This window comes from Cellvibrio sp. ATLC23, assembly GCF_057196725.1.
In genome coordinates, this window is the sequence record NZ_JBXUOS010000001.1 from 1 (window position 1) to 57,671 (window position 57,671).

General features: G+C 47.2%; 52 protein-coding genes, 1 pseudogene and 1 riboswitch. Of the genes and pseudogenes, 28 read left to right on the forward strand and 25 right to left on the reverse strand.

Annotated features, from left to right (window positions below; genetic code table 11):
- The first annotated feature begins 326 nt into the window (after positions 1–326).
- Positions 327–1,310, forward strand: coding sequence for an integron integrase (locus AC2CG4_RS00005; RefSeq protein WP_484484301.1), 984 nt, complete (start codon positions 327–329; stop codon positions 1,308–1,310).
- Between the two features lie 73 nt (positions 1,311–1,383).
- On the forward strand, positions 1,384–2,658 hold the full coding sequence (gene waaA / locus AC2CG4_RS00010) for a lipid IV(A) 3-deoxy-D-manno-octulosonic acid transferase (protein WP_484484302.1): 1,275 nt from the start codon (positions 1,384–1,386) through the stop codon (positions 2,656–2,658).
- Between the two features lie 76 nt (positions 2,659–2,734).
- Here waaA and AC2CG4_RS00015 read toward each other — a convergent pair whose 3' ends face one another.
- Together AC2CG4_RS00015 and AC2CG4_RS00020 are read right to left on the reverse strand one after the other, a co-directional pair.
- Positions 2,735–3,688 (reverse strand): pectate lyase, encoded by a 954-nt coding sequence (locus tag AC2CG4_RS00015; RefSeq protein ID WP_484484303.1) that lies wholly within the window; start codon positions 3,686–3,688, stop codon positions 2,735–2,737.
- Positions 3,689–4,015: 327 nt separating this feature from the next.
- A complete protein-coding gene (locus AC2CG4_RS00020) occupies positions 4,016–5,380 on the reverse strand; it encodes a TolC family outer membrane protein (RefSeq protein WP_484484304.1) in 1,365 nt (454 codons plus the stop codon).
- Between the two features lie 637 nt (positions 5,381–6,017).
- Between AC2CG4_RS00020 and nhaD the strand changes: the two genes are divergently transcribed.
- The 12 genes from nhaD to radA all read left to right on the forward strand — a co-directional run bounded on the left by nhaD (position 6,018) and on the right by radA (position 21,648).
- Positions 6,018–7,271 carry a sodium:proton antiporter NhaD gene (gene nhaD, locus AC2CG4_RS00025; protein WP_484484305.1) on the forward strand — a complete coding sequence of 418 codons (1,254 nt, stop codon included), beginning with the start codon at positions 6,018–6,020 and terminating at the stop codon, positions 7,269–7,271.
- A gap of 157 nt (positions 7,272–7,428) precedes the next feature.
- On the forward strand, positions 7,429–8,664 hold the full coding sequence (locus AC2CG4_RS00030; RefSeq protein WP_484484306.1) for a cation:proton antiporter: 1,236 nt from the start codon (positions 7,429–7,431) through the stop codon (positions 8,662–8,664).
- Positions 8,665–8,772: 108 nt separating this feature from the next.
- Positions 8,773–8,881: riboswitch (TPP riboswitch) on the forward strand.
- A 75-nt stretch (positions 8,882–8,956) separates the two neighbouring features.
- Positions 8,957–9,769, forward strand: coding sequence for a bifunctional hydroxymethylpyrimidine kinase/phosphomethylpyrimidine kinase (thiD, locus tag AC2CG4_RS00035; protein ID WP_484484307.1), 813 nt, complete (start codon positions 8,957–8,959; stop codon positions 9,767–9,769).
- 26 nt (positions 9,770–9,795) lie between these two features.
- On the forward strand, positions 9,796–11,706 hold the full coding sequence (thiC, locus tag AC2CG4_RS00040; protein ID WP_484484308.1) for a phosphomethylpyrimidine synthase ThiC: 1,911 nt from the start codon (positions 9,796–9,798) through the stop codon (positions 11,704–11,706).
- An 85-nt stretch (positions 11,707–11,791) separates the two neighbouring features.
- On the forward strand, positions 11,792–12,418 hold the full coding sequence (locus AC2CG4_RS00045; protein WP_484484309.1) for an NUDIX domain-containing protein: 627 nt from the start codon (positions 11,792–11,794) through the stop codon (positions 12,416–12,418).
- Between the two features lie 135 nt (positions 12,419–12,553).
- Positions 12,554–13,066: a DUF1249 domain-containing protein gene (locus tag AC2CG4_RS00050; RefSeq protein ID WP_484484310.1), complete on the forward strand. Its 513-nt coding sequence runs from the start codon at positions 12,554–12,556 to the stop codon at positions 13,064–13,066.
- A 294-nt stretch (positions 13,067–13,360) separates the two neighbouring features.
- On the forward strand, positions 13,361–14,143 hold the full coding sequence (gene cpdA / locus AC2CG4_RS00055) for a 3',5'-cyclic-AMP phosphodiesterase (RefSeq protein ID WP_484484311.1): 783 nt from the start codon (positions 13,361–13,363) through the stop codon (positions 14,141–14,143).
- A 6-nt stretch (positions 14,144–14,149) separates the two neighbouring features.
- The gene (locus tag AC2CG4_RS00060; RefSeq protein ID WP_484484312.1) at positions 14,150–14,722 is read left to right on the forward strand and encodes a YqiA/YcfP family alpha/beta fold hydrolase; all 573 of its coding nucleotides are present in this window, start codon (positions 14,150–14,152) and stop codon (positions 14,720–14,722) included.
- Between the two features lie 51 nt (positions 14,723–14,773).
- Positions 14,774–16,663: a DNA topoisomerase IV subunit B gene (gene parE / locus AC2CG4_RS00065; RefSeq protein WP_484484313.1), complete on the forward strand. Its 1,890-nt coding sequence runs from the start codon at positions 14,774–14,776 to the stop codon at positions 16,661–16,663.
- Between the two features lie 197 nt (positions 16,664–16,860).
- Positions 16,861–19,200 carry a hypothetical protein gene (locus AC2CG4_RS00070; RefSeq protein WP_484484314.1) on the forward strand — a complete coding sequence of 780 codons (2,340 nt, stop codon included), beginning with the start codon at positions 16,861–16,863 and terminating at the stop codon, positions 19,198–19,200.
- A gap of 153 nt (positions 19,201–19,353) precedes the next feature.
- Positions 19,354–20,274, forward strand: a complete 921-nt coding sequence (locus AC2CG4_RS00075; RefSeq protein ID WP_484484315.1) for a PDC sensor domain-containing protein — start codon at positions 19,354–19,356, stop codon at positions 20,272–20,274.
- Between the two features lie 3 nt (positions 20,275–20,277).
- Positions 20,278–21,648, forward strand: a complete 1,371-nt coding sequence (radA, locus tag AC2CG4_RS00080) for a DNA repair protein RadA (protein WP_484484316.1) — start codon at positions 20,278–20,280, stop codon at positions 21,646–21,648.
- 22 nt (positions 21,649–21,670) lie between these two features.
- On the opposite strand, the gene AC2CG4_RS00085 is transcribed toward radA, so the two are convergent.
- From AC2CG4_RS00085 to AC2CG4_RS00095, 3 genes are all read right to left on the reverse strand, one after another.
- Positions 21,671–22,510, reverse strand: coding sequence for a substrate-binding periplasmic protein (locus AC2CG4_RS00085; protein WP_484484317.1), 840 nt, complete (start codon positions 22,508–22,510; stop codon positions 21,671–21,673).
- Positions 22,511–22,524: 14 nt separating this feature from the next.
- Positions 22,525–22,899 carry a PilZ domain-containing protein gene (locus tag AC2CG4_RS00090; RefSeq protein WP_484484318.1) on the reverse strand — a complete coding sequence of 125 codons (375 nt, stop codon included), beginning with the start codon at positions 22,897–22,899 and terminating at the stop codon, positions 22,525–22,527.
- 64 nt (positions 22,900–22,963) lie between these two features.
- A complete protein-coding gene (locus AC2CG4_RS00095; protein ID WP_484484319.1) occupies positions 22,964–23,350 on the reverse strand; it encodes a PilZ domain-containing protein in 387 nt (128 codons plus the stop codon).
- 187 nt (positions 23,351–23,537) lie between these two features.
- On the opposite strand from AC2CG4_RS00095, the gene AC2CG4_RS00100 reads away from it, so the two are divergent.
- From AC2CG4_RS00100 to AC2CG4_RS00125, 6 genes are all read left to right on the forward strand, one after another.
- A complete protein-coding gene (locus AC2CG4_RS00100) occupies positions 23,538–24,449 on the forward strand; it encodes an ROK family protein (protein WP_484484320.1) in 912 nt (303 codons plus the stop codon).
- A gap of 10 nt (positions 24,450–24,459) precedes the next feature.
- Positions 24,460–25,326, forward strand: coding sequence for an ABC transporter substrate-binding protein (locus AC2CG4_RS00105; RefSeq protein ID WP_484484321.1), 867 nt, complete (start codon positions 24,460–24,462; stop codon positions 25,324–25,326).
- A gap of 19 nt (positions 25,327–25,345) precedes the next feature.
- Positions 25,346–26,347: a FecCD family ABC transporter permease gene (locus AC2CG4_RS00110; protein WP_484484322.1), complete on the forward strand. Its 1,002-nt coding sequence runs from the start codon at positions 25,346–25,348 to the stop codon at positions 26,345–26,347.
- A gap of 2 nt (positions 26,348–26,349) precedes the next feature.
- Entirely contained in the window at positions 26,350–27,162 is an 813-nt protein-coding gene (locus tag AC2CG4_RS00115) for an ABC transporter ATP-binding protein (RefSeq protein ID WP_484484323.1), read from the forward strand.
- Positions 27,163–27,351: 189 nt separating this feature from the next.
- Complete coding sequence (locus tag AC2CG4_RS00120; protein WP_484484324.1) at positions 27,352–27,810, forward strand: DUF4442 domain-containing protein; 459 nt, start codon at positions 27,352–27,354, stop codon at positions 27,808–27,810.
- 36 nt (positions 27,811–27,846) lie between these two features.
- A complete protein-coding gene (locus tag AC2CG4_RS00125; protein WP_484484325.1) occupies positions 27,847–28,884 on the forward strand; it encodes a Gfo/Idh/MocA family oxidoreductase in 1,038 nt (345 codons plus the stop codon).
- A 47-nt stretch (positions 28,885–28,931) separates the two neighbouring features.
- Here AC2CG4_RS00125 and AC2CG4_RS00130 read toward each other — a convergent pair whose 3' ends face one another.
- The 5 genes from AC2CG4_RS00130 to AC2CG4_RS00150 form a co-directional block, all read right to left on the reverse strand.
- Positions 28,932–29,366: a hypothetical protein gene (locus tag AC2CG4_RS00130; protein WP_484484326.1), complete on the reverse strand. Its 435-nt coding sequence runs from the start codon at positions 29,364–29,366 to the stop codon at positions 28,932–28,934.
- 77 nt (positions 29,367–29,443) lie between these two features.
- On the reverse strand, positions 29,444–30,268 hold the full coding sequence (locus tag AC2CG4_RS00135) for an FAD:protein FMN transferase (RefSeq protein WP_484484327.1): 825 nt from the start codon (positions 30,266–30,268) through the stop codon (positions 29,444–29,446).
- 2 nt (positions 30,269–30,270) lie between these two features.
- Positions 30,271–30,825: an FMN-binding protein gene (locus tag AC2CG4_RS00140; RefSeq protein WP_484484328.1), complete on the reverse strand. Its 555-nt coding sequence runs from the start codon at positions 30,823–30,825 to the stop codon at positions 30,271–30,273.
- Positions 30,826–30,893: 68 nt separating this feature from the next.
- Positions 30,894–31,778, reverse strand: coding sequence for a DUF6662 family protein (locus tag AC2CG4_RS00145; protein WP_484484329.1), 885 nt, complete (start codon positions 31,776–31,778; stop codon positions 30,894–30,896).
- Between the two features lie 126 nt (positions 31,779–31,904).
- Entirely contained in the window at positions 31,905–32,657 is a 753-nt protein-coding gene (locus tag AC2CG4_RS00150; RefSeq protein WP_484484330.1) for a lipoprotein intramolecular transacylase Lit, read from the reverse strand.
- A gap of 259 nt (positions 32,658–32,916) precedes the next feature.
- On the opposite strand from AC2CG4_RS00150, the gene AC2CG4_RS00155 reads away from it, so the two are divergent.
- Positions 32,917–33,498, forward strand: coding sequence for a hypothetical protein (locus AC2CG4_RS00155; protein ID WP_484484331.1), 582 nt, complete (start codon positions 32,917–32,919; stop codon positions 33,496–33,498).
- Positions 33,499–33,597: 99 nt separating this feature from the next.
- On the opposite strand, the gene AC2CG4_RS00160 is transcribed toward AC2CG4_RS00155, so the two are convergent.
- The 4 genes and pseudogenes from AC2CG4_RS00160 to AC2CG4_RS00175 form a co-directional block, all read right to left on the reverse strand.
- Positions 33,598–33,960: a nuclear transport factor 2 family protein gene (locus tag AC2CG4_RS00160; RefSeq protein WP_484484332.1), complete on the reverse strand. Its 363-nt coding sequence runs from the start codon at positions 33,958–33,960 to the stop codon at positions 33,598–33,600.
- A gap of 72 nt (positions 33,961–34,032) precedes the next feature.
- A pseudogene (locus AC2CG4_RS00165) lies at positions 34,033–34,620 on the reverse strand (NAD(P)-dependent alcohol dehydrogenase).
- A complete protein-coding gene (locus tag AC2CG4_RS00170; protein WP_484484848.1) occupies positions 34,610–34,984 on the reverse strand; it encodes an alcohol dehydrogenase catalytic domain-containing protein in 375 nt (124 codons plus the stop codon). The pseudogene AC2CG4_RS00165 and the gene AC2CG4_RS00170 overlap by 11 nt, the downstream one beginning before the upstream one ends.
- Positions 34,985–35,055: 71 nt before the next feature.
- Positions 35,056–36,513, reverse strand: coding sequence for a hypothetical protein (locus AC2CG4_RS00175; RefSeq protein WP_484484333.1), 1,458 nt, complete (start codon positions 36,511–36,513; stop codon positions 35,056–35,058).
- Here AC2CG4_RS00175 and AC2CG4_RS00180 point away from each other — a divergent pair.
- Complete coding sequence (locus AC2CG4_RS00180) at positions 36,512–36,724, forward strand: hypothetical protein (RefSeq protein ID WP_484484334.1); 213 nt, start codon at positions 36,512–36,514, stop codon at positions 36,722–36,724. The genes AC2CG4_RS00175 and AC2CG4_RS00180 overlap by 2 nt on opposite strands.
- A gap of 313 nt (positions 36,725–37,037) precedes the next feature.
- Positions 37,038–37,676, forward strand: a complete 639-nt coding sequence (locus tag AC2CG4_RS00185; protein WP_484484335.1) for a class I SAM-dependent methyltransferase — start codon at positions 37,038–37,040, stop codon at positions 37,674–37,676.
- Positions 37,677–37,779: 103 nt separating this feature from the next.
- On the opposite strand, the gene AC2CG4_RS00190 is transcribed toward AC2CG4_RS00185, so the two are convergent.
- The 4 genes from AC2CG4_RS00190 to AC2CG4_RS00205 form a co-directional block, all read right to left on the reverse strand.
- Entirely contained in the window at positions 37,780–39,504 is a 1,725-nt protein-coding gene (locus tag AC2CG4_RS00190; RefSeq protein WP_484484336.1) for an FAD-binding oxidoreductase, read from the reverse strand.
- A gap of 431 nt (positions 39,505–39,935) precedes the next feature.
- Positions 39,936–41,087, reverse strand: coding sequence for a succinyl-diaminopimelate desuccinylase (dapE, locus tag AC2CG4_RS00195; protein WP_484484337.1), 1,152 nt, complete (start codon positions 41,085–41,087; stop codon positions 39,936–39,938).
- A 144-nt stretch (positions 41,088–41,231) separates the two neighbouring features.
- Positions 41,232–41,801, reverse strand: coding sequence for an Hsp20/alpha crystallin family protein (locus AC2CG4_RS00200; protein ID WP_484484338.1), 570 nt, complete (start codon positions 41,799–41,801; stop codon positions 41,232–41,234).
- Between the two features lie 88 nt (positions 41,802–41,889).
- Complete coding sequence (locus AC2CG4_RS00205) at positions 41,890–42,360, reverse strand: Hsp20 family protein (RefSeq protein ID WP_484484339.1); 471 nt, start codon at positions 42,358–42,360, stop codon at positions 41,890–41,892.
- A 433-nt stretch (positions 42,361–42,793) separates the two neighbouring features.
- Between AC2CG4_RS00205 and AC2CG4_RS00210 the strand changes: the two genes are divergently transcribed.
- From AC2CG4_RS00210 to AC2CG4_RS00220, 3 genes are read left to right on the forward strand one after another with little or no spacing between them, the layout of a single operon-like run.
- The gene (locus AC2CG4_RS00210) at positions 42,794–43,762 is read left to right on the forward strand and encodes an ABC transporter ATP-binding protein (protein WP_484484340.1); all 969 of its coding nucleotides are present in this window, start codon (positions 42,794–42,796) and stop codon (positions 43,760–43,762) included.
- The gene (locus tag AC2CG4_RS00215) at positions 43,752–46,643 is read left to right on the forward strand and encodes a Gldg family protein (protein ID WP_484484341.1); all 2,892 of its coding nucleotides are present in this window, start codon (positions 43,752–43,754) and stop codon (positions 46,641–46,643) included. Before AC2CG4_RS00210 ends, AC2CG4_RS00215 begins: the two co-directional genes overlap by 11 nt.
- A 39-nt stretch (positions 46,644–46,682) precedes the next feature.
- Positions 46,683–47,729 carry a DUF4340 domain-containing protein gene (locus AC2CG4_RS00220; RefSeq protein ID WP_484484342.1) on the forward strand — a complete coding sequence of 349 codons (1,047 nt, stop codon included), beginning with the start codon at positions 46,683–46,685 and terminating at the stop codon, positions 47,727–47,729.
- 79 nt (positions 47,730–47,808) lie between these two features.
- Here the strand turns inward: AC2CG4_RS00220 and AC2CG4_RS00225 are convergent, their stop codons facing one another.
- From AC2CG4_RS00225 to map, 7 genes are all read right to left on the reverse strand, one after another.
- A complete protein-coding gene (locus tag AC2CG4_RS00225) occupies positions 47,809–48,510 on the reverse strand; it encodes a YebC/PmpR family DNA-binding transcriptional regulator (protein WP_484484343.1) in 702 nt (233 codons plus the stop codon).
- An 87-nt stretch (positions 48,511–48,597) separates the two neighbouring features.
- Positions 48,598–49,629 (reverse strand): 2,3,4,5-tetrahydropyridine-2,6-dicarboxylate N-succinyltransferase, encoded by a 1,032-nt coding sequence (gene dapD, locus AC2CG4_RS00230; RefSeq protein WP_484484344.1) that lies wholly within the window; start codon positions 49,627–49,629, stop codon positions 48,598–48,600.
- A gap of 28 nt (positions 49,630–49,657) precedes the next feature.
- Positions 49,658–50,002 carry an ArsC family reductase gene (locus tag AC2CG4_RS00235; protein WP_484484345.1) on the reverse strand — a complete coding sequence of 115 codons (345 nt, stop codon included), beginning with the start codon at positions 50,000–50,002 and terminating at the stop codon, positions 49,658–49,660.
- A gap of 47 nt (positions 50,003–50,049) precedes the next feature.
- The gene (gene nth / locus AC2CG4_RS00240; RefSeq protein ID WP_484484346.1) at positions 50,050–50,733 is read right to left on the reverse strand and encodes an endonuclease III; all 684 of its coding nucleotides are present in this window, start codon (positions 50,731–50,733) and stop codon (positions 50,050–50,052) included.
- Positions 50,730–51,929: a succinyldiaminopimelate transaminase gene (dapC, locus tag AC2CG4_RS00245; protein WP_484484347.1), complete on the reverse strand. Its 1,200-nt coding sequence runs from the start codon at positions 51,927–51,929 to the stop codon at positions 50,730–50,732. The genes nth and dapC overlap by 4 nt, the downstream gene beginning before the upstream one ends.
- 18 nt (positions 51,930–51,947) lie before the next feature.
- Positions 51,948–54,638 (reverse strand): [protein-PII] uridylyltransferase, encoded by a 2,691-nt coding sequence (locus AC2CG4_RS00250; RefSeq protein ID WP_484484348.1) that lies wholly within the window; start codon positions 54,636–54,638, stop codon positions 51,948–51,950.
- A gap of 99 nt (positions 54,639–54,737) precedes the next feature.
- The gene (gene map / locus AC2CG4_RS00255) at positions 54,738–55,508 is read right to left on the reverse strand and encodes a type I methionyl aminopeptidase (protein WP_484484349.1); all 771 of its coding nucleotides are present in this window, start codon (positions 55,506–55,508) and stop codon (positions 54,738–54,740) included.
- A gap of 407 nt (positions 55,509–55,915) precedes the next feature.
- On the opposite strand from map, the gene rpsB reads away from it, so the two are divergent.
- Together rpsB and tsf are read left to right on the forward strand one after the other, a co-directional pair.
- The gene (gene rpsB, locus AC2CG4_RS00260; RefSeq protein WP_484484849.1) at positions 55,916–56,653 is read left to right on the forward strand and encodes a 30S ribosomal protein S2; all 738 of its coding nucleotides are present in this window, start codon (positions 55,916–55,918) and stop codon (positions 56,651–56,653) included.
- Positions 56,654–56,776: 123 nt separating this feature from the next.
- Entirely contained in the window at positions 56,777–57,646 is an 870-nt protein-coding gene (tsf, locus tag AC2CG4_RS00265; RefSeq protein WP_484484350.1) for a translation elongation factor Ts, read from the forward strand.
- Positions 57,647–57,671 lie beyond the last annotated feature (25 nt).

The following is a 57,671-nucleotide window of genomic DNA, read 5'->3' on the forward strand; positions in this document are numbered from 1 at the left end:
CACAAACTAGCCGAAGCAGAAAAGCCAAAAACATTCGTTCTTCAAAAGATAACGGTTTTGTTTTTGCGTACTTTCAGGTTTGCACAAGCTAAAACGCTTTGCCCACGTAACAGTTTATTCAAAATTGAAGGCCGTATATTTCCTGCTTGGGGTTGTGAGGGCAGGTTATAAAGCCTATGTAAAACAAAAGCTTCTATTTCTCACCAAATAAAGCTGCGTATATACGGTTTAATAAAATCGGAGATATACGGCTTTGCTAAGGCGCTTGAAATTTACGTAGTGGGCAGCTATATTTCCCACTATATGTGTTTATATACAGGTTCGTTATGGAAAACGTCAAGATCCCACTGCCAGCTAAACCTGAAAAATTTTTAGATCAATTCAGGGCTTTTATTCGGTTGGACGGCAAAAGTTATGCGACTGAGAATACCTATGTCTATTGGGTTCATCAATATATTTTGTTTCACCATAAGGTCCACCCCTCCAAGATGGATAACTTGCAAGTTTCTGCTTATCTTTCTCATCTCGCGATAGCAGGTAATGCATCGCCCAATACGCAAAAGACTGCGCTTAATGCCATCATGTTTCTCTATAACCGCTTTTTAAAGCAACCTATAGAGAAATTGGATTTTCATTACGCTAAAAAGCCGCAGCGCATTCCAACGGTATTCACTCACGCAGAGGCTATGGCGGTTATCGATTGTTTGGTTATGCCATATAAATTGATGGTGCAGTTGATGTATGGCTGTGGTTTGCGAATATCTGAAGTACTGCGCTTGCGCGTAAAAGATGTAGATTTTGGTATGGGTTATATTGTAGTGAGGGATGGCAAGGGGGCTAAGGATAGAACTACGCTCTTGCCCAAAAGCCTTATCACGGATTTAAAAAATCAGGTATTTATTGTGTCAAAGTTGCTCGCATTTGACAGGGCTCGCGATGTTGGGCCGGTCTATTTACCGAATGCCTTGGAGCGTAAATACCCGTCTGCTGGTTATGAACTTGCTTGGCAATTTGTGTTTCCATCGGACAATATAAGCAAGGATCCTCGCGTGAATGTCATGCGTCGCCATCATCTTTACAGTGGTACTTTGCAATCACACGTTAAGGATGCCCTCCAAGAGGCAAGAATATTTAAGCAGGCGAGCTGCCACACCTTTCGCCATTCTTTTGCGACGCGTTTGTTGCAAGCTAAGTATGATTTGAAGCAAATCCAAACCTTGCTAGGGCATACCGATATTCGCACCACTGAAATTTATCTACACGTGTTGGACGAGTTGGGCGATAGGGTGGTTAGTCCATTGGATAACTGAGGTGGGTGATTGGACTGGCATTATCATTTTGATTTGTTATTCTGCCATCCGTCGTTTTACTGGGCATTGATTCATGCGTGTTATGTACACTCTGGTTTTTTACGTGTTTATCCCTTTCATCCTTGGTCGCCTCATATGGCGCTCAATGTCCGCGCCTGCATACGCAACCCGTTGGGCTGAGCGATTCGGCTTTTTTCCGTCACTATCTACCCATAAAAAAATCGTCTGGCTGCACACCGTATCAGTAGGGGAGTTTTTAGCTGCACTACCTTTGATTCGCCGCTTGCAGACTGATAAAGACCTGCAATTAGTGATTACTACGACTACACCAACGGGCTCTGAGCGCGTGCGTGCAACCTTGGGGAATTCTGTCTTTCATGTATATGCTCCCTATGATTTGCCCGATGTGCTGATGCGATTTTTTCATCGCATCAAACCGTCTGTTTATTTAGTGATGGAAACCGAGCTTTGGCCTAACACATTGGCTGCCTGCGCCAAGCGAAATATTCCTGCAATATTGGTTAATGGTCGCTTGTCGGAGAAATCTGCGCGTGGTTATGCGCGCTTTGGTGCACTGACTAAACCTATGTTGCAGAACTTATCTTGCGCTGCAATACAAAACGCAACTGATGCAAACCGTTTCATTGCTTTGGGGTTGTCTGTGCAAAACGTGCGAGTGACTGGCAATATTAAATTTGATTTGAATTTAAGTGATGATCTGCGTGAGCAGGCCATGATGTTAAAGCGTCAGTTGTCCAATGAAGGTCAACGGCTGGTTGTGATTGCAGCTAGCACTCATCAGGGTGAGGATGACATTATTCTCGATGCCTTTGCGCGAGTTCGTGCGAGCTCACCTGAATTAGCGCGTGCAGTGCTCGTACTGGTTCCTCGTCATCCTGAGCGATTTGAGCGAGTGAGGCAGTTATGTGTTGCGCGCGGTTTTAACACTGCTCGGCGCAGTGAGCTTAGTTGGAATGACGAAAACGATATTTTGCTCGGCAATACTATGGGCGAGTTGCTGTTGCTGTTTGGTGCCAGCAATGTTGCATTTGTTGGCGGTAGCCTTGTGCCCAATGGGGGGCACAATTTTATCGAGCCAGCCGCTTGGGGTTTGCCGCTGATAAGTGGAGAGTCTTTATTTAATTTCGCTGAAGTGTCTGCCTTGTTAATAAAGGCGGGTGCATTGGATGTGGTGCACAATACCGAAGAACTGACTGCTTGTTTGCATCGCTTATTGCTTGACGCCGACGAACGCGCCCGTAAAGGTGAGCATGCGTTGCGTGTGGCGATAGAAAATCGCGGCGCATTGGATAGGGCCTTGGCAATCATCAGCACCTATATAAAATAAGCATATTATGTTTTCCATTAAAAAACGCCGGAAAAGTCCGGCGTTTTTTTATCTAGAAATTAATTACTAACCACCATTAGTAGTTGGTAATTCCCGAACTGGTACAGCTTGCCCACTTGCCAATACAAATGCTGCCTGCATTTTTCAGGCGGCTATTGGTAATTTTAGCCGTGCTGGTAGAGCTGTCGGTGCGGAAAATACCTTCGCCCATATTGGAAATTTGGCATCTGTCGACAGTCACCGCAATTTTGAACGTGGTGCCGCCATTCTGCCGCAGGAATTTACCCATGTTGTCGACCACGCAATTAGAAACATTGAGTGTAGATGCTGCGTTCACTTGAATAAATTTATCTGAACCTGCAAAACCGGAAATGTTTTTTACATTCACTGTACCGGAAGATTTAATAGTCATTGCATCTTCACCCACATTGGTCCAACGAATATTGTCGAGCGTGCCGCCATTGTAAACGTGAATACCATCGGCTGCGTTATTGCCGAGGATTACATTTTTTAAAGTTGCACCATTTTCTACTCTGAACACAGGTTTCTGCGATTCGCTTTGGCTGCCATCACCTAGTGCGCTGGTGGCGTTGAATACTTTACAACCGCCATCATAAACACCGCTGGTGACTTTAATGGTTGAGCTGACGCTCACTGAACCATTAGCCGTACAGGTTGCTCCTGTAATTGAACCGCTTCCCCCGCCACTTCCACCGCCGCTGCTGCTAGTGCTGCTGGAGGATGATGATGTAGTGCCACCAGAGCCTGATGCTGGGATGGAGCACTCTTTTACCGACTTGGATGGGATGGGATCTGAGCCAAAAGTTGCTACAGAGCAGGAAAAACTGCCGCTAAGAATTTTATAGACAAATTTTCCTGATGCACCAAATGCAACATTAGTGGAGCTGCTAACTGAACAGGTTTGCCCGGTTTTACAAATGGTGACGTAGCCGTCAGGGCGGTTGGAGGCAGAAAATGCGCTGGCAGCGCAACCGAGTAGAGCAGTTGCAATAAAGATTTTTTTTAGCATGATTTCAATCTCGTCAGTTATTGGGATAAATGAACGGATTGACCGAATAATGACGTCTGCTAAATTCAGGGGAGTTACAGCTTTCCAGAGAAATAAGGGCAGACTATTTATTGTTATGTGCGCTCTTGATACAGCGAAAAGCGAGAGGACTATACAACTCTATCGCAAATAGTAAAATTCATTGACGCGACAAAAATTGTTTTTGTGAGTGAATTGGTTAATTTGTTATGAACTAGTGCGCTTGGAGCGAAAGAGTAATTCATTAATAAAAAAATGCCGGAGTATTAGTCCGGCATTTTGTCATTAACAGTGTCAATATTATTGCGATTAGTTTTCGTATTGACTACGGCTTACCAGAGAGTCGTCCAGCAGCCACTTATCAATTTCTTGTACATCGGCTGGCGTTAGCATGCCTGCTACTTCGCGCAATTTAATGGTGTCTATCACATAGTTATAAAGCACATCTGAGTAGTTGCGGCGCGCCTGATACAAATTGCGCTGTGCTAACAAGACTTCTACCAGATTGCGTGTGCCGACCTCATAACCTGACTGTGTAGCTTCCAGCGCTGACTGGTTAGACACAATCGCCTGTTTCCGCGCCTGTACGCTGGCCACATCGGTTTCAACGGTCAGGTGTAGTGCACGAGTGCTTTGAATAACATTGCGCTGAGTGCTGTTGTAAAGCTCCTGCGCTTGAGTGTACTGCGCATACGCTTGACGGCTGCGGCCAGATGTTGCTCCACCACTGTAAATGGGAATGTCTAGACGTAAATTGATGGAGCTGCCATCGGTAGTGCTATCAAAGGTTTCGCCGCGGCTAGTGCCATCGCTATCGTAGTCCGAGTAACCGAGGTTGGCGCCAAGCGTGGGTAAATGATTGGATTTATTCGCTTTGGCATTCTGCAAGGCTGCATCTGCTTGCAGTCTCGATGCTTTCAGGTTGTAGTTGTTCTTGAGTGAGAATTCGACCCATTCCGCGCGGTTTGCAGGAGAGGGGTTAACAACCGGAAATTTGACGGAGAGCGGGGCAACCTTATCTTCTGGTTTGCCTGTCAGCACTTCCAGAGCTTCATAGCTGATGCCTAGGTTACCGCGCGCTTCCAATGTTGCCGCTCTGGCGCTGTCGAAGGCCGCTTGCGCTTCATGTACTTCTGTAATTGCGGTCAAGCCTACTTCAAAGCGTTGCTTGGTTTGCTCTAGTTGTTTTGCCAAGGCTTTTTCTTCGGCAACAGTGGCTTCCAGTGTGTCTATGCTGCGCAGCACATTAAAGTAAGCCTCTGCGGTGCGCACAATCAAACTTTGCTGATCCGCGCCAAATTGTGCTTCTGCTTGCTCACTTAATTTAATGCCTTGTTGATAACCATACCAAGCGGACATATTAAAGAGGGGTTGCGATAAAGAGAGATCCCAACCAGTCGAGTCGCTATCAGTCTTCAGGGTGACATTGGTTAGGTTGTTGGTTAAATCTTCATCGCTATTTGAGAATTGCGCTCTAGCGTTAATTTGTGGGAGTAAGCCGGAGCGGCCAATCGTTTTATTTGCCAGGCCCGCGTCATATTTTGCTTTGTCGGCCTTTAATTGGGCGTCGTTTTGAACCGCGAGCTCGTACACATCCAGCAGGCTATTGGCGCTGGCGGTAAATGGAACAAGAGCCATCAGGCTGACGAGCAGATAAGGCTTGGTCTTTTTCATAGAGGTTTCCAAAGTCCAGAGTTGAGAATTCCAGTTCGACACAGAAGCAGATTAGGCGTATTGCCTTGATCAGTCTGGGTATAAGTACTAACAGGGCAAGTTGCGGGGGAGTTTAGCCGCTTGTCGCCTTGGGGTCGAGAAATGAACGAGAGTTCAGTGGTTAAAAAGGGTAAAACGCGTGGCACTTGCCGTGAAGTTACAAATGTAAGCTCAGCCATGGATTTACCTTTCTATACTCCCGAATAATTCCTGCATTCGCGGTGAAATACCCTGTTAATGCAAACCATTAGACGCAGGAGTGCAGCATACAGATTCATTGTGCAGAAAATTGTCAGTGAGTGTAGCGGCTTTTGCTTTTGGTCAATTTACATTTATGGAGCGGTTATTGCGTTAGTTTTGATCTTATCTGGGCGGATGGATACAAGTTGTTGGTTTTCTCGTCTTTTCTGGCAGTGTTTGATTGCTTCATTGCAGTGCAACTTTTATCATGCGCGCCCAATTTGAGCATCGGCGAATTTGAGTTTACTCATTTGCCCTCTGCCACATCGGCACGCCGGTCGCGCTGCCATTCAGATGTGTCCAGTCAGTTGTCTCCCACACGATTTCTTCAATCTATATATAAAGGTCTTATATGCCTATGTCATTGGAAGTTGTTCTGATCATATTTGCAGTGCTTGCACTGCTTGGGGTGGTCTTCGAGGAGGTAATTCATATCAATAAAGCCAAAACCACGCTGTTTTTTGGCAGCTTGTCATGGCTAGTGTTATTTATGTTTTCCGGTGGTAGTGAGCAGCAAGAAATCATGCTGGAAAAGCTCAATCACAATCTATTGGAAATCGCCACCCTCTGGCTGTTCTTGATGGCGACTATGACCTTTGTGGCTTATCTCAACGCTAAGGGGATAGTGCAATCGGTGGTGCAGCGTCTTTGCCCCGCTCGGATGAGTACCCGTAGTTTAATGATTCTGGTAGCGCTGTTTGCCATGATGCTATCAATGATTTGTGACAACGTTACAGCGACATTGGTAACCCTGGGATTGGTGCATGCTTTTGAAGTCGACCAGAAAACCCGTATCAAATTGGCCGTATTGGTGGTGTTTGCGGTGAACTCGGGTGGTGTAGCCTTGATTACAGGTGATGTAACCACGCTGATGATTTTCCTCTCGGGTCATGTGACCATGCCGCAATTGCTGTTGCTGTGGGTGCCGGCAATTGCTGGGGTGATGGTATTGGCTGCCTTGATGTTTCCCGGTGTGTCTGGTCAAGTCACCACGGAAAAAGATCCGCGTACCTTTACCGGTATGGATTGGGCGATAGTAGGTACTTTCTTCAGTACGATCTTGTGCACCATGTTATTCAATTTCTTCTTCCATGTTCCTCCGGTACTGACCTTTCTGGTTGGTTTGTCGGTGATGTTTTTTATCGGCCACTTTATGGATATGGATCAGGATGAAATACGTATTCTGGAATATGTGCGCCAGATCGAATACGAAACCTTGTTGTTCTTCCTCGGTATTTTGTTGTTGGTTGGCATGTTAAAAGAAATTGGTACGCTGGACCTGCTTACCAACTTCTATGCGCAAATTGCCCCGCAATACGCTAACTACTTAATGGGACTGTTCTCGGCGTTGATCGATAACGTGCCGTTAACTGCGGCACTTTTAAAATCAGAGCCGATCTTGCCAACGTCCGAGTGGTTGGCGCTGACTTACGGTGTAGGGGTCGGTGGATCATTGTTAGCGATTGGTTCGGCCTCCGGGATTATCGCGATGAGTAAAGTAAAAGGGCTGACCTTTGGTGCCTTTTTGCGCTACACGCCGTTGGTGCTAATTGCCTATACCTGTGGTTATGTTGTGGCGTTAACACTGGCTAATGTAGTGTTTCCTCACTAAGCATTATTAAGTGCGTATTCACAAGCCGGGACTCTTCCCGGCTTTTGTGTTTCTGGTGTTTGGAATTTACACACAATTTATAAAGGCTTTGGCGGTTTACTGTCAGCATGCGCGCATCTTCAGCTTTATGGTTTTTACCTTTTATTGCGGAGTCGTCATGTCGCCTTTAGATATTGCCAAGCTCGATCTTATGTATGTCGGGATTATTATTTTCACCGGTTTGTTGGGCGGGGTGATCGCCAAAAAAATCAAAGTGCCGGATATAGTATTGTTTCTACTGATAGGCATAGGCCTTGGCCCTACGGTTGGCGGTTTATTGCATGTGCCGGCCGACTCAACCATGAATCAAATGATTCTTACCATCGGTGCTTGTTACTTGCTGTTTGAAGGTGGTGCAACCCTGCGGTTTGCGGTGTTAAAACAAATCTGGATTACCTTGCTGGTGATTGCCACGCTCGGTGTGTTAATTACCGGTGCGATCATTACTTACGCCGGTATTTGGCTGGGTATTCCTGTCGGTGTTGCCTTGGTGCTAGGTGCATTGACCGCATCAACCGACCCGGCCACTCTGGTGCCTATTTTCAAGCAGGTACCAATTAAAGACCGTGTATCACAAACGGTGATGAGTGAATCTGCGCTCAACGATGCCATGGGAGCAATCGCAACCTTTGCGGTAGTGGCCTATGTGATGGGTACCGGCGAAGGTTTCAGCTTGACTCACTCGCTGGGCGAGCTGGCCTATGAAGCTGGTATGGGGCTATTGTTGGGCGCAATTGTTGGCTATAGCGCTGCTTTTTTGATGGCGCATAACAGCTTCGGTATTTTTCGCGAAGTAACACCGTTCGTTATTATCCTTGCGGTGATTACTGTATTCCTCTTGGCCGATGCCATTCATGCCTCCGGTTTTATGGCGGTATTTACCTGTGGCGTGATGATTGGCAATAAGGAGACATTTAATTTGCCGCTGGATCACCATGAGCATGAATATCTAGAGGATTATGTGGGCAATACGGCGCTGTTAATGCGGATGTTTATTTTTATCCTGCTGGGCTCACAGGTAGATTTCCATCTGCTCAAGGAATATTTAGGTGTTGGTTTGATTCTGCTGTTTATCTTTATTTTCATCGCGCGGCCACTGACTGTATTTGTCTGCGCCGGTCCCGACCGCCGCGCCAAATGGACCTGGAAGGAATTGGTCTTTATGAGTTGGACGCGGGAAACCGGTGTGATTCCAGCGGCCTTGGTCGGTATTCTGGCGGGCATGAAAGTGCCCGGTATCGATGTGGTAGGGGCGATCACGTTTATTTTTATTCTGGGCACTATTCTGATTCAAGCACCTACTACCGCGTTGCTGGCGGGTAAGTTGGGTCTGTTGAAATCGCAACAAAAATAACCTCCCAGCATGGGTATTGCTCGCTGCTATCCAGTGTTTAACTCACCACCGGGCGCAGCAAGCAATGCCTCTGCCTTTACTCTCCTTGCTAACTCCAATAGACTGCCGGTTTTCTTGTCGGGGTGCTTTTTGCTAGCGGTACGCAGCAATAAGGCTGAGATATACCCGCCGACCTGATCCGGTTAGTACCGGCGTAGGGAACGAGAGTCTCCAGTTTTTGCATGCCTCATGCCTTGGTTTTTTCTCTCTTTTCCGCGTCATTACTAACTCGCTAATGAATTGCGGAAGCCTAATGAATTCACTCCTACACACTCCCATAGCACTGACCATTGCCGGTAGCGACAGTGGCGGTGGCGCAGGTATTCAAGCGGATCTCAAAACCTTTTCCGCGCTGGGTGTGTATGGCTGCAGTGCGATTGCTTCGCTCACCGCCCAAAATACCCTGGGCGTACAGGGAGTATTGCCCATCCCCCCCGCATTTGTGCAGCAGCAAATTCAGTCAGTGTTGAGCGATATTCAGGCTGGCGCGATCAAAACCGGCATGCTGGCAACCGCCGATATTATCGCGGCAGTAGCTGAATCTTTGACCGCTTATGCGCACATCCCGCTGGTGCTTGACCCGGTGATGGTCGCTACCAGTGGCGATAGATTATTAGCGCCAGATGCGGTGCAAACCCTGATCGAAAAACTCATGCCTCTGGCGACCGTGATTACTCCCAATTTGCATGAAGCGGCTGTTTTGTTAAATACCGGCGTTGCGCAGAATCTTGAACAAATGCGAGTGCAAGGTGAACAGATTATCGCCTTGGGCGCACGTGCGGTGTTGATGAAGGGTGGCCACACCCATGGCGATCAAGCTACCGATTTATTAATTACGGCAGCGGGCGTTGAGGCTTTTTCTGCCCCGCGTTTGCAGACGAATAACACCCATGGCACGGGCTGTACGTTGGCCTCGGCCATTGCGGCTGGTTTGGCGAAACAATTGTCGCTCAGCGACTCAGTCAAACAGGCAAAAGACTATTTGCACAATGCACTGCTTCGCTCCGAAACATTACACATAGGGCAGGGCTCAGGTCCGGTCCATCACTTCTACTCGTTCTATTAAGCGCTTGATTAACACAGGTCATTATTATGAATACCAGCGTCGAAAAAATTCTCAGTCAAACTGCCGAAGTCGATAAGGCATCAATCCAACCCTTCACCGGCTCGCGCAAAATTTATGTGCAGGGCTCGCGCCCGGATATTCAGGTGCCGATGCGTGAAATTATTCTGGCGGATACGCCGACTGATTTTGGTGGCGAAAAAAATCCACCGGTACGGGTGTACGATACTTCAGGCCCCTACACTGACCCGAATGTAAAAATTGATTTGCGCACTGGATTAAAAGCGCTGCGCACCGCGTGGATTGAAGAGCGCAACGACACCGAAGTGATCGAAGATAGCGATTCAGTGTTTACCACCGAGCGCTTGAATGATCCTAAGTTAGAACATTTGCGTTTTAACCTGACCCGCAAAGCGCGCCGTGCAAAAGCGGGCAGAAATGTGTCGCAAATGCACTATGCAAAGCAAGGCATTATCACGCCCGAAATGGAATACATTGCGATTCGTGAAAACATGGCTCTAGCGCAAGCGCGCGAGCTGGGCATTGCCGACCAACAACACAAAGGCGAGAGTTTTGGTGCGAGTATTCCCGCCGAAATTACCCCCGAATTTGTGCGCGATGAAGTGGCCCGTGGCCGCGCCATTATTCCGCTGAATATCAATCACCCCGAAGTGGAGCCGATGATTATTGGCCGTAATTTTCTGGTGAAAATTAACGGCAATATCGGCAACTCGGCGCTGGGCTCATCGATCGAAGAAGAGGTTGAAAAACTCACTTGGGGCGCACGCTGGGGTGCAGATACGGTGATGGATTTGTCTACCGGCAAAAACATTCATGAAACCCGCGAGTGGATTATTCGCAACTCTCATGTGCCGATTGGTACTGTACCTATTTATCAAGCACTGGAAAAAGTCGACGGCGTTGCGGAAAACCTCACCTGGGAAATTTTCCGCGATACCTTGATCGAACAAGCAGAGCAGGGCGTAGATTATTTCACCATCCACGCCGGTGTATTACTGCGTTATGTTCCACTCACCGCCAAACGTGTGACTGGTATCGTATCGCGCGGTGGTTCGATCATGGCCAAGTGGTGTCTGGCACATCACCAGGAAAATTTTCTCTACACACACTTCGAAGAAATTTGCCAAATCATGAAAGCTTACGATGTAAGTTTTTCATTGGGTGATGGTTTGCGCCCCGGCTCGATTGCAGACGCCAACGACGAAGCACAATTTGGCGAATTGGAAACCCTCGGTGAACTGACCAAGATTGCATGGAAACACGATGTGCAATGCATGATCGAAGGCCCAGGCCATGTACCTATGCACATGATCAAAGAAAATATGGAAAAGCAATTGGAAGTGTGTGACGAAGCACCTTTCTACACACTTGGTCCATTAACTACCGATATCGCACCGGGTTACGATCACATTACTTCCGGTATTGGTGCGGCCATGATTGGTTGGTTCGGCTGCGCCATGTTGTGTTATGTAACACCCAAAGAGCATTTGGGGCTGCCAAACAAAGACGATGTAAAAGAAGGCATCATCACCTACAAAATTGCGGCGCACGCGGCCGATTTGGCGAAAGGCCATCCGGGCGCCCAGTTGCGCGACAATGCACTTTCTAAAGCGCGTTTTGAATTCCGTTGGGAAGATCAATTTAATCTTGGGCTTGACCCGGATACTGCTCGCTCCTATCACGATGAAACCTTGCCGAAAGATTCGGCAAAAGTAGCGCATTTCTGTTCCATGTGTGGACCGAAATTTTGCTCGATGAAAATCACCCAGGAAGTGCGCGATTACGCGGCAAAAAACGGCACCGATATTTCCGCCATTGGCGATGATCAAGTGATTCGCATGATCGATGTTGAAGCAGAAATGAAACAAAAATCGAAGGAGTTTTTGGAAAAAGGTTCTGAGTTGTACCACAAAGTTTAAATCTTCTCTAAAGTGTTGAATTCCTCCTATCCCCTTTCTTGGAATGCGGGATAGGGAAATTTAAAAAATCAACAAGAATAGGCTTATGATCAAAAAACCGGAGTTCAGTCGCACGGATGTTGAAATTATTCGCCGTGAAGAAATGTACAAACGTTTCTTCCGCGTAGAAAAAATATTTCTTCGCCATAAATTATTTGAAGGTGGTTGGGGCAAGGAAATTGGTCGCGAACTTTTTGTGCGCGGTGAAGCAGTTGCGGTTGTGCTTTATGATCCAAAACATGATTTGATCGGTATGGTGGAACAGTTTCGTGTGGGTGCACTCGACGAGCCCAATGGGCCTTGGTGTTACGAAGTTGTTGCAGGCATGTTGGAAGAAGGTGAGTCGCCCGAAGAGGTTGCACGACGCGAGCTGATCGAAGAGGCAAACATAGTACCTTACGCAATGGAATATATTTGCAACTATTTGTCTAGCCCTGGTGGTTGCGATGAAAAGTTGCATTTATTTTGCGGCTTATGCGATTTAAGTCAAGCTGGCGGTATTTACGGTTTGCCGGAAGAGGGGGAAGATATTCGCTTCCATATTTTGGCTGCTGATGAGGTGTTTGCTGAGTTATTAAACGGCGCTTTTAATAACGCAGCGGCGCTCATCTGTTTGCAGTGGCTGCAAATGAACCGCAAGCGTTTGCGCGCACAGTTAGTTGCTGAGGAATAATTTTTTACAGCCATTGACTTAGTATCGAGTCTGACTAACACTTCTAACAACGGGCGATTTAATTGATTAATGAATCGCCGGTTCATTTTTTTATCTTTTGGCTGCCTTTGTTTGGCAATTTTTTTAAAGGCCTCTATGTTCACATTGCGTGCCGTCAATGCCCAGCCTGCCTATGTAACTTATAAAGAGCGTTATAAGGTAGATTTGCCCCAGCAGATGGCTGAGTGCGAAACCAATTACGCCCGTCTCATCAAATTACTGGCCAGCCATCAACAGAACCCAAGCGACAAACTGCAAAATGAGTTTCGCTTTATGGTGACTCGCGGTGCGCAGCAGTGGCTACATTCGCTGTGCATTACCGAGCGCTCGCCTTACACCACCACATTGGTGTTAAGCCGTACAATAATGGAACTCAGTTCTAATTGGTTAAAAATGCCAAAACTCACCCTGCGCATGTATCACGATGCAAAATTGGCAGAAGTGTTAGCCTGGGAGGGGCATAGACGGTTGCGTCCGCGTTATGAGTATCCTAATCAGTCTATGTACCAAAGCGATGAGAAATATCAACTCAATCGTTTCCTTGGTGAGTGGTTAACGCAATGCCTTGAGCATGGGCACAGCTTGGATACCCACTTTTGTTTTGATTAAAAACCATCCTTTCTATATGTGTTTTAGTTGGCGCTTGAGCGAGTAAGGCGCAAGCCAGTTTAAGGTGCCTGCGCTTGACCGACATGAGCAATGCTTAACTTCCTCACAAAATTTACACTTCTTGGCTACAAATGCTATTTTTCAATGATTGTAGGGTGGCGAAAAGCCTGATTAGCGTATATCGTTGCGAATGAAACTTATCCAATTTGACACTTAAGTCCACACCTAAATGTGAGTGGAACACAGTCTGTTAATCAATTACAGAACCCGACTATCGAGGGACGAGAGCTGCCAGTGCGTCTGATTCAGATAACCGATTGCCATTTAGGGCCGCAGCAGAGCGAAACCCTACTGGGGTTAAATACCGACCAGAGCCTTGAGGATGTGCTGCAGCTTATCCAAGAGGCCGAGCCGCGCTTTGATCACTTGATTTGCACGGGCGATGTTGCCAGCGCGGGTCATGTAGATTGCTACCAGCGGTTTGCCCAATCGATTCGGCGTTACTTTTCTCAGCCGCTGAGCTGGCTTCCAGGTAATCACGATTCCGCCGATATCATGGCATCTCTACAAGATGCGCTTGGCATTGAAGGGCGCTTGATTAATTTGGATGAATGGTTGTTGGTATTGCTCGACTCCAGCGTGCCAGGTCATGTGTATGGTCAGCTTGCCGCCAGTGAATTGGACTTTCTCGCTCATGTGCTGGCGGCAAATCCCGACAAACATATCATCGTTTCGCTGCACCATCAGCCTGTGCCAGTGGGAAGTGTGTGGATTGATCAATATATTGTGCGTAACGCCGATGCTTTTTTTCAATTGGTTGATAGTTATCCGCAAGTCAAAATAGTTGTCTGGGGTCATGTCCACCAAGAGTTTCAAGCACAGCATAATAATCTCACCTTGCTAGCAACCCCATCAACCTGCGTACAATTTAAACCCCTGTGTGATGACTTTACGGTAGATACCCAAATGCCGGGTTATCGCTGGTTTGAGCTTAACGACGATGGCACCTTCGCAACCGGTGTTGCGCGCGTGACCAATAAACAATATGTGATTGATTACAAATCTGCAGGCTATTGATCGCCCATGGCTGTGTTGTTGTATATCCATGGATTTCTCAGTTCCCCTCTTTCGTTTAAAGCGCAGCAAACCGCAAAATGGCTGGCCGTTGCGCATCCGGACATTGAGTTTATCTGCCCACAACTGACACCCTATCCGGCGCAGGCGCAGCAATTACTGGAATCGATTATTGAGCAGCGGCTGCCTGAGCCGATCTATTTAATGGGCAGTTCACTCGGTGGTTTTTGGGCGACTTGGCTAGCAGAGAAATACGATTTGCGCGCAGTGCTAATTAACCCTGCTGTTCGCCCGCAAGAATTTATGCCTGCTTATTTAGAGGTTGACCTGAAAAGTTATCACACGGATGATAGCTACCGCTTAAGCGCAGGCCATATTGACGAGATTGTTACGGTTGATGTGCCCGTCGCGCGTCCACACAATTATTGGCTGCTGGTACAAACGGGCGATGAAACACTCGATTACCGGCACGCCGTACAAAAATATGCGAGCTGTAAACAAACAATCGAAGAGGGTGGCGATCACTCGTTTCAAGGCTTTGAGCGTTATCTCGCAGAGTGCATGACATTTTTTAAACAATAAGCCTTTCTCAATATTCGGCTTTTTTAAACTCATCGGTAAATAGAAAATAAAATGGCTAATTATTCCGCAGAAGATATTGAAGTACTCACGGGATTAGACCCGGTTAAAAAGCGCCCCGGTATGTATACCGAAACCACGCGCCCGAATCATCTCGCGCAAGAAATTATCGACAACTCAGTTGATGAGGCGCTTGCAGGGCATGCAAAAACAATCAATGTTATTTTGCACAAAGATCAATCGATTACCGTGATTGATGACGGTCGCGGTATGCCGGTAGATATTCACCCGGAGCAGGGTAAACCCGGTGTTGAAGTTATTTTGTGTACGCTCCATGCGGGCGGTAAATTTTCTAATAAAAATTACCAATTCTCCGGCGGCTTGCACGGCGTGGGTGTGTCGGTAGTAAACGCATTGTCAGAAAAATTAATTGTCACCGTGAAGCGCGATGGCAATGTGTATCAAATGGGTTTTGCCAACGGCGATAAAGCCAGCGACTTGGAAATTATCGATACCTGCCCCAAGCGTCAAACCGGCACCAGCGTACATTTTTTGCCGAACCCGATGTATTTTGATTCGAATAAATTTTCTGTCACTCGTATGCGTCATGTGCTGCGCGCAAAAGCAGTATTGTGTCCCGGTTTATCGGTCACCTTTTTAGATGAACAAACCGGCGAAAAAGATGAGTGGTATTACGAAGACGGTTTAACCGATTATCTCGCCGGCGCAACACAAGAATGGCTCACCTTACCTGAACATCCGTTTGTCGGCGATTTCAGCGGCCAAACTGAAGCCGCGACTTGGGCGGTGCAATGGTTGATGGATGGCGGCGAATTAGTGCAAGAAAGTTACGTCAACCTGATTCCTACTGCGCAGGGCGGCACTCACGTTAATGGCTTGCGCACCGGCTTACTCGATGCGCTGCGCGATTACTGTGAGTTTCGCAATTTGTTGCCGCGCGGCATAAAACTCGCACCGGAAGATTTGTGGAGCGCTTGCTGTTATGTACTTTCGTATAAACACGCCGACCCACAATTTTCTGGCCAAACCAAAGAGCGTTTAACCTCGCGTGAAGCCGCTGCCTTTGTATCTGGCATTGCAAAAGATGCGTTTGCACTTTGGCTAAATCAGCACACGGAAGATGGCGATAAACTCGCCGAATTTTGTATTAGCAACGCACAAAAACGTGTGCGTGCCAGTAAAAAAATTGAGCGCAAACGTGTCACCCAAGGTCCAGCATTACCGGGAAAATTGGCCGACTGCTCCAGTGGCGATCCGGCGCGCAGTGAATTGTTTTTAGTGGAAGGGGATTCAGCGGGCGGCTCTGCCAAGCAGGCGCGCGACCGAGAATTCCAAGCGATCATGCCATTGCGCGGAAAAATCCTGAATACCTGGGAAGTCGATTCCGGCGAGATTTTGGCGAGCCAGGAAGTGCATGATATTTCCGTCGCGATTGGTATGGACCCGGGTAGTGAAGATCTGAGCGAGCTGCGCTATCACAAAATTTGTATTCTGGCGGATGCGGACTCAGATGGTTTGCATATCGCCACGCTGTTATGTGCGCTGTTTGTAAAACATTTTCCGGTGTTGGTCCGCAATGGTTTTGTCTATGTGGCTATGCCACCGCTGTACCGTATCGACATAGGCAAAGAAGTGTATTACGCACTGGATGAAGGTGAGAAAAACGGCGTACTCAATCGCATCGCCGCTGAAAATAAAAAGGGTAAACCTAATGTGCAGCGCTTTAAAGGTTTGGGTGAAATGAACCCTTTGCAGTTGCGCGAAACTACCATGGCGCGCGATACCCGTCGTTTGGTGCAACTCACTATTGGTGAAGATGACGGCACCATGCAAATTATGGATATGATGCTCGCTAAAAAGCGCGCGGGGGATCGAAAAACCTGGCTGGAAGAAAAGGGCAATCTGGCGGAAATTGCGGTTTAACTGGTCAATTCATAGATAATCCTTTTAACTGCTTTCTTGATTCGTAAAAAGCAAACCCGCAATGGTTTGCTTTTTTTATTGGGGCTGTAAGCTGTTCCTGCGATCCATTGCACATCTATAGCTTGCAGACTCGCACCTTGGCAAAAGTTGACTACACTTTCTACATAATTCCCATAACACCTGTTCAGGAAGTGATCATGAAAAATAATGTTAATTGGTTTCTGCTATCTTCCCTTGTGCTCCCATCGCTGCTTTTGACAGGGTGCGGTGGCGGTAGTGGCACCGAAAAAGCACCGGCACCTTCGGGCCCTAATGCCTTTGTTGCGGGCACTCATCCGCGTTTTGATCCGGTAATTGCTGACCTTCCGTTCAATACCGACCTGATTTTTGCTGCCGCGGCCACAACGGATGGCACCGCCAATCTGGGCGCGGCGACTGACCCGGTGCGCGCGACTATGAATCAGCTGGATGGTTTTTCCAGCTCGGCGTTTTTCGATATTTTAATCAGTGACGGTGTAAATCCGGCGACAGCTCTGGCATCCAAAAGTGTGTTTCTGATTGAATTGAATACCGGCGGGAAGGATGCGTTAAATCCTGCCAATATTGTCGGGGTGGTTGGCCCAGCTAACTATGATGTGGTGGTGGTGTCGCAGGATGGCGGAACAAATAATGTGATCCGTATTCGCCCAACCAAACCGCTTAAGTCCAAAACCAAATATCTGGTGTTTATCACTGATGATGTGAAAAATGCCAGTGGCGCCAGCCTGACCCGCTCCTGGAGCTACAACTCCCTGCGCGATCCTAACTACCAAACACTTAGCTCGCTGTTACCTGTGCGCTCAGCCATTATCGGGTGGGAGACACTCGCCAGTGGATTTCTGGCGGCAGTGAGTGGCGGCCAGCTGACGGCTGCAACAGCGAAAGAAAAGTTAGTGTTGACCTATACCTTCACCACAACTGATCCAGTCACCGGCTTGGTTGCTATGGCATCACCCCGCGCGGCGGTTGCCAGCACTCAAATTGCGGCAGGGGCAGCACCTGCAACGGCGGTGGCAAATGCTGTGACTCTGGATTCAATCGGCCTTTTGTCCACGCCGAAAAAACGTGATCTGGGTGTGTCAGGGCTTACAGGTATCGATTTCAATACTTTTAGCCCTGCACTGGCTGCCAATGTCGGCAAGCTGTACACCGGCTATATCAAACTTCCTTACTACCAAACCGCAGCCACAGGGTTACCCTTTGGCGAATACCTGAAGCGCAATTGGAAGCCAGATCTCACGCTTGCGGGCGCCTTGGGGGTGACTGTGCCCGCTGATGTAGACGGCAGTTACAACGTCACTTATCGCTATCCCTTTGCGGCTAAAACGGGCGATGAATCTGTGCCTCTGCAAGTCACTATGCCACAGGATAATTGGGTGCCCGGTTATGCAGGAGCCGCTAACTGCGGTCAGATCTACGCAGCCACAGGCTATCCCACCGTAATCTACGTGCATGGTATTACCAGTGATCGCGCCTCAGTGTTGGCGCTGGGTCATACGCTGGCGAGCCAGTGTATAGCTACGGTCGCTATCGATTTACCGGTACATGGCATTCCCGCTAACAGTGACTTGGTGAAAGTACTCAACGTTGAAAAAAGCCAATCGATTCCTTTTGTCGCACTTTATGGCGCCAATGCGCCCCATGAGCGCCATTTCAATGTCGCGGGAGTTGGTGGTGCACCTGCACCCATGAACTTTACTGCTCCCGGTGCAACCGATGGCTCGGGTGCGCAATTTATTAATCTCGGTTATCTGACTAATACGCGCGATAACAACCGTCAGGCGGTGATGGATTTGCTCAACCTCAATGCCAGCCTTGGCGGAGTGAATACCGAGATTCGCAAATCTGTTACTACTGGTTTAGATGTAAATCGTGTCTATGTAGTGGGTGTCTCACTGGGTGGCATTTTGGGCAGTGTGTTTACGACTGTTAACCAAATGGCAATCGCCAATGATGCGTTGGTTGGTCTGCCCTCCGGTCTCAACCCTATTCGCGGTTTGGTAACCAGTGCAGCAGGCACGCAAGTAGCGCAAATTCTGGTGAATTCTGCGACCTTTACACCGGTAATTAACGGTGGCTTGGCGGCCAGTGGCGTAAATGTCGGTACCAGTAATTATGAGCGGTTCCTCTATGCAGCACAAAGCGCGATGGACGCGGGCGATCCGGTGAACTATATGCAGACATTGGCGGCGCTGGGCGTGCCAACGCTGGTGCAACAGATCAATGGCGATGTAGTAATCCCCAATGGTGCGGCGAGTGCCCCATTAGCGGGAACCTCGGCTATGGCCTCTCTGCTGGGCGCAACACAATTGGGCTTGGGTTCTACCCAGTTGGGGCGCGGTTATGTCAAGCTCACTGCGGGCGGCCATGTTTCATTGTTGCGACCTGAGAATGGCGCTTTGAATGTGACTAGCGAGCTGCAAACCCAGGTAGTCACATTTATCTTAAATAGCGGCAATGTGTCCGTAGGCGCGGGAGCGCCAGGCAATATCGAATAGCCTCCGAACATCATCAATCCGATTCAATCAAACCCCGGTTTTCCGGGGTTTTTTTATCGCTAGAGTTTTACGCGGTGATGGCGCAATAACTGCAAGTAAACTAAGGTAAACTGCCGACCAATTTGCAGGCCCGCTATGTTGATGAGTTGAATTATGACCCCACGCAATTATCTATATCTGCTTAAAAAGTACGACGAATATCAAGCACAAATCGAACGTTTATTGGAGTCGATTGTGAGTTCACTATCACCCAATAAATTGGCAACGTCTCAAGAGCAACTAAACGAAGTCGTCAAACGGTTGCACAAATCCTATCCATTTGTTGAGTTGCTCTACTGTCTCGATGAAAACGGTGTGCAAACGACCGAGTCGGCAGCATCGCCTACGGTTCCTGACCCTAAGCGGCGTGAGCCGGGTTTTGGTTCAGATCGCAGCAATCGTATTTACTACAGGTCGGCGCGCGATAATAGCTCAAAGATTACGGTGACTCAGGCCTACCTTTCCAGCGCAACGCATCAACTGGCTATTTCTGCAGTGCAACGTTTTGTTGATGCTGAAAATACCACTCGCTATGTGGTGATTAATTTTAATTTGGAAAAGCTGATTACTTTTTTAAATGGCGATAGTTTGCGCAGGGTTGTGCATCCCGTGTTTCAAGTGATTTACGGCATCATCGGCATTATGTTGGTTGTGGTGTCCATGCTGTTGCTATATTCAGCTGGCCAGTCGTTATATGAAATGATTCATGAGCATACCAATACCGCAACCCAAGCGTTCCAATCGGTCATTTTAGTTACCCTGGGCTTGGCGATTTTTGATTTGGGAAAAACAATTCTCGAAGAAGAAGTGTTGTTGCATAAAGATATACATCACGCAGGCTCCACGCGCCGCACTATTGCACGTTTTATGTCGGCGATTGTGATTGCGGTATCGATTGAATCCCTATTGTTGATGTTTAAATCCCTGCTCGGCGATGCTACTCATCTAAACTCCGCTGTGTTTATGCTGTTTGCTGCGGTGGCATTGTTGGTAGGCTTGGGTGCTTATTTAAAACTCACTAGCGAAAAGAAATAAATTATGTCCACCAAAACCAAAAGTGCATTTGTCTGCACCGATTGCGGCGCCGATTATAAAAAATGGCAGGGACAGTGCACTGAATGTGGGGTATGGAATAGTTTAAGTGAAGTGCGTTTAGGCCCAACTCCCGCTAACCGTTCGGCAAAATTTGAAGGTTATGCTGGCGGTGCCTCGGGCAATAAAATTCAAACGCTTGCCGAAATTTCGCTCAACGATGTGCCGCGTTTTAGCAGCGGTGCCGGTGAATTTGATCGTGTGCTTGGCGGCGGTTTTGTGCCAGGCTCGGTGGTGTTGATCGGGGGCAATCCGGGCGCGGGCAAATCGACTTTGCTGTTACAAACCCTGTGTAATTTGGCGCGCACTATGCCTGCGCTGTACATCACGGGTGAAGAGTCGCTGCAACAGGTGGCGATGCGCGCCCAGCGTTTGGGTTTGCCTACCGATCAATTGCAAATGCTCAGCGAAACCAGTGTCGAAGGCATTTGTACAATCGCACAAAAAGTCGCACCGAAAGTGATGGTGATCGACTCGATTCAAGTTATGCATATGGAAGATATTTCCTCTGCTCCCGGTTCGGTCTCACAAGTGCGCGAAAGCGCCGCCTACCTCACCCGTTTTGCCAAACAAACCGGCACAGTATTAATTTTGGTAGGCCACGTGACTAAAGACGGCTCACTCGCTGGCCCGAAAGTACTGGAGCACATGATCGACTGTTCGATTTTGTTAGAGGGCGATAACGATTCACGTTTTCGCACTTTGCGTGGCAATAAAAATCGTTTTGGTGCGGTCAATGAATTGGGTGTTTTTGCGATGACCGAACAGGGCATGCGCGAAGTGAATAATCCCTCGGCGATTTTTTTACAGCGTGCAGAAGATCCTTCATCCGGTTCAGTAGTGATGGTGATGTGGGAAGGGACACGCCCCTTGCTGATCGAAATTCAAGCCCTGGTTGATGACAGTCATCTCGGCAATCCGCGCCGCGTGGCGGTGGGTATGGATCAAAATCGTCTCGCCATGTTGCTCGCAGTATTGCATCGCCACGGTGGCATTATGGTGGGCGATCAGGATGTATTTGTGAACGTGGTAGGCGGTGTAAAAGTGATGGAGACCAGCGCCGATTTGGCAGTGTTGCTCGCCATTGTTTCAAGTTTTCGCGACCGCATTTTACCGCAGGATTTAATTGTGTTTGGCGAGGTGGGGTTGTCGGGTGAAATTCGCCCGGTGCCGAGTGGTCATGAGCGTTTGCGCGAAGCGGCCAAGCATGGTTTTAAACGCGCGATAGTGCCGTTTGCCAATGCCCCACGGGAAAAAAATATGGGAATTGAAGTGGTTGCAGTTAAAAATTTGCAAGAAGCGCTTGAGGCGCTTTAATGGCGCCGTTCGTTGACAAATATTACTCAGGTACTCTCAGCTCTATTATTTTACGATCGAGTTGTTGCAGTTGCTGCCATGCCTCGCGGAAAGAGTGAACACTAAAAAATAAAATATCGAGGCTGCCATCCTCACGAGCTATTTCCAGCCCGCGTTGAATTCGTTCCGCCAGTGCGGGGTTATTATTGTTTACAAAAAAATAAATCGGTTGTTGATAGTGAATCATCAAATTTTTTTCAATGCTCAGCCTCAGTGCGGGGTATTGTTCTTGTTCATTAATGACCTCTTGGATGCTGCGCGCCATGTAATCAAAACGCCTGGCTTCCAGCATACGGAACATAGAGTCATACGCATCAGACGTTACTAGTGGTAAACCATTAAAGCGATAGATGTCAGCGTCACTCCAATGAAGACCGCTGCCAATTTTAAATTTCTGCAAGTCGCTCAGGGCATTGACTTGATCAAATCGGGGTTGGTCATCAGCACGAATTAATAACAATCGATATTCGTTAATTCCCCGGATTAAATTAAATTTAACCGGCATTAGTTGGTTTTCGCGTTTTTTATTACTGCTGCTCCAGATGATATCTATTATGCCCTGTTTAACTAGTAGTCGCGCACGTTCGCGGTTTACGCTGACTTTATAGTAGTCAAAATGGATTTGCTCGTGCTCGCGACGGGTTTTTTCTAGAGCCAAGCGTAATGCCTGTTCGTAAAAGTGACCGGTTATTTCTGGCTCGAATGAGCCTGCTTTGGGGAGTGTTAGTTGCAGGTCGGCGTTTGCCACACTGCTCGCCATACTGCTGTGGCTAAGGGTTAATGACAGGCTTAGGCATACATAAAAAAAAACCGCGTATTGCATAAATTGCAGACTGATTAGTGGTTGTTCTCTATCTGGGTTAGCAACTCATAGAGTAATGTTTTATCAACCGGCGTATCAGGTTGAAACTCAAAGCCTAATAAGTGCTCGCGTACATGAATTAACTTACCGTGCAGGTTAAGTAATTTTTTGGGAGAGGTGAGTAGATTGATCTCATCCAATTGGATATGAACGCGCAATGGATCGCCTTTTTGTAGAAGGTGTTCACCTAAAATAGCAAGGCGCGCGCCCGATTCTGAAAGATCCAGTACATGCGCTTCCCATTTTTTAGTGGAGTATTGTAAATCCGCATACGCGCGCAACGGAAAACGCGGATGTCGGCGTTTATCCTCACCGCTGGGATCATCTGTTTTGTTTTCTTCATCGCTCATTATTTTTGTTGGCTCCGCTGTAGGGATGGGCCGATGAACTGTCGTGTCAGTTCAGTTTTTAGTGCTAATAATCACTAATTAATTCAGACAGCTCCCTTTCTGCAGCCGATGCATCCCCTAAATTCAATTCAATCAACCGGCGTAAGTGGCTCACGCTATCAATATCAATCGATGTACACACCAGACCAGTTTGACTGTGATGTTGGTGCGCCACAGTGACGGACATAGCGATACTGGTGTTATCTGAAAGTAGTATTTTCACCAGAATCGGTTTGTTATGGATAACTTCACTGGGCAGTGTTTGCTGCAACAACAAGCCTTTTAATGAAATATCCAACAAACTGGCGCGCCAATGAAACTCGCCTTGTGCCAGTTCAACGTGGGCATCAAACAGGATACGGCTAAATTTGCGGCGCTCATTGGCAGCGGCTTTTTTTCTTGTGTCGGTCATAATGTGGTCTTTCTGTCGCAGGGTGGTCTTTCATTAACGGTTAAGCCAATCAAGCTGCTGGTAGCCTGTGTTTGAGTGTAGCCCTTGGCAGCCGTTTCGCCATTATTGAATTTACGCTGGTGTCGATTTGCTTCGGGTAAGGGGCGCCACCTATAATCCCGTCACGTTTGCTAACAGGCTGATTTTTATGACAGATTTCCGTATCGGTATTGATCTTGGTGGCACCAAAACTGAGGTGATACTGCTCAATGGCGCAAGTCAGGAGCTATTTCGCACCCGCATGCCTACAGTGCGCGATGATTATCAAGCTACCCTGCGCGATATCGCCCAGTTAGTGGCCCAAGCGGAAGCTGCCGCGGGTGAAACTCAGTTGCCGGTCGGCATAGGTATTCCAGGGACTATTTCACGCAAAACCGGTTTTGTGAAAAATGCCAATTCCACTTGGCTTAATGGCAAGCCGTTCCAGCAAGACTTGTCGGACTACCTCAACCGTGCGGTTAAAGTCACTAACGATGCCAACTGCCTTGCAGTCTCTGAAGCAACTGATGGTGCTGCTCGTGGTTACGATCTGGTCTTCGCGGGCATTCTTGGCACCGGCTGTGGTGCCGGTGTTGCTTATCAAGGCAAGCCTATTGTCGGTCCCAATGGTGTGGCAGGGGAGTGGGGGCACAATCCCCTTCCTTGGACTAGCGCGGAAGATTTAAACGCGCGCCCTTGTTATTGCGGTAAATCTGGCTGCCAGGAAACGTTTTTATCCGGCACTGGCCTGTGCCTTTCCTATCAGTTGATTGCCGATGAAAAAATTAAAGGTGATGAAATCGTAGCGCGCGCGGAGCACGGGGACGTAGTTGCGCGGGAAGTGCTTGCTAATTATTTCGACCAGGTTGCACGCGGACTTGCCGCGATTATTAATACGATTGATCCAGATGTGATTGTATTGGGCGGCGGCGCTTCGAATATCAAGGCGATTTATACCGAGGTGCCAAAGTTGTTGCCACATTATGTATTTGGGCGCGAGTGCGATACGCCCATAGTTCCGGCCGTGCATGGCGATTCCAGTGGCGTGCGCGGTGCCGCTTGGTTAAATCCGCTTGTGTAAGTTGCGCAGCATGTTGTTAGCGGTAAAACCCATCGCAAGGTTGCTGGGCTTTTTATTTTATGTTTGCAGCGCGAATCTGCAAGCACAGTCACAAGTGCAATCAGTAACACCGCCACAGCGAATCGCATCGCTCAATATTTGCATCGATCAGTTATTGTGGGAGTTGGTACCGCACGAACGTTTGGTGAGCATCAGTTATTTAACCGCAAGCCCTATGTGGTCACCGATTGCAGAACAGGTACGCGGAATTCCAACGAATCATGGGCTTGCGGAAGAAATTGTGCCGCTGTCGCCGGATTTAATTCTTGCCGGTGAATTCGATGCAGCCAGTGCGATTGAATTGCTCAACCGTTTGGGCAAACCGGTTACACGTTTGCCGCTGCCGCGTAAGCTCAGTGATATTAATCAACAAATTATTGAACTGGGCGATTTGGTCGGTGCAGGTAAAAAGGCGCGCACTATGGCCGCGCGGATCGGTGCCCAAGTCGCTGAGTTGCGAGCGGCTAAACAAAATCAACAGCCCTTAACGGCATTTTGGTATTCATCAAATGGTGTAGTGATTGGCGATGGCACGCTGGAGCATGAATTAATGCAACTCGCGGGCTTGCGCAATCTGGCGGCTGAGCGTGGCATGTTTGGCTTTAATCAACTCGATTTGGAATTATTGCTCAGCGCCAAACCGCAAATATTAATTATTGAAGCGAGTAATGCCGAAGGTTTTTCTCTGGCACGGGAATATTTAGCGCACCCGGCATTGGCTAATGCGGAATTTACCATTGTGCGCTTACCGGCGGGTTTATCGGGCTGCGCCACCTCGGTATTGGGCGATGTTGCTATCGCACTGAAACAGCAATTGGCGAACTCAGTTCAGAAGTGAAATAGACAAAGAGAAAATTGTGCAACTAAAAATATCGTTTACTGCATTAACCCTGAGCTTGCTCGGCGCGATTATCGCGGCGGCGGTTTTATCGCTTAACAGCGGTGCGGCGAGTATTCCGCTGCTGCAAGGTTTTACGGATATCTGGCAGGGCGAACAAAGTTTGGCGGCAACCATTCTCGGGCAAATTCGGCTGCCGCGTTTATGCCTGGCCATTATTGTCGGCGCAACACTCGGCATGGCCGGTGCCGCTATGCAAGGCTTATTGCGCAACCCGCTGGCCGACCCGGGAGTGCTGGGTGTTACCAGCGGTGCGGCATTGGGCGCGGTGGGGGTGTTGTATTTTGGCGCGGCGGCAGCGGCTTGGTATTGGCTGCCGAGTGCGGCGATTGCGGGAGCATTGTTTTCTCTGCTGCTGGTATATGTGTTGGCGGGTTTGCACAGCAGTATGCTCGCGTTAATTCTCGCCGGTGTGGCGATCAGCTCTATTACCGGTGCCTTAATTGCCGTCGCATTAAATTTTGCGCCGAGCCTGTATGCGATGCAGGAAATTATTTTTTGGTTGATGGGTTCACTGGTTAATCGCCATTGGGATCATGTGCAGATGGCGTTGCCGTTGTCTGTGATTGGCTGGCTGTTAATACTCAGCCGCAGCCGGTTTTTAGATGCGTTAAGTCTCGGCGAAGAAAGCACCCGTTCACTCGGTTTTAACAATCACCGCGAGCGCGGCATTTTATTATTGGGCATTGCGATCAGTGTCGGCGCCTGTGTGGCGGTGAGTGGCAGTATTGGTTTTGTGGGGTTAATTATTCCGCATTTACTGCGCCCCTTGGTGGGCTATAGACCGGGGCGATTAATGTTCACTAGTGCACTCGGCGGTGCGCTGTTATTAGTGCTTGCCGATATTCTGGTGCGCCAATTTGATAGCGCGCGCGAATTAAAATTAGGTGTAGTGACCTCACTGCTCGGCGGCCCGTTTTTTTTATTATTAATTCTTAAAACCCGTTCGCGGTGGGCGTGAAAATGACAACACATAGTGCCCAACCTATCTGTCTCAGTGCGCAACAAGTGTCGCTGGTACGCGATGGCAATGCGATTGTGAATAACGCCAGCTTGCAGTTACACGCAGGCGAATTAATCGGTTTAATCGGCCCTAATGGCGCAGGTAAAAGTTCATTGCTGCGGGTGATGGCAGGTTTGCTAGACGCAGATTCCGGCCAAGTCCATTTATCTAACAATAATCAGCCGCCGCAATTATTGGCACAATTTTCTGGCCGCGAGCGCGCCCAGTTGCTCGCTTATTTGCCGCAGCAGGAAACGCCGGCCTGGCCGTTACAAGTTGAACATTTGGTTGGTCTTGGTCGCGCACCTTGGCATACACCTATGAGCGGAAAATCGGGGCAAGACAAACAAGCCATTGAACATGCGCTCAACATTACCGAATTGCAGCCGCTGCGCCAGCGCATTGTCACTACCTTGTCGGGCGGCGAATTGCAGCGCACGTTGTTAGCGCGGGTTTTTGCTGGCGAACCGCAAATTATCCTCGCCGATGAACCCATCGCAGCGCTTGACCCTTATCATCAATTACATGTAATGGAATTGCTCGCCGAACATGCACAGCGCGGTGGTGCAGTCTTAACTGCATTACACGATTTAAGTTTGGCGGCACGTTTTTGTTCGCGTTTGATCTTATTGCAAAACGGAAAAATTGTGGCAGACGGTCAACCGATTGATGTACTCACCACCGACAATTTAGAAAAAGTCTACGGCATTTCCGCCTATGTCGATTGCCGCGATGATGGGGTGGTAATAATCCCGCGTAAGCGGGTGTTTTAAATTTAGTCTCGCATAAGTGAGTGCTTTAAAACTTAAAGCGACTCTCAATTAGCAGAGGACTTGCGGTGTTATTGCTGAGACCGTCTGAGACATGGATGTCGAAGATGAGCCCCCATGGATGGGTTCACGGCGTGTCTCAGCAATAACACCGCGAGTCCTATTCACGTTAGCACTTCATGGAATTCAAACATGAAAGCAAGTGTATTTAAATTTGGCGTTAATTTATGGCCGCCACTATTTTTTACTGGTATTAAAGTCACCCATCTCACACCAGACTATAAAGAAACACATGTGACCTTAAAACTGCGTTGGTACAACCGCAATTATGTCGGCACCCAATACGGTGGCAGCCTTATGTCCATGACTGACCCTTGGTATATGTTGATGATTATGCACAACCTCGGGCGCGATTATTTTGTCTGGGATAAACACGCCGAAATAGATTACATCGCCCCCGGCAAAACCCATGTGCATGCACAGTTTCTGCTGACCGATGAAATTCTCAATGATATCCGCGCAAAAACAGCCAACGGCGAAAAATATGTACCGGAGTTTATAGTTGATATCAAAGATAATAACGGCCAGCTTGTCGCGCGGGTAAAACGCCGTGTGTATATAAAGTTAAAACCCCGTGCACGTGCGGATTAACAATTACATTATTGATCTTTTTAGCTGGAAAATTTTATGCTCAATGTCGCACTCTGTTCTTATGGTATGTCGGGCAAAGTATTTCACGCACCGCTAATCACCGCTGAACCCGGCTTACAACTCCACACTATTTTACAGCGCAGTGAACCTACGGCGCTGGCGAATTATCCCGAGGTGAATATTGTCAAAACGGTTGATGAAATTCTCGCCAATCCGGATATTCATTTAGTCGTCGTCAATACCCCGAATGAGTTTCACTACCCTATGACCAAAGCGGCATTGCTGGCGGGTAAACATGTGGTGGTAGAAAAACCGTTTACGCTAAGCCTCGCCGAAGGTAATGAATTAATTTCATTGGCCGAACGGCAACAAAAAATACTGTCTGTTTTTCAAAATAAACGTTTGGAAAGCGATCACTTGGATGCGCAAAAAATAATTGCATCCGGTGCGCTCGGGCGTATTGTCGAAGTGGAGTGGCATTACGATCGCTACCGCACCAACATTACTCACAAAAAATGGAAAGAAGATAATCTCCCCGGCTCCGGCACTTGGTTTGATTTAGGCATTCATATGGTGGATTCCATGTTGTGCCTATTCGGCAAACCCTATGCCGTCTATGCCGATATGCGCAGCCTGCGCCGCGCAGAAGGTTCAACCGATTATTTTAATGTGCAATTCCACTATGAGGATATGCGCGTAATACTTCGCTCCAGTACCTACGTTAGTGAAAAAGGAGCAACGGTTGCTATTCACGGTGATCAAGGTTCTTTTTTAAAATTTGGGCAAGATGTGCAAGAGGCACAAATGGTGCGTGGCATCATTCCCGGTATGCCCGGCTGGGCACAACCCGGTGAAGATAATTACGGTATTTTGCACACGCACAATCAAGGTGAAGCAAAACGCATCAGTATTCCAGGTCAGCGCGGTTGCTATGAGCATTACTATAAAAATATTGTGGATGCGATTAGTGGCAACGAGCCGCTGACATTTTTGCCGCAGCAATCACTGCTGGGTGTAGAGTTGTTATTGGCAGGGGAAGAGAGTGCAAAGCAACAGCGTTTAATTACGCTGTAAACCAGAGCGGATTTTTTATCCGCTCTTAATAAGCAGCTATCTTAATTTTACTGAGTTGGGCGATTAGGTGCGGTTGGTTTGAAAAAACGAATAATAGCCTTACGCCAAAAATGCAGTGGGAATATCAAGCAGAGAGCGACACCAAGCCATAAATGGATATCGGCAATATTGAATACTTCCAACAGATCCTGCGGGTAGTACAGCAATAAACCGCTAACAATAAGTAAAGTCCATATGCTCAGGTGCAGGTAACCATCCCAATGGCGCTTTTTTTTTGGTAATTTTTTTTGTACGTGATCCGAAAATAAATAGCCAAAAATAAATACCCCAAGCATAGCACTCACACCATGCAGTTCGCGGAATAAGCCATTGAGCGGGTGAGGGAAGTCGTCTTCAGTCGCAGGGGCGAGAAAAAAAAGCGCAATGCCGGTAATGGCGACTGCCAGAAGAATTAACCATAAACTGATACGTGATTTTTTCATGAGCCTTAACAGGGTTGCATGTCAATAAAGGGCGCTATTCTGACAGTTGTTGGCGTGGAAATGTAGGGCTTGCTATTTTAGTGCGAATCTAGCGCAATCCAGTTGCCCCCCAGTTTACGCAGACAATCGCTGCGCTCATGTTCCGCTAAATTCACCGCGACTTTGGTGAGCGCATCTGCACGCCATGCACTATTGGCAATAACACTCCAGGTTCCCGCTGCTACAGGCTCTGCATTATTACCTAATACAAGCCCCGGATATTGTGCAGAAGCATGTGTTGTTGAGGTCGCCAGCGAGGCATTTTGCAGGCCGCCCATTGAATGCAGCTGCCCCAGATGATCCTTAATGCTGATCGGCATAATCGCACTACCATAAACCCGAATATCGCCCCCCGCATTAATCCACGCGGATGCTACCCCTTGGTGTTGCAGGTATCGAATGGCGATATCAACCGCAAAACCTTTGGCGATACCATCCAGCGTAATCAACACCGGCCGACGCAAGCGCGCTTGTTGTGCTTGTATTTCAATATCATCCCAATTGCCAATGCTGAGCCAATCGCTGCGCGTATTGATGTAATCCGGCGCGGGCAGCGCCCCTTTATCAACAATCGCTTTGCCCAGCGTGCAATTGAATGTGCCTTTGCTGATGCGGGTTAATGCCCGTGCGAGCTTCAAACATTGAATGCTGAGAGGGTGCAGTGGCACCCACTGATTTTGCGCGGCATTCAAGCGCGACAATTCGCTAGAGGGTTGATGAAAACTAAGCAGGTTGTGAATTTGCTCTATGGCAGAAAAAGCGCCTGAGAGCGCATCCTGACACTGATTTTCTGCGAGCGCCCCTGTATCGACAAGTTGAATCTCGACAAATGTGCCGAGCAGTGGGCGCATGCGTTTTAGCATTGCTAGCCTTGGGTAAGTGCAATTTTATGAATGGCGAGCAGGCGTTTAACGCCGTCGGTCACATTGCGGCAAGAGAGTGTTGCGCCGCTGATGTTGGGAATGTCCTTGTTGAGTTTAAATTTATCGTTCAGGGTTTTCCCAGAAAAATATTGTCGCCATTCGGGTTTGCGAATCTGGCCGCCGTGGGTTTCGCGGTAACTTAAAATTTCTATACCGATCACTTTGCCATCTGGCGAGATGGCTGCAGCATAACTAATAAATTCGTGTTTCCCGATGACATCATCGACAAGAAAATAACCGAGTAATTGTCCGTCTTGTTCGGCGCGCCAATTTTGTTGGATTGAGTTGCGTTGGCGCACCCCGGCGATTTTTTTAATCTGCTTGCGTTGTTCATCAGACAAATGAATGGCCGATTCTAAAAAAATGCTAGCGTTGGGGAATAATACTTTCTGCGCTTGTGCAATCGATAAATAATCTTCCGCATGAGCAGAGCTTACAATCACTGCCGGTGTGATTAGCGCGAGTGGTAAGGTAATAAAACCGGGAATATTGCGCATGGAACAATCCTCCTATGCCTCGCCTAAACGAGGCATAGTCTTTTAATGAGGGAATAGACTTTTAATAATTAGAAATTCAGGCCAAGTTTGAAACGAATTTCCTGTTCGGTTTTTTCAATCAGGTGTAAACCATCGGGTTGGCCATCAAAGCCCTCGCCGCCGCCACTGATCTGGTCAAAGTAGGTCAGTGTGAACCAGTAGTCTGCACCGCCGTAATGCAAACTTGGGCCAGCAAAAAGTGACTGCCGCTCCATCGCAACTTCAGTTTCGTATTCGGTTTCGTACAGAGTTTCTACACCGATAAACCAATTGGGCACAAAGCGATAGCTCAAACCAGTGCCCGCCCAAAACTCGATTTCTACTTCCATGCCGGTAGGCCATTCAAAATCTTCAGGCAAATTGTCGATGGGTTTACGGGTTGCACGTGTCGCTTCAGTACCAAAGTTAGCCGCCCAAATTAATTGGCCTTCCATAAAATATTTTTGCAATTCCAGTTCCAGATCGATACTCACTGTATCTTTATCGCGCCCGGAATGAGGGTCCAAGACTAAATAATCCAAACCGGTAGTGACCGACAAGCCAAAGTCATCCAAGGCTGGGCTGAGAAAATTATATTTCCCTGCAATCTCTACGCCTTGGAATTTCAAACCGTATTTTTCATCGCCGGGCATATAGGCATCGATTAATAAACCTGATGTATCAATTGCCTGGCCTTTGAGTGCCCCCTTGACTGTGAAACGATCGCTTACGCCGTACTCCAATTCTGTTTCGGTGTTATACGCCGTGTACTTTCCTACACCTTTATCGGACCGCTGCGTGACGACTTGATAAAACTCCAGTGCGCCATCCGGCAGGACTTCAGCTCCTTTGATATACCCAAAAAGATTTTCGTCAGCATGAGCCGGCAAAGTGAACAGGCCACTGAGCAAGGTAGCAATGAGCGTTTTACGCATGGTAAGTCCTTAAATTGGTTATAAAATGTGATTTTAAATGCAAATGACATGTGTAGTTGCACGCACTTTAATCTCATTTGATATTCATTACCATTAAATTTCCGTAACAATGCTGCGCGCACGCGATTATTTCCGCTTTGTTTGCCTGAGCGGTTTGGAAATAGTGCGTTGCAGAAGGCGATTAACCCCATAGAGGCTTGCACACCATAGGATCAGGAACAGGCTAACTAACACCACGGCAATAAACGCAAAAATATCCGGTGCTTTCATTAAGGTGGTCATCAGCGAGTCTTGATAATAAAAAAACCACTGGTGACTGTCGGGAAATATCTGCTCATGTAGCCAATAAAAAACAGCGGTTGGGCCTATGGCAAAAAGAATGGCGCAAGCTAATAACGAGCCCACTAAAAACCCTAGTAAGATTGTTTTAAGCGATGGCAGTTGTAGTTTTTGTTGATGAGCGATGGCAATTAAACTGGCCCATAGCAACAAACTCAGAATTCCTATGAAATAAAATCGATCGATTAACTTGGCCACATCTTGCAGGTGAACAATTTCTGCTTCGTGCATAAGTGCGGTTAACTGACCGTTTTTTAAGGTGTAACTAATCTGCGTTAACCCATTGCCGCTGGCTTGCACCGCATCACTAATCTCACCAAATAAACGCCAATGTTCGCTGGCGGAAGTGAATTCAAAATCTTCTTTATAGCGGTTGAGTGGCGCATATTCGGCGATGTGGTGATCCAAGTCTAATAATTGATAGCCGAGTGGATAGGCGAAGTGAAATTGCGCTAGCAAGTGCCAGCTTACGAATGCCAGCCCTATCAACTGGGCGAAAAAAAAAGCGGGCCAAAAGCAAAATCGGTTAAAGGGGTTCATAGCTAAACTCTGCTGTGCATCGAGGTCGCAAAGTATGCGTTAGCCTATATTGCAGGCCAACAGGTTTATATGATTTGCCATTTTTTTGACGAATAACTGGCGCCAAAATGTCGATATTCTTAACATTTTTACTGTTTTCATCCCCAGCAACGTGTTTCGTTTTGGTGTAAGGAGCTGATTAAAATGATGATTTCGGCGACGGCATCGAAATTGCTGCTATTATTGTGATGTACGTCTCACAATTTTTGGGGGCACGATTATGAGTAGATTATGGAAATTAGCCTTGGCGTTGACTTTTACGGGCATGTGGGCTGCGGTCGCAATGGCCACCCCAGTGACTTGCCTGCCGAATGCAGAGCGCGTGGCAACTCTTGATTCAGCGGTTATTTGCCTGACGGGTAATGATGACAATATTCATAGCCCTGCACAGGTATCTGCACTGTTTGGTGGAGTATGGGTAAAAGAGGGTGAGCTAACGGGCAATGGCTCTGACGATTTATTTACCGTTGCGTTGACCGGTGGCAGCTGGGGTGGGAATGATGTTGCGGGAACCTGGAGTCTAGACAGCAGTTTTTGGTCTACCTATGGATTAGCGGTAATTACCATGCACGTTGGTCACGGTAATGGCAATCCAGATTATTTTGCGTGGTCGGTAACTCCGGGAGTTACAAGCGGCAGTTTCAGCTATAAAGATCTTGATGGGCGCGGTGGTGGTTTATCGAATCTTTTTTTATTTGGTTCAGGCACCTCAATTACACGGCTTTCTGAATCGGGTGTGGGCTTATTGTGGGCGATTGGTTTGTTTGCCGTTATCTTGGCAAGACGTCGAGTTTCACTCTAGGAATGAAATAATAATCTGAACGAAAGCCGCAGAATGTTCTGCGGCTTTTTTATTTCCATTAAGGAGTTGTACCTACATTGCATAATGAATAAATGACAGTTATGCAATTAAACATGAGTGCCCTGAAACAACTTTCCAATGGTTTTTAGCTTTATTCCAAACCCGCGTGAAGCGAAAGTTACTAGACGCGGGCACTCCATTGTAGCTTCCGGAAATTTCTGCTTGGGTTGTAACAACTGCACTATCGCCTAATTCGAGGATTTGCATGTTTGAAAGCACTATGGAATTAATTATAAATAACTTATTTTTATGGGAGTCTATGTCTTGTTTTTTTGAAATAACTTGACCTAGATGATTTGTAAATATTAGCTGATCAGAAAGTAAGCCGTCGAGTTTAACTATATCAGAGCTACACATGGCTAGCCGTAGTTGTTCTTCCAATTCCAAAATTATAGACTTCATGGTTGTCACGTTTGATAGTTGCCTCAGTTTTAGATTCTATTAATTTCTGACGATAAAGTTTTTGGGTTTATGTTATTCATGGATTAAAATTACGTTTCCTTTTTTGTGTCTTTCATCTACGTATTTATGAGTCTCTACTATTTTTTCCAAGGGGTAAACTCTATCTATAACTGGTCTTAGCTCTTTATATTCGAATTAGTCTACAATATCTTGCAGTAGTTCCTTGTTTTTCATAGCAATACCGAAAATTAATCGTTTGTCTATTGTTGATCTCAGCATAGTGCCTAGACCTGCGTTGATGAGAATCAACTTGCCCGATTGCGAGAGAATGCTGCTACAACTGGTGAGTGATAAATGGCCAGTCGTATCTAGAATAACATCATAAATCACCTGGCCTTGAGTGAAATTGTTTTCGGTGTAGTCAATAACTTCGTTGGCACCGAGTGATAATACCAGCTCCCTATAGCCACTAGACCAGACGCCCGTAACTTCAGCACTATAATATTTTGATATTTGTACTGCTGCAGTACCGACAGATCCAGATGCGCCGTTAATTATTACTTTGCTCCCTTTTCGGACAATTCCCTTTAAAAAATGTAGCGCCGTTATTCCACCAAAAATTAAAGAAGTAGCGTCTGTATATGAAATTTTATCTGGTATTTTTTACGGCTTTATCTTCGGCGATACACGCATACTTAGCATTTGTACCAAGAGCAATTCCTGTACTGCCAAATACTTTATCGCCCTTCTTAAATAAAATAACATCCTTACCTGTGGTGATTACTTCACCGGAGAAATCGATTTCAGCTATATTTCTTCTTGGTTTAAATATCCCCACTGCGAGGCGAGCTGGAAACCAAAAACCTTTTGGTATATCAAATTTTCGCATTCGACAGTCGCCAGTAGTTACAGCAGAAGAAAATATTTTGATTAGTAGCTCATTGTGCGTGGGGGTGGGTTCATTAATATCCTGAATTTTTAGGACTTTCGGGTTACCATACTTAGTCCAAGTTACTGCTTTCATCACATTATGTATTCCAAATAGGGAGAGATAAAACGCATCCTTGCGTTGGGAGAGGGGGGAAGAGGAGGTGGCTAAGGGACGTTGGTTGTCAGCCGAGTAAGGCTACCGCCTGCATTTGAATAGTAGTAGGCATCGCAAACTGATCCAGATACTTCAAAACCACTACAAAACTCAATCGCTCCATAGCGAAATGAATCGGTTTGTGCATTTGCATAGCTAACATCAGGCATGGTGCCTAATAATGCAATTTTTTGTCCTGTAGCTCCACTAACGAGATGGATGTTCGCTTTTGCGTAATTGGTTTTGCTATTCGCAAATTCAGCAATAAGAAAGGAGTCAATCCCTGACGAATCGTAAAGCCCGAGTGCTTGGCCATAGGCGCCGAATGCCCAGGTGTCGGTAAAATCTACAGCGCCCGTGTTGTCAGAGAGTAGGGAGCCAAATTTAGAGAGGGTTAGTGTTGGAAAACTTGTTTGCGAGTAAAAAACACGTTCCTTATTGCTGCCGTAAGCAGAAGCGTTAGCAGGAATATTTAAATTAGTCGCGCTGCTACCCGTTTTGGCAACTGTCGCGTAACCCGAAGTTTCAAGTATAACCACTTTTGTGGGTGTCAGCGCTTGTAAAAACATAGTGGTTTGATTGCTTGTGTATAGTGTTGAGATCATTGGTGTACCGGTGTCGGTAATTTTGTAAAGCGATGTTTTACCTGTTGCTGAGCCGTTATTGTTCAGTTGAGGTCCTGAAAAATAATAAGCATTGTTATCGGGAAGGCCCACTACTGCAGATGTTTGCGGAAAGGTAATGATAGTGGAGGAGAGTTGTTTAGTTGAATAGTCAAAGCGTCGAATGGCTCCATCTATAAATAATAGCGCAGATCTCTGGCTTGCATTATTCACAAATGCCATGTTGTTAAAAGTAGCAAGCGAAGAAAAGTTTGCAAGAGATGTGTTTACTGTTCCAATCGCATTACCTTGTGTTGCAAAGAATCCAGCGATAACTCCTGAGGTTGGATTAATAAAAGGTGTTAGTATTTTAAGGCCACCTAAGGTAATCGGAGCGTCGGTCGCTGACATCGAAAAGTTGACCGCTTTCTCGACGCAATTACCTGACACAAGCGCTTTATAAAATAAAATCGTATTAATTCCATCAAGGCTGGGAGTCCCAGTGATGATATTAGGAAGCTTGACACCGATATTATCAGGGTCAGGACATTCACTGGCTGCTTGTGTTTCGTTACTTAATTGTTGCGGGATAGGTGTTGACGCTGATTCCAAATTCACTTTGTAAATTTTACCTGCTTTGATATAGACCACATGACCCGGCCGGACGTTAGAGAGTACCTTGGTCGTTGAATTATAGTCACCGAGTGGTAGGGTAAAAAAACCGTTTTGTAGACTCGCTTCCAATGTAAATGAGTTTTGTAGATTCACCGTGTCAATTAAAAATAGATCGGGAGTTAATCTGGCGTTGACACCAACGGGAATTCTACGAGCCGTTGTTGGTGTAGATGAGGCGGCAGATGAATTCATGGATGAAGCCACCGATGAAATGATACTCGCTGCACTGCTCGATAGGCTTGAGCCTGTGCCCATTCCCGCAGAGCTTCCTTTGGCTGATGACGGATTTGGAGTGTTTCCTCCACCTCCTCCACCGCAGGCGGATAGCAAGAAGATAAGGCTTGATGCGGTGAGGAGAGTCTTAAAATGGAGGTTTAACATAAAAAAATACCTGTTTAGTTAAGTGCCTATAAAAATGTGGTCATGAAAATTAAAGTGTTAACTATTGGCTAAAGCAATACAGCTAAACCGCCTGCGTACGAAATCTGGTTACCAGTCTGAGGTAACTGTGATTTATATCTTGTGGGTGATTTGAACTCTGTAAAAATGTGTAACAATTTGGCAACAGTTTGATGCCCTAGCCCTTAGATAATCTTTAAGGCACCGTCATATTAGTGACATCACTTTGTCATAATATTAAAAGCTGTTATTTACTAAGCTTTCACCAATACGCGACATTATCTTTTCACATCAACTGGAACGAGCGAGGATTCACTGTGCCCGAGTCATTTACCCCTCCTGCAAGGAGTACGTTTCCTGCTTATGGCATTTGGTTGTACAAAGAAAAAAGCCCTGCAATCAAACGAGTAAAAAAAGAAATTGCGCCCAGCGCTCACGGTGACCGCCACTGGGACTCCAGCTATTTGTTGATGGATTACTTCATGCACAACCCCATCAAGAAAAAAAGTCGCGTGTTAGATGTGGGCTGTGGATGGGGGCCAACCTCGATTTTTCTGGCGAATCAAGGGCACAAAGTAACCGGTCTGGATATTGATGATCAGGTCTTTAGTTTTTTACACCTGCAAGCTGATTTGAATGGCGTAGAAGTTAAAACTCGCCAAGGTGCGATGAGTTCCATGAAAAAAGCGGATTTGGCGAAATACGATGTGATTGTTGGTGGCGATATTTGTTTCTGGGATGAATTAACCGATGAATGGTTTGCAATGCTTAAACGTGCCGCCAGTGCGGGCGTAAAAAAGATGGTATTAGCAGATCCAGGCCGCGGCCCATTTTTGAAATTGGTCGATAAGTGTTACGAACGCTGGGATTGCGAGATGTGTATGTGGTATTGCCTGGAGCCAAAACGTTTTACTGGTAGCTTGTTGATTGTCAATTTGGATACCAAAGCGGATTAGTAAGGGCATCGTCCCTGATGCGGGTACCGTTATTCTGTGCATGAGAAAGTCCTTCTCGTATCGTTATTGTCGATAATTAAACGTTAATATCATTGCTGAATTATTACGCTTCGTTTGCTTCAGTTGTACTCACACGATGTGTAAATGCTTTGCGGTAATCAGGTTGTGATATTCGCTTGCTGGTTGTCGCTGTTTCGATTTCTTTAACAGGTACAGCGGCTGGAACAAAAGGTGTAACGGGTTTGCTGTGCTCGTAACGGCCCGATGCAATTACCGCATTTTCATCCAGCGCATTTTTTAATAGGTGTTGTACCTGTGCGCTGGGTGAATCTGCCGGGCAGGCGATCATATCCATATAGTCGATTCCTAAGCGATAGGGAGGCCAGCCATTTTCCAAGCCGGTTTTTACCAGTTGGCGATAACATTTTTTTGCGCGCGCAACATCTTCAGGATTTTTGCGATCAAACAAAACGGGAATTGTGCCTGACAATGTGCGTGATGAACGCGAGGTAACCGCAAGCAGCGGATCAAATCCGTTATCCATTAAGCATTTACTCATCACGGTGCGATAGCGCTCTACTTCATCCGCTGCAAACGGCACGAGCGGCGCATACCATAAAATACCGGCGCCATCTTTCGCGGGATGCGAATTCAAATCGAGTTTTTTCGCGGTGGGGTCAAGCGCATAAGCGATTTTTAAAAACGCTACTATCGGATAACCTTCTACCGTACCCAGTGTATTCACCAACGCACCAAAGTGGCGGCGCAGGGACGAGAACCCCCATTGTGGTAAATAGCTTTGAATTTTTTGCAATTGTTTAATTTGATTCGGACTAAAACTCCACACGCGGCAATTTTTTAACCGGCGGCGAATATCTTTTACAGAGCCAGCCACTGCAGCACGTGAACCGTATAAAGTTCCCAACCCTGTCCAAGCCGAAATTTTTCGCTCTTTTGCCAATTGTTGTAAATAGGCTGCACGCGCTTCACCCGTCAGAGTCGATGCCAGAGGTGTATCAACTTGAGTAGAGAGAATGCGGCAGTCGTTCATCATAATAATGCCGCCGATGCCGGGAATATCTTCGGTGAGTTTATTTAGTTCCGTTTGGCTATTGATAAATGCATCATTACTTTTCCATTCGAATACCAAAATTCGAGTAGCTTCCGGTGAGCGCGCTAATTGCACTCGCGCCTTAGTCACAATGCCAAAGTTGCCTTGGCGCAATAACCCCGCCCAGGAATAACCGGTGCCTGCATTCCAGCGTTTGGCCATTTCCGGGCAATTTAAATCTTGATAGGTGTGACGAAACTCAGTGCCGTTACCCCAATAGCCTTCCAGTTCACTGATCGCATCGAAGTGATCGGTAATCGGCGTTAAGCCATAACCGCCATCTAACGCATTGCCGAGAATATTGCCGTTGGGGCCAACACCGGTGGTGGGCACTAATAAATCTGCACCGCATTTTTTAATCGCCGCGTGTAAATCGGCTTGGGTCACACCGGGTTCAATTAATGCGGTAGATGATTTCACATCGATATACACGCGGCGCAGTTGCGATAAGTCCATAATAAAACTGCGCGAATCGACTGGCAGCGAAGTGCCGTAACCAAAATTGCGCCCGCCGCTGATCGGCCAGAGCGGCACTTTAAACTCGTTGGCAAGGGCGATCACTTCTTGAATAGCATCCACTTCTTTAATAACAATAGCTCCTGCGGGTAAACGTTGGCTCGCGCCGGTATCTGCACCGTAGTGAAAAGCCGCCTCTTCGCGACTCAATACTTTGGCACCGGGAATACGTAATACTTCGCTGAAAAAAGAGGTAGTCATGTTCATCTTCCTTTCAATTGCTGAATGACAAAATTGCTGGATGAGCAAAGGTGGGATTGTTACTGCGTGTGTTACCGTGTTCAAAAATTCGACACTTTTCGGCAGTCACACAAGCATGAGCAAGAACTATGACAAGTATGAATTTCTTAATGTTTTCAATGGCTTTAATTATTATTTTGCGATCAATGCCATCATATTGACGCTTCAATCTTATAAATCATTTTCCATAAAAATGATTTAAGCGACGAGCGCAGGTGATGAGGTAAAGTGGTCGTCATGATTAGTTGTTGAATGACATGGTGAATCAGATGCTGAGTGAAATATGGAATAGGTGCTAAATAAAACGTCGAATAAAATTCAGGCGAGCATAGCTCGCCTGAATTGATTACGTAGTGTGCAGTTATTATTTATCGCAGAGTAGTAGCGGGAATTTAGGTCAGTAAATTTTCTAACGTGCGCTGATAAATTTTAGTGAGTGTATTTAAGTCATCTGCACTAATGCATTCATTCACTTTATGAATAGTCGCATTGATGGGGCCGAGCTCCACCACCTGTGCCCCGGTGGGTGCAATAAAACGACCATCGGAAGTGCCGCCGGAAGTGGATAATTCAGCATCCAAACCGGTTTCGGTTTTAATCGCAGCAAGCGCTGCATTTACCAAATCACCGCGCGGTGTTAAAAATGGTTGGCCGCTTAAAATCCATTGTAAATCGTAATTTAGTTGGTGTTTGTTCAAAATCGCTTCAGTGCGCTCACGCAGCTTTTGTTCAGTGAGTTCAGTTGAGAAGCGGAAATTAAATACTACTTCAACTTCGCCGGGAATCACATTGGTTGCGCCGGTGCCGCCGTTGATATTGGAAACTTGAAAGCTGGTCGCTGGAAAAAACTCATTGCCGTTATCCCAGTGCTCTGCGGCCAATTCTGCCAGAGCGGGGGCAAGTTTGTGGATGGGATTGTCGGCCAAGTGTGGATAGGCCACGTGACCTTGAATACCTTTTACTTTTAATATCGCACCGAGTGAACCGCGACGACCGTTTTTAATCACATCACCCACTGTATTAGTGCTTGATGGTTCACCCACGATGCACCAAGTCATTTTGGTGTTGTTGGCTTCTAACCATTCCACCACTTTTACCGTGCCGTTAACAGACGGGCCTTCTTCATCGCTGGTGATTAAAAAGGCGATGCGGCCTTTGTGATTTGGGTGCTGCGCAATAAAATTTTCGCAAGCGACCACCATGCAGGCGAGTGAGCCCTTCATATCGGCCGCACCGCGGCCATGCAACATGCCATCGATAATGGTTGGTTCAAATGGTGGATTATTCCAATTGGTTTCGGGGCCCGTGGGCACCACATCGGTATGACCGGCAAAGGCGAGCAGTGGCCCGTTATCGCCATCGGCTCCTGTGCGAACGGCCCAGAAATTATCCACTTCACCAAAACGCAAACGCGAGGTTTTAAAACCGATTGCCTCAAGGCGTTTAATCATCATTTCCTGACAGCCGTCATCTTCAGGTGTTACTGAGCGGCAGCGGATCAAATCGGTGGCGAGTTGCAAAGTGGGGGTTAACGCAGCAGTCATGGTGTCATCCAACGGTTGGGAATAAATTCGCGGTGAATTTTACGCGATTTTGTAGCCAATTCGTTGATTCCGGCCAATAAAAAGCCCCTGCCACCAATTGGGGAGCACTTGGCGGCAGGGGAGGTGCATTAAAAGGGGGATAAATCAGTTGATGGGGATGCGCTTGGTTTCGCTCGCGGGCAGCGCCTTGCGTGCAACACTAATATCCAGAACACCGTTCTTCATGCTTGCAGTGATACTGCTTTGCTCACAGTCATCCGGCAGTGCTAGCACACGTTGGAAGCTGCCATAACTGCGCTCAACGCGATAGTAATGACGATCCTTGGTTTCCGATTCTTCTTTCTTCTCACCGCGAATCGTGAGCACGCCGTTGTTGAGTTCAAGTGCAATATCTTTTTCGCTCAATCCGGGTGCTTCCAGGCTGATGTGATACGCCTGCTTATCACTCGCGATATTAAGTTTGGCGTGAAACCCAGCGGCATTGAATATATCGTCGTCCGGCCAGTGCGTGTCAAGAGTTGGCAGCGAAAAACCGCGAAACGCATTATCGAATAAACGATCAATTTCGCGATGCAAGTGCAGCATCGGATGCGCAGTGTAGAGTGGAGTTTTTTCATCCGCCTTTGCTGAGCTGCGTTTTACGGGAATGGTCGACGTTTTATTGGCTTCTTCATGAGTAAACCAATTCCAAGGATTAAGTTGTTGCAGGTTCATAAAAGCCTCCTACCGCAAAGAAGATGTCTCATTGCTCAATGCATCAAGTAAACCAGCGGGAGCAAAGTGATTGCTCCCGCCGTATACCTTAAGCGGCTTTGCTGGAATCAGTATTGTGTTGGATCAAGTTTCCGTTGCTGTTAATGGCAATGCTTCTGGGTTTCATCGCCTCGGGGACTTCTTTCACCAAACTGATAGTCAGCAAGCCATTGTTGAGTTGGGCACCGGTCACCTCAACATGATCGGCCAAGCTAAACTTGCGCTCAAAGCTGCGCGTGGCTATGCCCTGATAGAGATACTTGCGCTCTTCTTTGCTGTCCTCGGCTTTTTTGCCGCGTACAGTTAGTACGCCGCGCTCGGTTTGAATATCCAACTCATGCTGCTCGAAGCCTGCGACCGCCAAGGTTATACCGTAGCGATTCTCACCAGTTGCTTCAATATTATAAGGTGGATAGCCAGCCGTGCTTTGGTCAGTGCGCAGAGCTGTATCTAACAATGCACCTAAACGGTCAAAACCTATGGTACTGCGATAGAGGGGAGAGAGATCAATTGCGTTCATAATATATCCTCCATTAGAAGCGATAGAAAATAAAAAACAATCAATAGGTGATGGCTCTTATACGACACCAATCACAAAAATAATCTAGGGTGACCTTGGTAGGATTCAAGCGTTGGCTTAATAATAAATATTTATTCCTCTTAAAATAACAATTATTTTTTTCAATGATTTTTTGTCCTTTCCATGCTTGAACTTTTTATTACAGCCCCTATCTAACCCGGCGTCTTCGTTCACTACGATTGTTTTCTGGGAATGCTCCCGCTACTGAGGAAAAAACAATGTATAACGCGATTACTCAGCTGCGTTTCTGGTTCACCTTTTCCGGGTGTCCGCCCCCGCATTAACTCTGCTTTTTTAATTCATCGCGCTGCCTCCTTGATGCAAGGGGGTGTTGTACCTTTTTGTTTTTATTTTATCCGTCCGGGAGGCTTTTATGCTGAAAGTGTCAAACCTTAAGCGCGCCTATGGTGATTTCATTGCGGCAGATGCCGTGAATTTTTTCATCGCCAAGGGTGAAATTGTCGGCTTGCTTGGCCACAATGGTGCGGGGAAAACCACGGTAATGAAAATGCTCAGTGGTTATCTTGAGCCCAGCGCAGGTCAGGTTATTTTCGAAGGAAAACAACTGGCCTATCACTTAAAAGTGCTACAACAGAAAATTGGTTATTTACCCGAAAGCTTGCCGGTCTATCCGGAATTATCGGTTGCGGAGTATCTGGATTACGCGGCTGAATTAAAAGGTTTGCGCGGTCGTGATAAACAGCAAGAGGTAAAACGTGTTGTCAATGCCACCGATATAGCGGCCAAATTGCTTGCACCGATTGCCACCTTGTCGCGCGGTTATAAGCAGCGTGTTGGTGTGGCGCAAGCGCTATTGGGTAAACCAAGCTTGTTAATTTTAGATGAACCGACTAACGGGTTGGACCCCCAGCAGACCTTGCAAATGCGCGAATTAATTCGCAGCATCGCCAAAGATGCGACAGTTATTTTGTCCACTCACATCATGCAAGAAGTAGAGGCGCTTTGTGATCGTGTATTAATGATGCGTGCAGGGAATTTAGTGCTTGATGAAAAGTTGACGGAGTTGCGTATCAGCCGTTCACTGCTGCTTTCGTCCAGCCTCACTGCTGATAAAGTCAAACAAACACTTGCGACTATTACTGGTGTAAAAACAGTTGATATTCTCACCACTTCATCTGCTGAAACCCATGCACGTATTCACTTGGGTGAGGCGGGAGATGTGAAGGCGATTAGTGCGGCCATTGCAAAGATTCTGCTCGGCAGCGGTGCCGATCTGTATCAACTTCAACCTGAAACACGCGATCTTGAAAGTTTATTTCGCGACCTAAATAACAATCTTTCCCTGCAGAACACCAAGGAGGCATTAGATCATGCAGCCTAAACACACCATTGCGCGCATCGCGAAAAAAGAAATTTCTCTCTTTTTTTCATCGCCAATTGCCTATCTATTTTTAGCTGCGTTTGCTGGCGTAACACTGTTTACTTTTTTCTGGGGCGAGGCATTTTTTGCACGCAATATTGCCGATGTGCGCCCATTGTTTGAGTGGATGCCGCTCCTGCTGATTTTTCTTGCCAGCACCTTGACTATGCGTATGTGGAGCGAAGAGCGTCGCAGTGGCACCTTGGAGTATGTACTTACGCAACCTGTACCCCTGTGGCATTTTGTCGTCGGAAAATTCCTCGGTTGCATTGCGCTGTTGATGGTTGCGCTGTTAATTACCTTGCCGCTACCAATCACTGTCGCCATTTTGGGGGATTTGGATTGGGGGCCGGTGGTTGCGGGCTACATCGCCACCTTGTTACTGGGTGCTGCCTACTTAAGTATTGGATTGTATGTTTCCTCCCGTAGCGACAATCAAATTGTTAGTTTGATCGCAGCAGTGGCGGTGTGCAGTATTTTTTATTTGTTAGGTAGCAAAGCCATTACAGATTTCTTTGGCACTGCCGCGAGTGAATGGTTGCGTTTACTCGGGACCGGCTCGCGTTTTGAATCCATTACCCGGGGTGTTATTGATCTGCGTGACCTTTATTATTATGCGAGTTTGATTGTCATCTTCCTTGCGTTAAATACTTTTGCGCTGGAGCGTGAGCGTTGGGCGGTGACAGGTGATAAACAGCACCATCAAGGCTGGCGTATGCTCACCGGGTTGTTATTAGTGAATGCGCTGGGCGCCAACCTCTGGTTGGGGCAAATTAACAGCCTGCGAGTAGATGCAACCCAAGGCAATCAATATTCAATTTCTACCGCTACCGAGCACTATTTAAAGCAATTGCAAGAGCCCTTGTTAATTCGCGGCTATTTCAGCAGTAAAACCCATCCGCTGTTAGCACCATTGGTACCGCAAATTCGCGACTTGATAAAAGAATATGAAATTGAAAGTCAGGGGCGCGTGCGCGTGGAATTTGTCGACCCTGTTACTGATCCGGAATTGGAACAGGAAGCTAATCAAAAATATGCAATTCAACCTGTGCCATTTCAAGTGACTGATCGCTACCAGGCATCGGTGGTTAATTCGTATTTCAATGTTTTGGTGCAATATGGCGACGAGTATCAGGTGCTTGGTTTCCGGGACTTAATTGAAGTCAAAACTGGAGGAGAGGCTGATCTGGATGTGAAGTTGCGCAACCCTGAGCACGACCTTACTCGCGCGATTAAAAAAGTGCTGCACAGCTATCAAGCGGGAGGCAATTTATTTGATACGGTCAAGGGCGAGTTAGTCTTTAATGCCTATGTGTCTGCTGACCATGTTCTGCCGCAACCGCTACAGGATTTTAAACGCGCAGTTGAAAACGAAACAAAAAAACAGCAGGAAAAGGCCGAAAATCGTTTAGTAGTTAATTTTATCGACCCCGCCGCTAATGGCGGAAAGGTAGGAGAGCAAATAGCACAAGACTATGGTTTTAATCCCATGGCAACCAGCTTGCTAAGTAATGAGCGTTTCTATTTTTACATGACACTTGCGCAGGGCGATCAACTGGTACAAATTCCACTTGATGACATGAGTGCGGGTAGTTTTGAACGCAACTTTGCATCGGCGGTAAAACGTTTTGCCAGCGGCTTTACTAAAACGGTTGCGTTTGTTGCACCGGACGGGTCAATGGCAAACCACTACCATGCGCAAGGTACACAGTTTAGTCAGCTGGAACAATTTCTCAGTGCTGAATTGAAAGTCGTGCGTGAAGATTTGCGCGATGGTTCAGTAAGCGGCGAAGCTGATGTACTCTTCCTAGCCGCACCAAAAGATTTGGATGAGAAACAATTATTCGCTGTGGATCAGTTTCTGATGCAGGGGGGCACTGTTATCGCGGCGACGTCACCTTATGCCGCTTCGTTAAGCCAGCGTAACCTGAGTTTGCAAAAGCAAGATAGTGGCATGAATGCATGGCTGAAACATCATGGTTTCAGTATTGATGAAATATTAGTGATGGACAAACAAAACGTGCCTTTCCCGCTTCCGGTTAACCGCAATATTGGTGGGTTTTCCGTACAGGAAATGCGCATGTTGGACTACCCCTATTTCATAGATATACGCGCAAATGGTTTGAATACGGAAAGTGCAATCACTAATAGTTTGCCGCAAGCGACTATGGCTTGGGCCTCACCGATTGTATTGGATGCAGAGAAACAAAAATCGCGCAATGTAACTGAGTTATTGCGCAGCTCAGATAAATCCTGGGTGAGTAGTGATATGAACATAGTGCCGCAAATAACCAGCGATGGCATCACTCCGTATGTGCCAGTCGGCGAACAAAAATCTCATTTGTTAGGTGTTATTTCACAAGGGAGATTTGAGTCATTTTTTGCGGGCAAAGAATCTCCCCTGCTGCAAAAGAGCGATGCTGAAAAGACTGAAGCGCAAAATGAAACTGAGCAAACCAGTGATGCAGATACCGCGAAAAATATCGGCAGTGTTATACAGCACTCCCCTGACTCTGCGCGCATTATTCTGTTCAGCTCAAATGATTTCTTGAGCGATTCGATAGTGTCTATGGCTGGTATGGCCAGTGGAGGTCAATATCTGAATAGCTTGCAGTTAATGGCCAATACCTTTGATTGGGCGCTCGAAGATGAAGGTTTGATGAGTATTCGGGCGCGTGGCAATTTCAATCGCACCTTGCCTACTCTGGAACAAGGGACTCAGGCATTTTGGGAATACTTGAATTACGGGTTGGCGCTCTCGGCATTGCTCTTGGTGGGGCTGGTGCAACATCGCATCAAGCGTGCACGGGAACAACAATATCGCCAGTGGTTGGCCAGTTAATTAAACTGAACCATTTTTTTCTCTGCATAAGAGGTAATTATGATGAATCAATCAGTCACTATTGATCTTAGTAAAGCGCAGGAGCAGAAGCTCGCTTCTGTGTCGCCACTAAACCTGTGGCAAAAGCGGTTAACTATTTTGTTGATCGTGCAAGTGTTATTGGTGATAGGTTTATTTGCCTACCAAAAAAATTCCCGTGTACAAATTAACGCACAACCTTTGCTGGCGGTGGATATCGCGGATATTGATCGCATGGTTATTCAGGATGCTAGCAATAATGCGACACTGCAAAAAACGGGTGACCAATGGCAGTTGCCCGAGTTGCAACAACTGCCGGTTGATAAACAAAAGTTGGAAGATATTTTACAAAAGTTGGAGGGCACCAAGCTCACTTGGCCGGTCACTACCACGGCTAGCAGTCACGAGCGTTTTGAAGTAAGCGATGGCAAATTTCAACGGCACATTGAGTTATTTCAAGGTGATAACAAAAAAGCCGAGCTGTGGTTAGGCACTAGCCCTGGCTTTAAAAAGATTCATCTGCGCCGCGCGGGTGAAGACCAAGTCTACGCAGTTGAATTGACATCATTTGAGTTTGCGGCTGAAGCAAAAGACTGGCTGCAAAAAGATCTGCTCGCCGTAAAAGATATCAGCACGATAAAAGCAGCTGATTATACGCTGCAAAAAACAGCTGATAGTTGGAGTTTTGTATCCGCTAATCAAGACGAAACTACTGAAAAAGTAGATGCCAATAAAGTCGCTGAATTGGTAAGTGGCTTAAATAATCTACAAATACAGGAGCTGGCAACCCAGGCTCCGCAAGGCGAGACAACCAGTCTTGCAGTGAAGTCTGCAGCAGGCGAATTTCAGTATGATTTTGTCAAAGCAGAGAATGAATATTTTGTAAAACGCAGCGATCGGGATAATTACTTCAAACTGAGTCAGTATGAGTTTGAGCGTGTTGCCGCGCGAACTAAAGCCGATTTGGCGGCTGCGGCTCAAGCTGCGGAATCTGGTGAAACTAATCCTGTGCGGTCCATCGTAGAGGGTGCCACTCAGGGCGTGTTAAATGGCGCGACTGCAGATTAATCGCGCTTAGCCTGAAAATTAAAAAGCCCGGCAGAATACTGTCGGGCTTTTTTTATTTGCGTGAAAGTTAAATGAGTTGTTAACCCGCCAACCCCACATAAACCTCATGCACATCGTCATCGTTATCGATGGCAGCAAGAAATGCTTCGACTTCTTCTAAGGCTTCGCCAGACAAACTTACCGGGTTTTTAGGTTTGTAACCCAATTTAGCAGATACCACTGTGAAACCGTGGTCGGGCAGCGCTTTTTGTACCATATCCAAATCGGTTAAGTCAGTGTAGAAAGTGGCGGTGCCCTCGTCATCTAATTCAAAGTCTTGTGCGCCTGCTTCAATCGCGGCCATTTCAGCATCGGCATCGCTGTTTGCTGCAGTGGCTTCGATAATGCCTAAATGATCAAAATCCCAGGATACTGAACCGGACGTGCCGAGCTGGCCTTTGCGGAACAAACCGCGAATATTGGAGATAGTGCGGTTGACGTTGTCGGTGAGGCACTCAACGATTACGGGAACTTGATGTGGTGCGTAACCCTCGTAGACAACTTTTTCATAGCTAGCGGCGCCGTCGAGTTGGCCAGAGCCTTTTTTAATCGCACGCTCTAAGGTCTCGCGGGTCATGGATGCTTTTTTGGCTTGAACGATTGCGAGGCGTAGGCGCGGGTTCATGTCCGGATCTGCACCGGAGCGGGCGGCGATCATAATTTCTTTGGTGAGTTTGGTAAAAATTTTACCTTTAGCACTGGCGGCTTCTTCTTTGTGTTTTGCTTTCCATTGTGCGCCCATAATTATCGCCTCGTTATTTGCACAAACCCATTGTGCCTGGTTTATCGGTAGGGGCGCGGTTTGTTGCGCCCGGTGTGTGTAATTTAATTAATTCGCATGCAATGCGGTATTTAATTGCAGTGCACTTTTGTTAGTGACAACTTCTACCCGGCCAGTGATTGAATTGCGGCGGAAAACCAAATCAGATACGCCTGCCAGTTCGCGTGCCTTCAAAGTTTTTACTTCATTGCCCGCATCATCCAATACCACCACTTTGGTACCAGCGGTGATGTAGAGACCAGATTCTACTTTACAGCGATCACCTAACGGAATACCGATACCGGCGTTGGCGCCAATCAAGGATTCTTTGCCCACCGAGATGACTATATTGCCACCGCCAGAGAGTGTGCCCATGGTGGAGCTGCCGCCGCCCAAATCGGAACCCGCGCCAACAAATACACCGGCAGAAATACGGCCTTCAATCATCGCCGGGCCTTCGGTGCCTGCATTAAAGTTTACAAAACCTTCGTGCATGATGGTGGTGCCTTCACCCAAGTAAGCGCCCAAACGCACCCGCGCGGTGTGTGCTACACGTACCCCTTTGGGTACAACGTAGTTGGTCATTTTGGGGAATTTATCGACGCAGGATACTTCCAGTTCTTCGCCGTTCAAACGTGCTTGTAATTGACGTGCAGGTAATTCGTTGACATCGATAGCGCCTTGGTTAGTCCAGGCAACATTGGGCAACACACCAAAAATTCCGGCGAGCACGGTGTTGTGTGGTTTAACCAAACGGTGTGATAACAAATGTAATTTCAAATAACCTTCTGGCACCGATGCAGGATTGGTGTCGCTTGCGAGCAGTGTAGCCACTAAAGGACGTTTACTGTTGACCAATGCTTTAGCAATCTCAGCTTGTGCGGTATCGCCCGCGATAGTCAGCGCTTGGGCGATTTCGCCTGCTTGGCTATTGGTTAGGGCAATTACTTGGTTGCCTTCGCTGTAGCCCACAATGTTCGCGATAGCACGTGTGCTGGCTTCTGATGGTTTTAATACGGGATGTGCGTAAAACACCTCCAGCCATTCACCATTTGAATTTTGTGTGCCTATACCTAAACCGAGTGCGTAGAGTTGAGTCATAATTTTTTCCTAACGATAGTTCAAATAATTAATTAAAAATACGAATGTATTCTGCGTCTTTAAATCCGACATGTTTTTGTACACCGGTATCGAGCAGTGGACGTTTGATCAATGTTGGGTTTGCACTAATGATAGCTACCGCAGTGGTTTCATCGAAATTGGTTTTAGTGGCTTCGTCTAACTCTTTCCATGTGGTGCTGCGTTTATTGACTAGTGTGTCCAAACCGATTTCGGCAATCCAGCTTTTAACTTGTGCATCGGTTAAGCCATCTGCACGAAAATCGTGGAATTGATAGTCCACTTTATTTTGCTCAAGCCAGGTGCGGGCTTTTTTGACTGTATCGCAGTTTTTAATGCCGTATAAGGTTGTCATATTTTTCCATCGATATTTTTACCCCCTCCCATCTTTGAAGGGTGGGGTTATGGTTTCAATACAATTTTGGGTTTTTTTCGATTCGGATAACAGGTGCGGCAAATTTCACACACTGTGCCATCGCAACCGCGAGCCGAACAGTATTCGCGACCGTAATAAATAATTTGTAAATGCAATGCGTTCCAACTTTCTTGTGGAAACAGGCGTTTTAAATCTTTTTCGGTTTGCACTACATTTTTACCGTTGGTTAAACCCCAGCGTTGCGCCAAGCGATGAATATGGGTATCCACTGCAAAGGCTGGAATACCAAAGGCCTGACTCATCACCACGCTGGCTGTTTTGTGGCCCACACCGGGCAATCGCTCCAGGGCTTCCCAATCGGCAGGTACTTGCCCGCCGTATTCGTTGACCAACATTTGCGATAACACCGAAATCGCTTTGGATTTTTGTGGCGATAAACCGCAGGGGCGAATAATTTCCTGAATTTTTTCCACCGGCACTTTCGCCATATCAAACGGGTTATCTGCCAACGCAAATAAGGCGGGTGTTACTGTATTAACACGCTCATCCGTACACTGTGCCGAGAGTAATACCGCGATCAGCAATGTGTAGGCATCCTTGTGATTGAGCGGAATTGGCGGAGCGGGGTAGAGGCTTTGCAGCTTGTGCAAAATAAATTCTACCCGCGCCGCTTTAGTTAATCCTTTTTTTTCGCTGCTGCTTTCATTCATAGCGATTGTACAAAAGCCTTGATTCGCTCTGCTGCAGCAATGCATTCGGCCAGTGGTGCTACTAGCGCCAAGCGCACGTAATCTTCACCGGGGTTTATACCATTGGTTTCGCGAGCTAAATAACTGCCGGGCAATACCGTCACTTTTTGCTGGGCAAATAATTGCTGCGCAAATGCTTCACCTTTGATCGGCGTTTTTGGCCAGAGGTAAAAACTCGCGTCAGGTTTTTGCACATCCAGGCAGCCATCAAGTATTTTTAATACAGCATCAAACTTTGCGCGATACGCATCGCGGTTGGCGATAACGTGTTGTTCATCTTGCCACGCGGCCATGCTGGCCAACTGCGTTGGTACTGGCATGGCACAGCCGTGATAAGTGCGGTAGAGCAAAAACTTTGCGAGAATTTTTGCGTCGCCACCGACAAAACCGGAGCGTAACCCGGGCAAGTTGGAGCGCTTGGATAAACTGTGAAATACCACGCAGCGAGCAAAATCATCGCGACCTAATTCTGCGCAGGCTTGCAACAGGCCAACCGGTGGATTCTGTTCATCAAAATACAATTCTGAATAACATTCGTCGGAGGCGATAACAAAATCATATTGATCGGCAAGCGCAATCAATTGTTTTAACTGCGCGCTGCTCATGACGGCGCCTGTGGGGTTGCCCGGTGAACAGATAAACAATAATTGGCAGCGCTCCCACACCGATGCGGGCACGGCGGTAAAATCGGGAATAAAGCTACTATCGGGCGTGCAGTTTAAAAAATAAGGTTCTGCGCCGGATAAAATCGCTGCGCCTTCGTAAATCTGATAGAACGGATTGGGTGATATTATCAATGGATTGGGTTTGCTGCGATCCACAATCGCCTGCGCAAACGCAAAGAGTGCTTCGCGGGTGCCATTCACTGGCAGCACATGTTGGTCGGCAGTAAAACTGCCGGCGTTTAATTGGAAGCGTTTGCTCGCCCAGTTGGCGATAGCTTCGCGCAATTCAGGCAACCCTTTGGTGGTTGGGTAGTTGGATAACTTAGCCAGATTATTTACCAGCGTCTCCAACACGAATGCGGGTGGCTCGTGTTTGGGCTCACCAATTGAAAGCATAATATCGGTGAGTTGCGCAGGCGCAGACACTGCCGCTTTAAGCGCGGCGAGTTTCTCAAAAGGATAGGGGTGTAACAGGTTCAAATCCGGATTCATGATGACGGCTTAATTCGCTTAAAGTTTATCGACGCGTTTATCGAGCTGTTCGCGTATTTCTTGCTGCAGTTTTTCGCAAAGGTCGGGATCGCCGAGCGGTTTCCCCTCGGCATCCACGAGAAAGAAAATATCTTCCACACGCTCGCCCAATGTGGCAATACGAGCATTGAGAAGTTGGATGTCAAATTCCATAAAAATATAGCCAATACACGCCAGCAGGCCGGGGCGATCCGGGCTGATGACTTCCAATACACTGCAATTGCGAATCGTATCGGTGTTGAGCCGGGTGCGGGTAGGTGAGGCGAAGTATTTCAAGCGGCGCGGCGTGCGGCGGCCAATGACTTCACGATAGTTATCATCCGCCAAGCTGAGCTCATCAATCAATGCCTGCTGGATTTTTTTCAACAAGGTTTGGTTGGTGCCCAGTGGCTCGCCGTCTTCATTGAGCACAAAAAATGTGTCTATGGTATAGCCGGAATTTGAGCTGTAAATTTTTGCATCCTGAATGTTCAGGTTGAGGTTGCTCAATACTGTAGCGGCTGCCACAAAAACATTTTTTTGATTTTTAGTGTAAATAAAAATCTGCGTTGCACCGGCCAATTCTTTGCTGCTGGTTTTTTTGATTAATACCAAGGGCTTGTCGTCGGTGCGGGCTGCAATGGCTTGGGTGTGCCAAGCGATGTCGGCGAAGTTTTCACGAAGAAAATAGTCGTCGCCCATATCGCCCCAGAGTGCGAGCACTTGTTCTTTGCTCAAACCTTTGCGCGCCAATTTACGAATGGCGGCCTGTTGCGTTTCCTCAATCAAATCTTGTTTGTCGACGTTATTTTCCAAGCCGCGGCGTAAAGCGCGGCGGGTATCCAAATATAAATTGCGCATCAAGCTGGCGCGCCAGGTGTTCCACAATTCTTTATTGGTGCCGTTAATGTCGGCAACGGTGAGGCAGTACAAATAATCCAAATGCAGCTGATCGCCCACAGTGATGGCAAAGTTATGAATAACTTCGGGATCAGAGATGTCTTGTTTTTGCGAGACTTGCGACATCAATAAGTGCTTTTCAACCAGCCAACAGATCAGGCGTGTTTCCCGCGGTGAAATACCGTGGCGCACACAAAACTCTTCTGCATCGACGGCGCCGAGAGTGGAGTGATCTCCACCGCGGCCTTTGCCTATATCGTGATACAAACCCGCGATGTACAACAGTTCCAATTTTGGCAGGCGATTCATAATTGTCGCTGCCACAGGGAAATCTTCTTTCGCCGATGGCAATAAAAAGTTACACATGTTCTGCACCACTTTTAGTGTGTGTGCATCAACCGTGTAAATATGAAATAAATCGTGCTGCATTTGGCCGGTCACCTGGCCAAACTCTGGTAGATATAAACCGAGGATGCCGTAGCGCGACATGCGTCTTAATTGCTCAACCAAACCGTCTGGGTGTTGCAACAGTTTTATAAAGAGCTGAGTGTTTTTTGGATTGGAGCGGAAGTTGTCGTCGATTAAATGACGGCTCTCGCGAATCCAGCGAATGGTAGAGGCGCGCACACCTTGGATCTGTGGGTTTTGCGCCATCAGCACAAATATTTCCAGCAGCGCTGAGGGGGTTTCTTCAAATACATAAGTGTGCGTTGCTTCGATATAGTTGTCGCGCAACTGAAAGCGCTCGTTGATCGATACCACACTTTTGGTTTTGCCTTTTTGCAAAATCGCTTCAGACAAAAACTGCAGCACTACATCGTTGAGTTCGCGTAATGCGAGCACGGTGCGGTAGTAGCGATGCATAAATTGCTCTACTGCCAGACCTTCCTTGCCATCTTTGTAACCAAAAAATTGGGCGATCTCGCGCTGGTAATCAAACAGTAAGCGCTCTTCCGGGCGCTTGGCGATCATGTGCAATGCATAGCGTACGCGCCATAAATATTCTTCGCCAGAATTGAGCAGCGAGAATTCTTCGTCGGTAAAAAAACCTTTGCCTTCGAGTTGTTTAATTGTGCGCACACCAAAATAGCGTTTCGTCACCCAGTTGATCGTTTGGATATCGCGCAGGCCGCCGGGGGCATTTTTAATATTGGGCTCGAGATTGTATTCGGTATCGTTATATTTTTTGTGACGATCCAATTGCTCTTGATATTTTGCGCGGAAAAACTCTTCAATCGGCCAGATTTTATCGGGATTTGATGCTTGCAATAATTCGTGGCGCAGCGTTTGATCGCCCACCAAAGTGCGCGATTCCATAATGTTAGTCGCGACAGTAATATCGGTTTGGGCAATTTCAATGGTTTGTTTGACGGTACGTACACTACTGCCGATTTCCAAACCTATATCCCACAAAAGGGTGAGAAATTTTTCGATATTATCTTTACAGCTTTCAAATACTTCCGGGCGATGCAAGATTAATAAATCAATATCGGAACCCGGATGCAATTCGCCGCGGCCGTAACCGCCCACTGCTTCAAGGCTAATACTCTCTGGCCAATTAAATTGATGCCAAGCGTAGTGGAGCACACAATCGATAAACAATGCTCGCTCATACACGAGTGTGCGAATATCTTCTCCTTCTATAAAACGGCGATTTGCTTGAGTGCCTGCGGCATTAATCGCGTCTTTAAATACCGTAATGATGGGTTGTTCACTCAGCGCACGGCGAAAGCGGCTTTGATCAAAGAAAAATAATGGCCGCTCAAAATAGGGCACCGCAGATATCGACATGGGTTTGCTGGGTTCCTGAGGAATTGGCTGTGGTACTGATTCGGCGGCTGGGGCGGATTTGTTAAAAACCCGCTTGAAAAAATCAGGCAGGCTCATCGCTTAAAAAACTTCGCCGGTACGAGCGGTTAATACTTCTACGCCGTCTTTGGTTACCACCATTGTGTGTTCCCATTGTGCTGAGAGACGGCCATCTTTGGTTTCTACGGTCCAGCCGTCATTTTTCAATTTGGTTTGCGGTTTACCAGCATTAATCATTGGCTCAATGGTGAACGCCATGCCTTCTTTTAATTCCATGCCGGTGCCAGGGCGACCGTAGTGCAGGATTTGCGGATCTTCATGAAAAACTTTGCCTATGCCGTGACCACAGTACTCGCGCACAACAGAGTAGTAACTACCTTCGGCATGTTGTTGGATGACATGGCCTATATCGCCCAAGCGACAGCCCGGCTTCACTAGTTTGATTGCCTTGTACATGCACTCTTGCGTGACATTCACCAGGCGCTCGGCATGAGGCGCAGGGGTTCCAACAAAATACATAGCGCTGGTGTCGCCGTGGTAACCCTCATAAATCACGGTGACATCGATATTGATAATGTCGCCCGCTTTAAGCACCTTTTTCTCAGAGGGGATGCCGTGGCAGACGACCTGATTAACCGATGTGCAGATAGACTTGGGAAAACCGCGATAGCCAAGGCAAGCGGGAATGGCTTTTTGCTCATTGACTATATGGTCGTGGCAGAGCTTATCCAGCTCCGCGGTGGTGACGCCTGGCTGGACGTACGGGCCAATCATTTCCAGCACTTCAGCGGCCATACGGCCAGCGATGCGCATTTTTGCGATTTCTTCCGGAGTTTTGATAGTAACTGACATGAATTCAGGCAATCTCGGCGGGTGAGTAAAAAGATGCGGTATTCTAAACGATTCCGGACCTGTTTGACCAAGATCAATCCTTTATTGCTCTAATAGCCGAGCCCATATTGCTTGCGAGCCATCCGGATAGCCCGGCGATATTGCCGCAAACGGCGCCTTAAGCTTGGTTAAGGTCGCTCGGGAAAACGTTTTTGGTTTCTCTTGTCTATTTTTTGTGGTATAAAGCGCGCCTCTTTTTTGGGTAAGTCCTAGATTTTCTCCTAATTAGAGAGCTTTATATTTAACTTAATTTATCAACGTCACATATATACCGACACGCAAAACCTGGGTGCCCAATGTTCGCTTTGGCGATCATGATGGTTGGTTAGCGGGGTATATAGAGGCCTAACCCGATATACAGGAAAATCATTATGCAAGTTAGCATGCGCGACATGTTGTCTGCCGGTGTCCACTTTGGTCACCAAACCCGTTACTGGAACCCAAAGATGGGTAAATACATCTTCGGTGCGCGTAACAAGATTCATATTATCAACCTTGAGCACACCGTTCCTGCATTCAACGAAGCTTTGGCTTTGGTGCAGCAAATGGCGTCGCAAAAGAAAAAAATTCTGTTTGTTGGTACCAAGCGCGCTGCGCAAAAGATCATCAAAGAGCAGGCTGAGCGCGCGGGTCAGCCGTTCGTAAGCCATCGTTGGTTGGGCGGCATGCTCACTAACTACAAAACTATCCGTGCTTCTATCCGTCGTTTGGCAGAGCTTACTGCTCAGAGCCAAGATGGTACCTTCACCAAACTGACCAAAAAAGAAGCGTTGATGCGTACTCGCGATATGGAGAAGCTGGAACGTTCAATCGGCGGTATCAAAAACATCGCTGGTCTGCCTGATGCAATGTTTGTTATCGACGTTGATCATGAGCGTATTGCGATTCAAGAAGCTAACAAGCTGGGTATTCCTGTTATCGGTATCGTTGATACCAACAGCAATCCAGAAGGCGTTGACTACGTAATCCCCGGTAATGACGACGCCATCCGTGCGATCAAGTTGTACGTTGCTGCGATTGCTGACGCTTGTATCGAAGGTGGTAAATCTACTTCTGCAGTGCCAAACAAAGATGAGTACGTAGCTGCCGAAGGCGCTGCGGAGTAATCGCACGTAATCAAACGACCATAAAACTTCGGTAACCTGCAGATAGGCTACTTAGGTTGTCGGAAGAGGGGGCTTAGCCCCCTTTTTGCAAACTGAATTCGAACATTTATAGAGGAAATAACCATGACAGCTGTTACTCCTGCATTGGTAAAAGAACTGCGCGACCGTACTGGTCTGGGCATGATGGAATGTAAAAAGGCGCTGGGCGAAGCCAATGGTGATGTAGACCTGGCGATTGAAAATCTGCGTAAAGTATCTGGCTTGAAAGCGGCGAAAAAAGAAGGTCGTACCGCAGCTGATGGCGTTGTTGCAGTTAAGGTTGCTCCAGATAATAGCTACGGTGTAATCGTAGAAGTTAACTCTGAAACTGACTTCGTGGCTCGCGACGCTGGCTTTTTGGGTTTTGTTGATAGCGTATTGGATAAGGCTTTCGCTACCAAGCAAACCGAGGTGGCTGCAGTAATGGCTGGCGAATTGGAAGCTGCGCGTGAAGCCTTGGTACAAAAAATCGGCGAAAAAATCAGCGTTCGTCGCATTAGCTTGGTTGAGGGTGGTGTAGTAGGTGGTTACCTTCACTTGAACAACCGCATTGCGGTATTGGTTCAATTGGAAGGTGGTAACGAAGAAACTGCTAAAGACGTTGCTATGCACGTTGCAGCGGTTAACCCAACCGTGGTCAGCTCCGATCAAATGCCAGCTGAAGTTGTTGAAAAAGAAAAAGAAATCATCCGTGCTCAACCTGATATGGCCGGTAAACCAGCTGAAATCGTTGAGAAGATGATTGGCGGTCGTATCAGCAAGTTCCTGAAAGAATCCAGCTTGGTTGATCAGCCTTTTGTTAAGAATCCAGAGCAAACTATTGCGCAGTACGCTAAAGCAGCGGGCGCAACTGTTAAAAACTTTGTGCGTCTTGAAGTAGGTGAGGGCATCGAAGTTGCTGTTGTAGACTTCGCTGCTGAAGTTGCTGCACAAGTAGCTGCATCAAAAGCCTAATTAGTTTTCGCTAATTTGCTTGATA

Excerpts from the sequence above, each read along its gene's own strand:
- AC2CG4_RS00015 (WP_484484303.1), bottom strand. The coding sequence starts at position 3,688 with ATGCTAAAAAAAATCTTTATTGCAACTGCTCTACTCGGTTGCGCTGCC.
- dapC (WP_484484347.1), bottom strand. The coding sequence starts at position 51,929 with ATGAATCCGGATTTGAACCTGTTACACCCCTATCCTTTTGAGAAACTC.
- AC2CG4_RS00005 (WP_484484301.1), top strand. The coding sequence starts at position 327 with ATGGAAAACGTCAAGATCCCACTGCCAGCTAAACCTGAAAAATTTTTA.
- AC2CG4_RS00060 (WP_484484312.1), top strand. The coding sequence starts at position 14,150 with ATGGCTGTGTTGTTGTATATCCATGGATTTCTCAGTTCCCCTCTTTCG.
- AC2CG4_RS00125 (WP_484484325.1), top strand. The coding sequence starts at position 27,847 with ATGCTCAATGTCGCACTCTGTTCTTATGGTATGTCGGGCAAAGTATTT.
- AC2CG4_RS00105 (WP_484484321.1), top strand. The coding sequence starts at position 24,460 with ATGTTGTTAGCGGTAAAACCCATCGCAAGGTTGCTGGGCTTTTTATTT.
- AC2CG4_RS00050 (WP_484484310.1), top strand. The coding sequence starts at position 12,554 with ATGTTCACATTGCGTGCCGTCAATGCCCAGCCTGCCTATGTAACTTAT.
- AC2CG4_RS00155 (WP_484484331.1), top strand. The coding sequence starts at position 32,917 with ATGAGTAGATTATGGAAATTAGCCTTGGCGTTGACTTTTACGGGCATG.
- thiD (WP_484484307.1), top strand. The coding sequence starts at position 8,957 with ATGAATTCACTCCTACACACTCCCATAGCACTGACCATTGCCGGTAGC.
- AC2CG4_RS00115 (WP_484484323.1), top strand. The coding sequence starts at position 26,350 with ATGACAACACATAGTGCCCAACCTATCTGTCTCAGTGCGCAACAAGTG.
- AC2CG4_RS00150 (WP_484484330.1), bottom strand. The coding sequence starts at position 32,657 with ATGAACCCCTTTAACCGATTTTGCTTTTGGCCCGCTTTTTTTTTCGCC.
- nth (WP_484484346.1), bottom strand. The coding sequence starts at position 50,733 with ATGAATGAAAGCAGCAGCGAAAAAAAAGGATTAACTAAAGCGGCGCGG.
- AC2CG4_RS00095 (WP_484484319.1), bottom strand. The coding sequence starts at position 23,350 with ATGACCGACACAAGAAAAAAAGCCGCTGCCAATGAGCGCCGCAAATTT.
- AC2CG4_RS00200 (WP_484484338.1), bottom strand. The coding sequence starts at position 41,801 with ATGAACCTGCAACAACTTAATCCTTGGAATTGGTTTACTCATGAAGAA.
- radA (WP_484484316.1), top strand. The coding sequence starts at position 20,278 with ATGTCCACCAAAACCAAAAGTGCATTTGTCTGCACCGATTGCGGCGCC.
- thiC (WP_484484308.1), top strand. The coding sequence starts at position 9,796 with ATGAATACCAGCGTCGAAAAAATTCTCAGTCAAACTGCCGAAGTCGAT.
- AC2CG4_RS00145 (WP_484484329.1), bottom strand. The coding sequence starts at position 31,778 with ATGCGTAAAACGCTCATTGCTACCTTGCTCAGTGGCCTGTTCACTTTG.
- AC2CG4_RS00190 (WP_484484336.1), bottom strand. The coding sequence starts at position 39,504 with ATGACTACCTCTTTTTTCAGCGAAGTATTACGTATTCCCGGTGCCAAA.
- AC2CG4_RS00090 (WP_484484318.1), bottom strand. The coding sequence starts at position 22,899 with ATGAGCGATGAAGAAAACAAAACAGATGATCCCAGCGGTGAGGATAAA.
- AC2CG4_RS00120 (WP_484484324.1), top strand. The coding sequence starts at position 27,352 with ATGAAAGCAAGTGTATTTAAATTTGGCGTTAATTTATGGCCGCCACTA.
- AC2CG4_RS00085 (WP_484484317.1), bottom strand. The coding sequence starts at position 22,510 with ATGCAATACGCGGTTTTTTTTTATGTATGCCTAAGCCTGTCATTAACC.
- AC2CG4_RS00235 (WP_484484345.1), bottom strand. The coding sequence starts at position 50,002 with ATGACAACCTTATACGGCATTAAAAACTGCGATACAGTCAAAAAAGCC.
- AC2CG4_RS00160 (WP_484484332.1), bottom strand. The coding sequence starts at position 33,960 with ATGAAGTCTATAATTTTGGAATTGGAAGAACAACTACGGCTAGCCATG.
- AC2CG4_RS00075 (WP_484484315.1), top strand. The coding sequence starts at position 19,354 with ATGACCCCACGCAATTATCTATATCTGCTTAAAAAGTACGACGAATAT.
- AC2CG4_RS00225 (WP_484484343.1), bottom strand. The coding sequence starts at position 48,510 with ATGGGCGCACAATGGAAAGCAAAACACAAAGAAGAAGCCGCCAGTGCT.
- tsf (WP_484484350.1), top strand. The coding sequence starts at position 56,777 with ATGACAGCTGTTACTCCTGCATTGGTAAAAGAACTGCGCGACCGTACT.
- AC2CG4_RS00070 (WP_484484314.1), top strand. The coding sequence starts at position 16,861 with ATGAAAAATAATGTTAATTGGTTTCTGCTATCTTCCCTTGTGCTCCCA.
- AC2CG4_RS00100 (WP_484484320.1), top strand. The coding sequence starts at position 23,538 with ATGACAGATTTCCGTATCGGTATTGATCTTGGTGGCACCAAAACTGAG.
- AC2CG4_RS00180 (WP_484484334.1), top strand. The coding sequence starts at position 36,512 with ATGGATGAAGCCACCGATGAAATGATACTCGCTGCACTGCTCGATAGG.
- AC2CG4_RS00130 (WP_484484326.1), bottom strand. The coding sequence starts at position 29,366 with ATGAAAAAATCACGTATCAGTTTATGGTTAATTCTTCTGGCAGTCGCC.
- AC2CG4_RS00020 (WP_484484304.1), bottom strand. The coding sequence starts at position 5,380 with ATGAAAAAGACCAAGCCTTATCTGCTCGTCAGCCTGATGGCTCTTGTT.
- AC2CG4_RS00210 (WP_484484340.1), top strand. The coding sequence starts at position 42,794 with ATGCTGAAAGTGTCAAACCTTAAGCGCGCCTATGGTGATTTCATTGCG.
- AC2CG4_RS00175 (WP_484484333.1), bottom strand. The coding sequence starts at position 36,513 with ATGAATTCATCTGCCGCCTCATCTACACCAACAACGGCTCGTAGAATT.
- AC2CG4_RS00135 (WP_484484327.1), bottom strand. The coding sequence starts at position 30,268 with ATGCTAAAACGCATGCGCCCACTGCTCGGCACATTTGTCGAGATTCAA.
- AC2CG4_RS00220 (WP_484484342.1), top strand. The coding sequence starts at position 46,683 with ATGATGAATCAATCAGTCACTATTGATCTTAGTAAAGCGCAGGAGCAG.
- nhaD (WP_484484305.1), top strand. The coding sequence starts at position 6,018 with ATGTCATTGGAAGTTGTTCTGATCATATTTGCAGTGCTTGCACTGCTT.
- AC2CG4_RS00205 (WP_484484339.1), bottom strand. The coding sequence starts at position 42,360 with ATGAACGCAATTGATCTCTCTCCCCTCTATCGCAGTACCATAGGTTTT.
- dapE (WP_484484337.1), bottom strand. The coding sequence starts at position 41,087 with ATGACTGCTGCGTTAACCCCCACTTTGCAACTCGCCACCGATTTGATC.
- AC2CG4_RS00170 (WP_484484848.1), bottom strand. The coding sequence starts at position 34,984 with ATGAAAGCAGTAACTTGGACTAAGTATGGTAACCCGAAAGTCCTAAAA.
- AC2CG4_RS00030 (WP_484484306.1), top strand. The coding sequence starts at position 7,429 with ATGTCGCCTTTAGATATTGCCAAGCTCGATCTTATGTATGTCGGGATT.
- waaA (WP_484484302.1), top strand. The coding sequence starts at position 1,384 with ATGCGTGTTATGTACACTCTGGTTTTTTACGTGTTTATCCCTTTCATC.
- parE (WP_484484313.1), top strand. The coding sequence starts at position 14,774 with ATGGCTAATTATTCCGCAGAAGATATTGAAGTACTCACGGGATTAGAC.
- dapD (WP_484484344.1), bottom strand. The coding sequence starts at position 49,629 with ATGACTCAACTCTACGCACTCGGTTTAGGTATAGGCACACAAAATTCA.
- AC2CG4_RS00215 (WP_484484341.1), top strand. The coding sequence starts at position 43,752 with ATGCAGCCTAAACACACCATTGCGCGCATCGCGAAAAAAGAAATTTCT.
- AC2CG4_RS00250 (WP_484484348.1), bottom strand. The coding sequence starts at position 54,638 with ATGTCGATATCTGCGGTGCCCTATTTTGAGCGGCCATTATTTTTCTTT.
- AC2CG4_RS00140 (WP_484484328.1), bottom strand. The coding sequence starts at position 30,825 with ATGCGCAATATTCCCGGTTTTATTACCTTACCACTCGCGCTAATCACA.
- map (WP_484484349.1), bottom strand. The coding sequence starts at position 55,508 with ATGTCAGTTACTATCAAAACTCCGGAAGAAATCGCAAAAATGCGCATC.
- AC2CG4_RS00045 (WP_484484309.1), top strand. The coding sequence starts at position 11,792 with ATGATCAAAAAACCGGAGTTCAGTCGCACGGATGTTGAAATTATTCGC.